This window comes from Paramagnetospirillum sp., assembly GCF_058402745.1.
Genome location: NZ_JBZVFI010000018.1, coordinates 55474 through 113144 on the forward strand (window position 1 = coordinate 55474; position 57671 = coordinate 113144).

Here is a 57671-nt window from a genome sequence, read left to right on the forward strand (position 1 = left end):
GTTGTCCACGTACATGTGGCTGAGCTCCACGTCGGGGAACTCCTCCTTCTGCAGCTTGATCATCTCCTCGCGCCACAGCACGGTGCATTCCAGCACGTTGGCCTTGTCCACCGAGCAGACCCTCTTGTTGCGCTTACGGGCCAGGTCGAAGGCGACGCGGCCGATGCGCTGAATCTCAGGCGTGGTGTAGACCAGGGTGTTGTAGCCCTTGCGGGTGCCGTCGGGCAGGGTTTCGATGCCGCGCGGCTGGCCGAAATACAGGCCGCCGGTCAGCTCGCGCAGGATCATGATGTCCAGGCCCGAAACCACTTCGTTCTTCAGCGTCGAGGCGTCGGCCAGGGCCTCCAGCACGGTGGCGGGACGCAGGTTGGCGAACAGGCCCATGTCCTTGCGGATGCCCAGCAGGCCGCGCTCGGGCTTCTTGTCGAAGGGCAGGTCGTCCCACTTCGGACCGCCCACCGCGCCCAGCAGCACGGCGTCGGCCGCCAGGGCGGCTTCCAGGGTTTCGGCCGGATAGGGAGTGCCGTGGACGTCGTAGGCGGCGCCGCCGATCAGGCCTTCGGTGATCTCGAACTCGATCTTCCGCTTGCGGGCCATCCAGTCGATGATCCGGCGAACCTGCGCCATGACTTCGACGCCGATGCCGTCACCGGGAAGGATCAAAAGCTTCTTGGCGGCCATGTTGTACTCCCGAGCCTGAGATATATCGAACGGCTGCCTGCCTAACGCTTGGGGGCGGCGCCGTCAAGTAATGGAAAGTGTCGATTCCCCCCGGCTACAGCCAGGGGGAGGACGCCTTGCGGGCTTCTTCGAACGCCGCGATCTTGCCTTCGCGCTGCAGCGTCAATCCGATGTCGTCCAGGCCGTTCAGCAGGCAATGCTTGCGGAAGGGATCGACCTCGAAGCTGATGGAGCCGCCGTCCGGGCCGGTGATCACCTGCTTGGCGAGATCGACGGTGACGATGGCGTTGGAGCCCCGCGACGCGTCGTCCAGCAGCTTGTCCACCTGCTCCTGCGGCAGCTTGATGGGCAGGATGCCGTTCTTGAAGCAGTTGTTGAAGAAGATGTCGGCGAAGCTGGGCGCGATGACGCAGCGGATGCCGAAATCGGCGATGGCCCAGGGGGCATGCTCGCGCGACGAACCGCAGCCGAAATTGGCGCCGGCCACCAGGATCCTGGCCGAGCGGTAGGCCGGCTTGTTCAGCACGAAGTCGGCGACTTCCTTGCCATCGGGGGTGTAGCGCATCTCGTCGAACAGGTTCTTGCCCAGCCCGGTGCGCTTGATGGTCTTCAGGAACTGCTTGGGGATGATCATGTCGGTGTCGACGTTGATCATGGGCAGCGGCGCCGCGACGCCGGTGAGAACGGTGAACTTTTCCATGTCCGTTTCCCTTACAGCGAGCGAACGTCGGTGAGCTTGCCGGTGATGGCGGCGGCGGCGGCCATGGCGGGGCTGACCAGATGGGTGCGCCCGCCGCGGCCCTGACGGCCCTCGAAATTGCGGTTCGAGGTCGAGGCCGAGCGCTGGCCCGGCTTCAGCTGGTCGGCGTTCATGGCCAGGCACATGGAACAGCCGGGCTCGCGCCATTCGGCGCCGGCCTCGATGAACACCTTGTCCAGGCCTTCCTGCTCGGCCTGCTCCTTGACCAGACCCGAACCGGGAACGATCAGGGCCTGCACGCCGGGGGCGACCTTGCGGCCCTTGAGGATTTCGGCGGCGGCGCGGAAGTCCTCGATGCGGCCGTTGGTGCACGAGCCGATGAACACCACGTCGATGGCGATGTCGGTGGCCTTCATGCCGGGGGTGAGGCCCATGTAGTCCAGCGAGCGCTCGACGGCCTTCTTCTTGGCCTCGTCCTTGATGTCGGCGGGGTTGGGCACCGTGCCGGTGATGGGGATGACGTCCTCGGGGGACGTGCCCCAGGTGATCTGCGGCACCAGGGTGGAGGCGTCCAGCACCACCTCGGCGTCGAAATGGGCGCCCTCGTCGGTGAACAGGGTCTTCCAGTAGGAGACGGCGGCCTCGAAGGCGGCGCCCTTGGGGGCGCGCGGCTTGCCGGCGATGTAGGCGAAGGTCTTCTCGTCGGGCGCCACCAGGCCGGCGCGGGCGCCCGCCTCGATGGTCATGTTGCAGACGGTCATGCGGCCTTCCATGGACAGGTCGCGGATGGCTTCGCCCGCGAACTCCACCACGTAGCCGGTGCCGCCGGCGGTGCCGATCTTGCCGATGATGGCCAGCACGATGTCCTTGGCGGTGACGCCCGGGCCGGGCTTGCCGTTGACCGTGATGCGCATGTTCTTGGCCGGCTTCTGCACCAGGGTCTGGGTGGCCAGCACGTGCTCCACCTCCGAGGTGCCGATGCCGAAGGCCAGCGAGCCGAAGGCGCCGTGGGTGGCGGTGTGGGAATCGCCGCAGACGATGGTGGTGCCGGGCAGGGTGAAGCCCTGCTCGGGCCCGACGATGTGGACCACGCCCTGGCGGATGTCGTCCATGGCGAAGTATTCGACGCCGAACTTACGGGCGTTGGCTTCCAGGGTTTCGACCTGAATCCGGCTCTCTTCGTTCTCGATGCCCTTGGAGCGGTCGGTGGTCGGCACGTTGTGGTCGGCGACGGCCAGCGTCAGCTCGGGGTGGCGCACCTTGCGGCCCGACATCTCCAGGCCCTCGAAGGCCTGCGGGCTGGTGACCTCGTGGACCATGTGGCGGTCGATGTAGATCAGGCAGGTGCCGTCATCCTGGACGTCCACCAGATGGGCGTCCCAGATCTTGTCGAACAACGTGCGGGGCTTGGCCATGTCGAATCCCTAGAATGAAGCAGCACTTGTGGCGGCCTGATATCTCGGGACGCGAACGCCCCTTCGCAAGAGGCCGCGGCAACCAGTCAAGTCCCCGGTCCCCGAACGGCCTCCTCCCCCTGGGGGGAAGAGGCCGATACGAGGGCAGGAACCAAGGAGCCGGAAGGAAGAGACTATTCTTCCTTGGCGGCGGAGGCCTTGGCGGCCTTGACGGCGGCGGCGTCGGCACGCTCGGCGGCGGCCACCTTGCCGGAATGGCCGGTGGTCTGCTCGGCGATACGGGCCGACTTGCCGCGACGGTCGCGCAGGTAGTAGAGCTTGGCCCGACGCACGTCGCCGCGGCGCACCACCTCGATGGAGGCGATGTTGGGCGAGTACAGCGGGAAGATACGCTCGACGCCTTCGCCGTAGGAGATCTTGCGGACCACGAAGGACGAATTCAGGCCGTCGTTCTTGCGGGCGATGCAGACGCCCTCATAGGCCTGGACGCGCTCGCGGTTGCCTTCGATCACCTTGACGTTGACCTTCAGCGTGTCGCCCGGAGCGAAGCTGGGAACGCCGCGATCGGCGGTCAGCTTCTCGATCTGCTCCTTCTCGAGCTGCTCAATGATGTTAACCATGGCTCAACCCTCACTCAGGTTCTTGGCGGCGACGTACCGATCCCACAGATCGGGCCGGCGCTGCCGGGTTATGTCCTCGGCCTGGCGCTTCCGCCAGGCGCGTATCTTTTCGTGGTGACCGGAAAGCAGAACCTCCGGCACCGTTCGCCCGTCCCACACCTGGGGGCGGGTATAATGGGGATATTCCAGCAATCCCCATTCGAAGCTCTCTTCCGCCAGCGATTCCTCCTTCCCGATCACGCCGGGAAGCAGGCGGACGATGGCGTCCAACATCACCAGCGCCGCCGGCTCGCCGCCCGAAAGGACGAAATCGCCGGCACTGACCTCGAGCGCCCCGTGGGCTTCCAGCAGCCGCTGGTCAACCCCTTCGAAACGCCCGCACAGAACCCTCACACCCGGCCCCGCCGCCAGCTCGCGAACCAGGTCCTGGTTCAGCAGCCGGCCGCGCGGCGTCATGTACACCAGAGGCCCCGGCGCCGGACTGCCCTGAATGGCGGCGTCCAGCACGTCGGGACGCATCACCATTCCGGCTCCGCCGCCGAAGGGCGAGTCGTCCACCGACCGGTGCTTGTCCGTGGCGAAGCCGCGAATATCCACCGTGTCGAGAGCCCACTTGCCCTCCTCCAGCGCCCTTCCTGCCAAAGACAGGCCGAGAGGCCCCGGAAACATCTCGGGGAAGATGGTGAGCATCGTGGCCCGCCAGGGCGCCTTACTCTCCACCGTCCCGATCCTCTTTCTCGTCGGGGGCGTATACCGGCGGGATCACCACCAGCCGCCCCCCGGCGACGTCAACCTCTGGCACCGAAGCCTGGGTAAAGGGCACCATCATCTCGCCTTTCGGCTCCAATCTGATGTCCAGGACGTCACCGGCGCCGAAATCGGCCACCGCCTTGACGGTTCCCAGCCTCTTGCCATCCACCGTTTCCGCCACCAGCCCGATCAGATCGGAATAGAGGAACTCGTCCTCCCCCGTCTTCGGCAGGCGCTCGCGGGCCACCCACAGCTCGGTGCCCTTCAGCGCCTCGGCGGCGTTACGGTCCGTAACCCCGTCCAGCGTGGCGATGACCAGGCCCTTGACCTCGCCCGTCACCTTCAGCCGGAACCTGACGCTGCCCGCCTCGTTCTCCACCGGGGAGTAATAGCCGATATCGGCCGGCTCCTCGGTGAAGCTCTTGATGCGGACGGCGCCCCGGACCCCATGGACGCCGGCGATCACGCCGACGCGGACACGAGGTCCCATGGGGGATTACTCGCCCGCTTCGGCAGCGGCGGCGGCGGCGCGGTCGGCCTCGTCCTTGGCGCGCTGCTGGGCCTTGGCCTTGGGCTTGGGCTGCTTGGTCTGTTCGGCGCGCACCGGCTTGGCCACCAGGCCCTTGTCGGCGAAGAAACGGACCAGACGGTCGGTCGGCTGGGCGCCGACGGACAGCCAATGCTTCACGCGGTCCTCGTCGAGGATCCAGCGCTGGCCGTTGTCGTTGGGCAGCATGGGGTTGTAGGTGCCCACCTTCTCGATGAAGCGGCCGTCGCGCGGCGCGCGGGCGTCGGCGACGACGATCTTGTAGAACGGACGCTTCTTGGCGCCGCCGCGGGAGAGACGAATCTTCAGAGCCATTCTTAGGTCTTCCTCTGTTCGAAACCGAATTACCTTTGGACGCCTTGTCTAGCGCCCGAACTTCATACCCGGGGGCAAAAGGCCGCCGATGCCATGCCGCATCAGCCCCTTCTGACCCAGCTTGCCGACCTTCTTCATCATGTCGGCCATCTGCTGATACTGCTTGAGCAGCTTGTTGACGTCCTGGACCTCGACCCCGGCGCCGGCGGCGATGCGCTTCTTGCGCGACGCCTTGATCAGGTCGGGGTTCTTGCGCTCGGCCTTGGTCATGGACGAGATGATCGCTTCCTGGCGGGCGACCATCTTGTTGTCGATATTGGCGTCCTTCAGCGCGCCGGCCATCTTGCCGATGCCGGGCAGCATGCCCAGGATGCCCTTCAGGTCGCCCATCTTGCGCACCTGGGCGAATTGCTTGCGCATGTCGTCCAGGTCGAACTTGCCCTTCTCCATGCGCTTGGCAAGGCGTTCGGCTTCTTCCTGGTCCAGGGTCTCCATGGCCTTCTCGACCAGGCCGACCACGTCGCCCATGCCGAGAATGCGCCCGGCGATACGGTCCGGGTGAAAGACCTCGAGAGCGTCGAGCTTCTCGCCGCCGCCCAGGAACTTGATGGGACGGCCGGTGATGGCGCGCATGCTGAGCGCCGCGCCGCCCCTGGCATCGCCGTCGATACGGGTGAGAACGATGCCGGTGACGCCGACCTTCTCGTTGAATTCACGCGCCAGGGTGACGGCGTCCTGGCCGATCATGGCGTCGGTGACCAGCAGGGTCTCGGTGGGCTTGGCCACGTCGCGAACCTGGGCGACCTCGGCCATCAGCTCCTGGTCGATGTGCAGGCGGCCGGCGGTGTCGAGGATGACGACGTCATAGCCTTCCTTGCGGCCCACATCCAGGGCGCGCCTGGAGATGGCCACCGGCATTTCGCCCATGACGATGGGCAGCGAGCCCACTTCGGCCTGGCCGGCCAGAATCTGCAGCTGCTGCTGGGCGGCGGGGCGGTAGACGTCGAGCGAGGCGAGAAGGACCTTCTTCTTCTCTTTCTTCAGCTTGAGCGCGATCTTGGCCGAGGTGGTGGTCTTGCCCGAGCCCTGCAGGCCGACCATCAGGATGACCACCGGGGGCACGGCCGACAGGTTCAGCTCGTTGCCCTTGGCGCCCAGGGTGGCGATCAGCTCGTCATGGACGATCTTGACCACCATCTGCCCCGGGGTGACCGACTTGATCACTTCCTGGCCGACGGCGCGGGCCTTGACCCGGCCGATGAATTCCTTGACCACGGAAAGCGCCACGTCGGCCTCGAGCAGGGCGACGCGGACCTCGCGCAGGGCTTCGGTGACGTCGGCCTCGGACAGCGCGCCGCGCCCCGTCAGCTTCTCGAATACCGCACCCAGTCTTGAGCTCAGGCTCTCGAACATGATCCGTCCATAAGCAATTGCACGCCGGTGCGCGACACTCGCGGACCGACGGGCCTCCGTGGAGGCAAAGGTCTCCAGACATCTGAAGAGGGTGGGGTTTTAGTCCGTCGTGGCGGAAGAGTCAACAGGTATGGCGGCCGGGACGGCCGCGCTCCGTGAAGGTTTGGAGCGCGGGCATCCTGCCCGCATTCACGGGCGCTCGGGCTTGCCCTTGCGGTGGCCGTCCTTCTTGTCCTTCCACGGCGCCTTCCTGGGCCCCATGGGCTTGACCCCGGCGGGGGGCCTGGGACGGTCGTCGGGGCGGGCGGCGGCGGGCTCGGCGGAATGCTCGGCCAGGCGCTCGATGCGCACCTCGGCCTTCTCTATCTGGCGCAGCGCGACGGCGAAGCGGTCGGCGTGGGCGGCGTCGATCTCGAAGCGGGTCTCGCGCTCGAAGATGCGGATGGCGCCGATCTCCGCCTTGGTCACCTTGCCCTGGCGGCAGATCATGGGGATCAGCCAGCGGGGGTCGGCGTTCTTCTGGCGGCCGATATTCATGCGGAACCACACGGCACCGCCGGGCAGTCCGGGGCCCCTGCCCTCGCGCGGCGGGCGGGGCTCGCGTTCGCGGTGCTCCCGGGGCTCGCGGGACGGCGTGCCGGGGCCGGGATCGAACACTTCCTCGGCGGCGGGCAGGTGCGAGCGGTACAGGCGGACCAGGGCGCAGGCGATGTCCTCGGCCGAGCGCCCCGCCAGCAGGGCGCGGGCCATGTCCTGGTCGTCCTCGGAATTCTCCTCGGCCAGCAGGGGGCTGGCGAGCAGGCGTTCCTGGTCGAGCCGGCGGATATCCTCGGGCGAGGGCGCGCCGCTCCAGATGGCCTGGATTCCGGCACTCTGCAGCAGCATGTCGGCCTTGCGCCGCCGCGACAGCAGGACGAGGAGGACGCTGACGCCCTTCTTGCCGGCGCGCCCGGTGCGGCCCGAGCGGTGCTGCAGCGTCTGGGCGTTCTGGGGCAGCTCGGCATGGATCACCAGCCCCAGATTGGGCAGGTCGATGCCGCGCGCCGCCACGTCGGTGGCGACGCAGACCCGCGCCCTGCCGTCCCGCAGCGCCTGCAGCGCGTTGTTGCGCTCGTTCTGGCCCAGCTCGCCCGACAGCGCCACGGCGGCGAAGCCGCGCTCCAGCAGGATGGCCTGGAGATGGCGTACCGAATCGCGGGTGTTGCAGAACACCATGGCGGTGGGTGATTCGAAATAGCGCAGCAGGTTGACCACCGCGTGCTCGATCTCGTTGGGCGCCACCCGCACGGCGCGGTACTCGATGTCGGCGTGGCCCTGGGCGCCGGCCGAGACGGCGATGCGCCAGGCGTTGCGCTGGTAGCGCTTGGCCAGGGAGACGATGCCGTGGGGCAGGGTGGCCGAGAACAGCAGGGTGCGCCGCTCCTGGGGGGTGGCCTCCAGGATGAATTCCAGGTCCTCGCGGAAGCCGAGGTCGAGCATCTCGTCGGCCTCGTCCAGCACCACCGCCTTCAGGCTGCCGACGCTCAAGGCGCCGCGCTCCAGATGGTCGCGCAGGCGGCCGGGCGTGCCCACCACGATGTGGGCGCCCTGGGCGAGCATGCGCTGCTCGGCCCTGGGGTCCATGCCGCCGACGCAGGAGACGACGCGGGCGCCGGCGTGTTCGTACAGCCAGGACAGCTCGCGGTGGACCTGCAGCGCCAGCTCGCGGGTGGGGGCGACGATCAGGGCCAGCGGCTCGGCCGCCCGGTCCAGCACGAAGGCATCGCCCAACAGGGTGTCGGCGATGGCCAGGCCGTAGGCCACGGTCTTGCCCGAGCCGGTCTGGGCCGAGACCAGCAGGTCGCGCCCCAGGGCGCCGGGCTCGAGGACGGCCTCCTGCACGGCGGTGGGATCGGTGTAGTCGCGCTGGGAGAGCGCCTTGAGCAGCGGATGGCCCGTGGGGAAGAAGTCCATGGAATGCGGGGGTGCTTTCTTCAGAAGAACATGTGTCGCCAGGCGACGCGGTCGAGATATCACGTTTCCCGCGCCCATGACCAAGACTATCGATCCGCCCGGCAAGCAGCCCTGCCGTGCGTCCGTCCTGAATTGGCCGTTCAGCCCCCGTTCATCCGGAAGCGGATACGGTCAGTTTGGATCAGTTCCATTTGGGGGAGCGAACATGGCCGCCATCATAGAACCCGTGGATCAGCCTTTTCCCATCCGCAGGCTGTTCGTCACCCGGATGATTCCGGCCCTGGCGGTCTCGGCACTGATCCTGCTGGCCGGAGGCTGGCTGTCGGTGACCTCGCTGGAGCGCCGGGTCTACCTGGAAACCACCCAGCGCCGGGTGGAGAATGCCGTCCATCTGGTGGAGAAGGCAGAACCGGAGGTCTGGGGACGGCTGATCGCCGGCGAGAATCCGGCGGCGGTGTTCGCCGACCCGGCCAGCGCCCGGGCCCGCTTCCTGCTGGAGGCGGTGGCCAATGACGGCCACGTCCACAAGCTGAAGATCTTCAACGCGCGCGGCATCACGCTGTACGCCTCGGACAGCGCCGATCTCGGCGTGCGCGAGGAGAACGCCCTGATGCGCCGGGTGCTGCGCGACCTGCGCCCGGAGATCGAGACCTCGCTGCGCGGCGACCTGTCGCTGTACGAGATCTATATCCCCATCCAGACCAACGGCGGCACCATCGCCTTCGAGGTCTACGAGCCCACCAGCGTGCTCGACGACATCATCTCCGACAGTTTCACGCGCTTCGCCGTGCTGCCGGCCATCATCATGCTGGCCTTCGGAATCTGGCTGTACCGGGTGGTCGGCAAGGCCCAGGCCGACATCGACGGAAGGGTCAGCGCCCAGCAAGGGCTGCGCCGCCAGCTGGAGCGCTTCGTCTCCCAGAGCGCCGGCGCGGCGGCGCGGCTGTCGCCCGGCGGCGTGGTGCCCACCACCCGGGCCGGAATGACCCTGTTCTATTCCGACGTCCGCGACTTCTCCAGCCTGGCCGAGTTCCATCCGCCCCGGGCGACGGTGGAATTCCTCAACGAGCTGATGACCCGTCAGGTGGAAATCGTCACCAATCATGGCGGCGACGTGGACAAGATGATCGGCGACGCCCTGCTGGTCCGCTTCGAGGGCAGCGACCGCGAGGCCCGCGCCCTGGCGGCGGCCCAGGCCATCCTGTCCGATCTGGCGGCGCGGCCCATGGCGCGGTCCATCGGCATCGGCATCTACGATGGCGAGGCCATCCTGGGCGCCATCGGCCCCAAGGAGCGGCAGGACTTCACCGTCATCGGCGACAGCGTCAATCTGGCCGCCCGGCTGTGCTCCCTGGCCGAGGCGAACCAGCTGGTCATCGACGAACTGGCGTTGCGCCGCTCGGGCCTGCCCGATACCGGATTTTCCGTCGCCGAGGAGAACAAGGTCAAGGGGCGGGCCGGGCTGGTCAGCGTCCGGCGCTGGTCGCCAATTTAGATATAACAAAGGGATGTGGCGAATTCCTTCACAAAAACTTTAGATTTTTCAGGCGATAGTACCATGTTGTATTCGTGTGCCTTGATGCAGAGGGGGACGCCTTGTCCGGCCGTGCGGGGTTTCGTAACGCGGTTCTGGGTGCGAGCGCGGCGGCTTTGCTGTCCGCCTGTTCCGTCATGCCCGAGGATCTGGCCGAAATCCGCGCCGACATCAACCGCCATGCGGAATCCCTGCCCCAGGACGTGCTGAAGCGTCCCCTGACGCTCGAGGACGCCATCGCCCTGGCGGTGGCCCACAATCTCGACGCGCGGGTCAAGGTGCTGGAAGAGGTGCTGGCCGCCGGCAAGGCCGACCTGTCGCTGTTCGCCATGCTGCCCGAACTGGCGGCCAAGGGGAACTGGTCCAAGCGCAATCCCAGGAAGGTCACCACCTCCAAGGACATGTCCACCGGCACGGTGGCCAATTACAGCACCGGCGAGGACAGCATCAGCCGTACCGGCGACCTGACCGCGTCGTGGAACCTGGTGGATTTCGGTATCGCCATGGTCCGCGCCGACCAGGAGGAGGACAAGATGGTCCTGGCGGCGGAAAAGCGCCGCCGCGCCCAGCATCTGCTGATCCAGGACGTCCAGGCCGCCTATTGGAAGGCGGTGATCAACGATTTCGCCAACCGCAAGTACAAGTCGCTGGAAGCCCGTCTGGTCAAGTCGGTGGAGGACGCCGAGACCGCCGAGCGCACCAAGGTGGGCGATCCCATGCAGATGCTGGGACATCAGCGGGCCATCGTCGACACCATGCGCCAGATCGCCGAGCTGCAGCGCCAGACCTCCACCGCCAAGGCCGATCTGGCCGGCCACATGGGGGTGCCGTCGGCCAATGCCTTCGATCTGGCCGAACTGAAGGACGATTCCTTCCTGTCGGTGGAGGACCCGGAGCAGCCCGTCGAGGCCATGGAGGCCACCGCGCTGGCCAACCGGCCGGAACTGAAGACCGAGGAGGTTCAGTTCCGCATCGACCGCAACGACATCCGCACCGAATTGCTGAAGACCCTGCCGGGCATCGGCCCCTTCATGGGCGGCCACTACGATTCCAATTCCTTCATCAAGTACAACGCCTGGGTGGATGCCGGCACCCATGTGGCGTGGAACCTGGTGGACATCCTGACCGCGCCCAAGCGCATCACCAACGCCCAGAATACCGCCGAGACCACCCGGGCCCGGCGCCTGGCCATGGGCATGGCGGTGCTGACCCAGGTGCATGTGGCCGACATCCAGTATCGCCACTCGCTCAAGGAATACCGGCTGACCGAGCAGATGGCCGCCATCGACCGCCGCATCACCGGTCTGGCCGCCAAGTCCAAGCAGGCGGGCAGCGGCAGCGCCATGGAGGAGATCAAGGCCGAAGCCGCCGGCATGCTGTCCACCCTGCGGCGCTTCATCCTCTATTCCGACCTGCAGGGCGCCAAGGCCCGCCTCAAGGCGGCCCAGGGCATCGACCACGCCCCGCCGTCCGAGACCTTCACCGATTCCCCGCCGCCGGAAACCACCGCCGATGCTGCCCCCCAGACCGGTTGAGCTGGAGGGGCTGGACGACAAGGCCAAGGCGGTCTCCGCCTGTCTGCGGGCCCTGGGGCATGCGGTGGCCGCGTCGGCGCTGAAGGATTCCTACCGCATGGCCAGCGCCGACGCGGCGGAATCGCCCTGGATCACCACGCTAGGACGCTACGGCTTCGCCGCCCATGTGGAGGACGGGGTCAATCCGGCCAAACTGGGCGCCGACCTGTTCCCCTGCGTCGTGCTGGGGCCGGGCGAGCCGCGCGCCCTGGTGATGGCGCCGGCCGAGGGCAGCCCAAGCCGCATGCTGTTCATCCGGCCGCGCCTCGACCGCGAGGCCGCCGCGCTGCCCACCTCGTGGCCGGCGCTGCTGTCCTCGTGGAAGCCCATGGTGGCCCGCGCCGGATTGGCCGGCATGCTGGCCAACGTGCTGGCGCTGGCCGCGCCCATCTTCTCGGCCCAGGTCTACGACCGGGTGCTGCCCCACGGCCTGCTGGATTCGCTGGGCGCCATGGTGCTGATGTTCCTGGGCGCCGCCCTGTTCGAGCAGGTGTTCCGCCGCCTGCGCGCCCTGTTCGTCGAGGACGCGCTGCACGAGGGCAACATCCGCCTCGCCATGGACATGCACCGCCGCATCCTGGAGACCCGGTTCGAGGGCGCGGCGGCGCCCTCGGGCCATCTGATGCGGCTGTTGCAGGATTTCGATTCCATCCGCGACGGGCTGGGGGCGGCGGCGGTGTCGCTGCTGGCCGACCTGCCGTTCATGCTGCTGTTCCTGCTGGGCCTGTTCCTGTGCGATCCGCTGATCGCGCTGGCCGTGCTGGCGCTCAACGTCCTGGTGGCCGGCGGCACCCTGTTCGCCATCCACCGCCAGAAGCTGCTCTACAAGGAATTGTCGGGCGCCGCCACCCAGCGGGCCCAGGCGGCCCAGGAATCCTTCTCCGATCCCGAGACGGTGCGGCGCGTCGGCGCCGCCACCTATCTCCAGGCCAGATTCCGCCACGGCACCGCGCTCTACGCCGCCACCGCCCGGGCCATCCGCACGCTGTCGGCGGCGCGCGGCAACCTGTCCATGCTGTCCCAGAACCTGGCGCTGCTGCTGGCCGTGGGGCTGGGGGCCTGGCGCGCCATGGACGGCGGCATGAGCGCCGGCGTGATCCTGGCCGCCACCATGCTGGCCACCCGCTTCACCGGCGCCGCCATGCAGATGGTCTCGGTGGTGCCCCAGGTCCAGGCGGCGGTCGCTTCGCTGGAGGCCTTGCGCACCGTCACCGGGCGGCCCACCGAGCGGCCCACCGGCTCGGCCCTCATCCACCGGCCGGTGGCGCGCGGCGCGCTCGCGGTCGAGGCGGTGACCGCCCGCTATCCCAATGCCTTCAACCCGGCGCTGGATTCCATCTCCCTGGAACTGGGGGCGGGCGAGCGGATGGCGGTGATCGGGCCGTCGGGATCGGGCAAGACCACCCTGGAAAAGGTGCTGTCGGGCATCATCCGCCCCATTTCGGGCCGGGTGCTGCTGGACGGCGTCGACATCGCCCTGGTGGACCCCGCCGATCTGCGCCGCCATCTGGCGGTCTGTCCGCAGACCCCGCCGCTCTATTCCGGCACGTTGCGCAACAACCTGTGCTTCGACGGGCTGGTCTCGGACGAGCAGATGGTCGCCATGATGAACCTGCTGGGCGCCGGCGGCGTCATGCCCATGGGCATGGGCCTCGACTTCCAGGTGGTCGAGGGCGGCCGCAACCTGTCGGGCGGCCAGCGCCAGATCATCGCCCTGGCCCGCACCCTTTTGCGCGGCGCGGCGGTGACCATTTTGGACGAGCCCACCGCCTTCCTCGACGAAGCCTCGGAAAAGCGCGCCATCGCCGGCATCCATCAGGCGGTGGGCAGGAATTCGCTGGTGGTCATCTCCCACCGCCCGGCGGTGGTGGCCTTGGCCGCCAAGGTGGCGCGCCTCGACAAGGGCAGGCTGGTCGACGTGACGCGCCGCGCCGCGCCCACTCCGGCGGGAGGGGCTTGAGATGACCGGCGGCCCGCTCGACACCTTCCGCTCGCCGGTCCACGGCATCGCGCCCAGGCTGACGCCGCCGTCGGCCTCGTGGCTGCTGGTGTGGTCGGCTCTGGCCTTCATGGTGCTGGTCGGGCTGTCCGCCGTTCTGGAGATCGACGAGGTGGTGACCGCCCAGGCCCGAATCGAGCCCTCCAGCCAGGTGCGCCACGTCCAGCATTTCGAGGGCGGCACCATTTCCGAGGTGCTGGTCCACGAAGGCACCCTGGTGGCCGAGGGCGACGTGCTGGTCCGCCTGGTCAACAGCCAGGGCGCCGGCGACCTGGCCGACAAGCGCGCCCGCTGGTCGGCCTATCAGGCCCGCGCCGCCAGGCTGCGGGCCGATCTGGACGGGACCCCCGAGATCCGCTGGCCCAAGGACGTGGAGATCGATGCCGAGACCAGGAAGCGCGAGATGGCCATCCACGCCGAGCGCCTGTCCCACCGCGCCCAGCAGGCCACGGTGATCTCGCGCGAGATCGAGCGCCGCCGCCGCGAGGTGGTGGAGATCGAGACCAAGGTCGCCGGACTGTCCCGCGCCCAGGCCAAGGGCGTCGAGGAGATGCGCATCAAGAAGAAGGCCTATGATTCCGGCGTGGTCGGCAACCAGGAGATCGTCAAGCTGGAGCGCGAGCAGCTGATGCTCGACACCGAGGTCTCCACGGCGCGCGATTCCATCTCGCGCCTCAAGGCCCAGATGGGCGAGGCCGAGGCCAGGCTGTCGGAATTCGAGAAGGGCTGGCGGGCCGGCGTGCTGGACGAGATCGGCAAGGTGGAGGCCGAATTATCGGCGCTGAAGGCCACCATGGAGGTGGCGTCCGACCGGGAATCCCGTTCCGAGGTCCGCTCTCCGGTCAAGGGCATCGTCAAGATGAGCGCCATCGGCAGCGTGGGACAGGTGGCGAAACCCGGCGACACCCTGATGGACATCGTGCCCCTCGACGACGCCCTGGTGGTCGAGGCCAAGGTGCCGCCCCAGGACATCGGCCATCTGCGCCCCGGCCTTGCCGCCTCGGTGCGGCTGTCGGCCTACGATCCCTTCCGCTTCGGCTCGCTGCCGGGCAAGGTCGTGATGGTGGGCGCCGATTCCTTCGAGGAAACCCGGGGCGCCGTCACCTCCACCTACTACAAGGTCCAGATCCGCTCGGACAAGGTGGAACTGATGGACGGCAAGGGCGTGGCCTGGCCGGTGCGTTCGGGCATGGCGGGAACCGCCTCCATCATCATAGGGGCCAAGCCCATCTTACGTATGGTTCTCGACCCGCTGCTGCGCAACGACATGATTTTTTCATTGAATTCGTTCAAACTGAACTTGCCGGCATGGTCCGAATCCCCAAGAACGGGGAGCGGGACACCGTGATGACCGGTGCTGAGGATTGGTGCCATGCACATTGATCCGTCCCAGGTTCCGGCGGCGAAGAACCTCGCCACGCCGGTCGCCGATTCCAAGGAAGCCGCCGCCAATCCGGTGATCGGCAAGGTGGAGAAGCTTTCGGGCGAAGCCTGGATCGTCCGCAACGGCCAGGAGGCGCCCGCCCAGACCGGCGCGCCGCTGATGCAGGGCGATTCGGTCAAGACGTCGCAGGGCTCGCAGATTTCCCTGGTGTTCGCCGACCGCTCCACCTTCGTCCTGAAGGACAAGGGCCTGGTCGGGCTGGACGAATTCTCCTACAACCCCGCCACCAAGACCGGCAAGGAAACCTTCCTGGTGGCCCAGGGCGGATTCAGCTTCGTGTCGGGCGACATCGCCAAGACCCAGCCCGACGCCGCCCGCCTCGCCACCCCGGTCATGAGCCTGGGCATCCGCGGCACCACCGTGGCCGGCGCCGTGGCTGAAGGCGGCGCCACCACCGTGGCCCTGCTGCCCGACCCCGGCTCCAACTTCGTCGGCGAGGTGGCGGTCAGCGCGCTGGGCGGAGGGCCGAGCATTACCCTCAATTCCGCCGGCTCGGGCATCGTCGGCGCGACATCGAGTGGCGGTTGGTCGGTGTCGGCCAATGCCGGCGCGGCCGTTATCAATATCGCTCCCGCCGCCGCTCCGCCGCCGGCCGTGGCGCCCACCCTGCCTACCGCTCCGACAGGAACGGGGGGTAATCCCGGTACGGGCAATGTGGTGGTAACGGTGGAGGCTCCACCGCTTCCGCCGCCGCCGCCACCGCCGCCACCGCCGCCGCCCCCCCCGCCGCCGCCACCGCCGCCGCCGCCACCGCCGCCACCACCACCACCGCCGCCACCACCGCCGCCACCACCGCCGCCATCCAATCCGCCCAAGGTGGATGGCGTCACCAACGCCACGTCCAGCGACCAGGCCGGCCTGTCCACCGGCACCATCACGGCCAGCGACCCCGACCCGGCGGATAAGGGCAAGCTGACCTTCCGCCTGACCGGAGGAACCGCCCTCGACGCCACCCATGACACCCTGGTGACCAGCCACGGCACCATCACCCTGGACACCAGGGCCGGCACCTATACCTTCACGCCCGACGCCGGGGCGAAATCCATGGCGGCGGGCGCCACCGCCACCGACACCGCCAGCGTGCAGGTCGCCGACACCCAGGGCAAAACCGCCACCGCCACCATCGGCGTGGATATCACCGGCACCAACGACGCCCCCACCGTCTCGGGCACCGTCACCATGGCGGGCTCGCCCATCGTCGGCGCGGCCGCGACCATCTCCATCGCCTCGCTGGTCAGCAACGCCACGGATGTCGACGGCGACCCGCTGACCATCTCGGCGGTCACCGCCAGCAACGGCACCGCGGTCATCAGCGGCACCGACATCGTCTACACCCCGGCCAGCACCGGCGTGCTGACGCTCACCTACACGGTGGATGACGGACAGGGCGGCACGGTGACCGATCACGCCACCATTTCGGTGGCCAGCGGCACCCTGGTCACCACCTCGGGCGCCGACACCCTGAACGGCGGCGCTGGGTCCAGCGCCTACGAGACGGCGGTGGCCAACTTCACCGCTGGCGACATCATCAACGACAGCGGCGGCACCGCCGACACCCTGACCGTCACCGATGCCGGAACCCTCGACCTGGCGGCGGGAACGGTGGCCGGAATCGAGGTGCTGAACCTGGCGGCGGGCGGCAACACCGTCATTCTGGGCGGCGGCGCCGATCCGCAGCAATTCACCACCATCACTGGTGGCGCGGGGACCGACGCCATCCAGCAGGCCAGCGGCGGCGGGACCTTCGACCTGACCGGCATCGTGCTGACCTCCATCGAATCCGTCGCCACCGGCACCGGCACCTCGTCGGTCACCTTCGACGAGACCTCGGCGGCCGGCGTGACCGTGCTGGTGGACGGCGCCACGGGCGACGGCGATTCCGTCACCTTCTACCAGACCGTGGCCGGCACCCTGGACATCAGCGGCAAGACCATCACCAATTTCGAGGGCATCAATCTCGACGGCTCGCTTTCCTCGGGCGACGTGGTCCTGACCGCCGGCGCCCAGGCGGCGGTCATCACCGGCGGCAGCGGCAACGACACCCTGACCGGCGGCTCGGGGGCGGATTCCTTCATCGGCGGGCTGGGCAACGACGTCATCCACGCCTCCCATTCCGACCCCCTGATCAATGGCGGCGGCGGCACGGATACCCTGGTCGCCGGGGGAACCTCGTTCGAGGACAATATCGACGACAACCACCTCCAGGGCATCGAGACCGTCAACTTCACCAACGCCACGGTGGCCGGGCAATGGTTCAAGCTCGACAACCAGAGTGAAGACTTCACCATCAACGTCACCTCCTCGGGCAACGTGACGGTGCTGGGCGGCTCGGGCGGCGACGTGATCAACGGCGGCAATGGCGGCGAGTATCTGTGGGGCTACCTGGGCAACGACACCATCGCCGGCAATGCCGGCAACGACACCATCATCGGCGACGCGGGAACCGACGTGGCGGTGTTCAACAACAACGCCCAGGATTATGCGTTCTCCCTCAGCGGAACCACCGTCACGGTGGCGGCGCAGGCGGGAACGGACGGGACCGACAAGGTCGATGGAGTGGAAACCCTGCGCTTCGCCGATGGCGACGTGGCGGTGACCACCAATTCCGGCGTTTCCGTCACGGCACTGAACTTCGCCGCCGCCACCGGCGGGGTGAGCGTCGATGCCTCGGCCCTGAGCACCGTGGTGACCCTGACCGGCGGCGGCGGCAACGACACCTTCATCGGCGGTTCGGGAGCGGATTCCTTCGTGGGCGGCCTGGGCAACGACGTGATTTACGGCGCCAGCAACGACGCCGTGATGGACGGCGGCGGCGGCACCGGCGACATCCTGTCCATCGGCGCGGTGAATTTCGAGGACGGCCTGGGCAATAACGGCCAGATCACCAATATAGAGACCATCAACCTCACCAACGCCTCGTCGGCGGGCCAGTGGTTCAAGTTCGACGACCAGAACGACGGCTTCACCATCAACATCACCTCGTCGGCCACCGTCACCGTCCAGGGAAGCCAGGGCAACGACGTCATCAACGGCGGCAATGCCGGCGAGTATCTGTTCAGCGACCAGGGCAACGACACCGTCTATGGCGGCCAGGGCAACGACGTCATCGACGCCGGCGCCGGAACCAACGTGGTGGGGTTCTCGGGGGCGGCCTCCAACTACGCCATCAGCCTGTCGTCCACCACCCTGACCGTGGCGGCGCAAAGCGGCACCGACGGCACCGACACGGTGACCAACGCCCAGACCCTGCGCTTCTCCGACCGTGACCTGAGTTACGCCAGCGGCACCCTGACCGCCACCTCCTCGGCCGACACCCTGATCACGGGCAGCGGGCTGACCAAGGTGGATCTGGGCGACGGCAACGACAGGCTGACCACCGACTTTTCGTCGCTGAGCGCCGGACTGTCGGTGCTGGGCGGCCTCGGCACCGACCAGCTGGTGGTCAGCGACGCCATGGGCAGCACCATTTCCATGGCCGCCATCACCGACGTCGAGATGGTGACCCTGTCATCGACCACCGTCGCCACCCAGTTGCTGGACATCTCGTCGGACGCCACCAGCGCCGGCATCAAGGTGGTGGACGCCTCGGCCGCCAACGGCACCGTCAAGGTTTTCGGCAATTACCGCACGGCCGACCTCACCCTGACCGGCGGCGGCGGCAACGACAGCCTTTATGGCGGCAACGGCAACGACACCCTGGCGGGCGGCAGCGGCTCCAACCTCCTCGATGGCGGCAGCGGAACGGATGTGGTCAGCTATGCCGCCATGGGCGCCGGCATCACCGCCATCATCAGCGGCGCCACCGCCACCGTGACCCATTCCGGCGGCACCGACACGGTCACCAATATGGAGACGCTGATCGGCTCCTCCCATGCCGACATTCTCACCGGCGGCACCGGAGCCGAGATCATCGACGGCGGCGGAGGGGCCGACACCTTCACCGGCGGCGACGGGGCCGACACCTTCACCGGCGGCAGCGGGGCGGATACCTTCGTCCTCACCGACGCCACCCAGTCCCTGGACACCGGCCGCGACGTCATCACCGATTTCGACACGGGCATCGACCACATCGACATCTCGCTGACCGGCAGTCACGTGGACGTCTCCGGCTTCGAGGTGGTCGCCACCTATAACGGCGGCCAGGCCTCACTGACCGGCGGGTCGGCGCGCACGGGCGGCGTCATCGGCGACGGCTTCTTCTCCATCGGCGACGGAGCCCTCTACATCTACAAGGGCAACTCCGATTCCAATATCGTCTCCGACGGCGGCTACGTGGTGGGCAGCGCCAACACCATCAACGCGGCGGATCTGAACTTCAAGATCACCGGCACGGCGGGCAACGACACCCTGGTCGGCGGGGCGGGAAACGATTCCCTGACCGGCGGCGACGGCACCAACACCCTGACCGGCGGAGCCGGATCGGACGTCTTCGCCCTGGATTCGGCGGCCACCGCCACCGCGGTGATCACCGATTTCGACACCGCCTCGGACAGCCTCTCCCTGTCCAACGGCAGCTTCGCCCTGGGCAGCACCGGCACCCTGGCGGCCGGCGATTATGCCGAGGGAACCACCACCATCACGGGGACGGCACAGAATCTGGGAACCGGCGACGGCATCGTCGCCATCCAGAACGGCGCCGACGTCGAGGTTTGGCACACCACCGACATGTCCGCCGCCGACAACACCAATTCCCATCTGGTCGCCACGCTGAACAACGTCAACACCAGCGCGCTCGACAGCACCAACTTCCATCTGGCGATTTGACGCCGTCTGGGCGTCCATCCGATTGACGTTGAATCGCATCTTGTTCTCCGTGACCCCCGGACTTGATCCGGGGGGCCGGATTGCCGGGTCAAGCCCGGCAATGACTGGAACGGGGGCGGTGCGGATTTACGGCCTGACCGATCATTCCTCGGCATCCTCGCCGCCGCTGGCCCATTCGCGCACCCGGGCCAGATGCAGATAGTCGGAGTATTTGGGGGCATGCTCGGGATGAGGGCGGGCGGCATAGGGGGTGGCCGGATCGTCGAACACCGCGATCAGGGCGTGCAGGCCTTCCAGCGCCTCGTCGGCCAGGGTGGCGGCGTCGTCCCCCGCCGGTCGTTCGTCGCCACCGGCGGTTCCGCCCTTGAGATGCCAGTACAGAAGGTCCGAGACCGGGGCGGCGGGAATGCCGCCGAAGCCGCCGTGGCAGGCGATCACCGCCTCCAGCGGCAATTGCGGCGCGAAGCCCGCCGCCACCTCGCGGGCCCGGGGCGGGGTGCCGGTCTTGTAATCGATCAGGCTCAGGGTTCCGTCCGCCATCTCGTCGATACGGTCGGCCTTGGCGGTCAGGGTGAAGGGACCGGCGGGGGCGGCGATCTCCAGGGCTCCCCCCGCCTCGGCATGGACACGGGCCACGGCGTGGCGGCGGCCCCGCTCCTTGGCCGCCACCCAGCGGGCCACGGACTGGAACCTGGGCCACCAGAACGCCCACAAAGCGGGCGACAGCGCTTCGGCCTCGAACACCGCGCGGCCGACGCGCAGCAACTCTGCCTCCGGATCGGGGGGAAGGTCGCGGGGCCAGGCCTTGAGGAAGGCCTCCAGCGCCGCGTGGACCATGCTGCCGTATTCCGCCGCCCCCGGGTCGGCGTCGATGGGGTCCAGCGCCTTCAGGCGCAGCACGTGCCGGGCGTAGATGGCGTAGGGGTCGCGCATCCAGGTCTCGATCTCGGTGACCGAAAGGCGGCGGGGCCGCGCCGAAACCGGCGGGGCGGGGGCGGGAATCTCCGGTCGCTTCCAGAAATCCGGGCGGTCGAGCTGGGCGTGCCAGTCCAGCCACTGGCCGGCATCCTGGTCGAAGGCGAGGCCCGAGCCGGTCATCACCGCGTCGAGCCGCATCAGCCAGCGCGACGGCACCGTGGGGGTGCCGTCCACCCGGGCGGAACGGCTCAGCACCACCCGGGGCGCCGCCGACCCTTGAGCGAAATCGTGGGCGGCCAGACCGATGCGGCGCTCGGGGGGAGCAAGGCCGAAGGCGGCGCGCATGGGCCGGCTCATCCACGGATCGGCCTCGGGCGGGGCGGGCCAGGTGCCCTCGTTGAGCCCGCCCAGGATCAGCAGGTCGGCATGCTGCAGGCGGGCCTCCAGCGGCCCCCAGATGAACAGGCGGGGATGATGGTCCCAGGAGGAGCGCACCGCCACCCCGGCCATCACCTCGTCGAACAAAGCGGGGTAGCAGCGCCCGGCCAGGCTTCCCAGGGCGGGAGCGGCGGCGGCCAGATCGGCGGCGAAACGGGCGGCGGCCTCGCCGGCCTCGCCCCGCCACAGCCGGGCGGGGCCGGGCAGAAGCTCGTCGCCGGCCAGCCATTCGGCGAATTCCATGTGGGCGCGCAGCAGATCGGCCAGGGGGACGTCCCCGGCCGCCAGTCCGTCGGCCAGCGGCGCCGCCATGGTCTCCAGATCGGCCAGCCACGACGACAGGCGCGGCTCCGTCACCATCCGCCGCAGGCCCGCCACGCCGGGGGCCGGGCGGGGACCGCGCAGCGCCAGACGCTCCAGCCGGCGGACCAGGGCGCGGAAGGCTCCGCCGTCCATGCCGCCCGCCGCCAGGGGATGCTTGAGGCAGGCCAGCAGCGCCTGGGGAGCGAACTCCTCGGCCACCATGGCGGCGATGAGGCGCAGGAAGCCGCCCGGCTCGGTGAGGCCCAGCGGCCGACCGGCGGAATCGTCGATGCGGATGCCCCAGCGCTCCAGCTCGCCCGCCACCCGCCGGGCCAGACCGCGATCGGGAGTGACCAGGACGCAGGTATGGCCCTCGCGGTCCAATTCCCGGCGCATCATCAGGGCGATGGCCCCCGCCTCCTCACGGGGCGTGGGGGCGTCCAGGCGCCAGACCCCGTCCAGGACCCGGGGATCGAGGACCGGCAGGTCGCGCCACGCCTCGCAGGTGGCGGCGGGACGCATGGCCTCGGCCAGCAGGCGCACCCGGTCCTGGCGCAGGTCCACGTCGGGGGTCAGCGGCCGCACGGCGTGACGGTCCACTTCCAGCCGGGCCAGCAGGGCCTTCAGGCCGTATTGGGGATGGGCGGGGTCCAGTTGCGCCCAGGACTCCTCGTCCATCTCCCGGTCGAGACCGGCCAGCACCACCCGTCCGGCGGGCAGGGCGGCCACCGCCGCCAGCAGATCGGCGGTGGCGGGGCGCGAGCCGGTGGAGCCGGCGGCGATCACCTTGTGGATGGGAGGCTTGGCCCGCCAGGACTCGATCTGGGCCGCCATCACCCGGTTCAGCCGGTCCTCGGGGTCGAGCACGCCCCGTTCGGCCAGGATGCGGGGCCACGCCTCGGTGAGAATCCCGAGGAAATCCAGGGTCAGCTGCCAGTGCCCGGCGTAATCCTCGGGCACCAGCCTGGCGAGGCCGGCGAAGTCCAGGCGTTCCACCTGCACGGAATCCAGCAGCTTGGCCAGTTCCGAGGCCAGCCGCACCGCCTGGTCGGGGCTGGGGACGTGCCCCCCCTGGGCCTTGGCCGCCGTCAGGATCAGCCGGGCGAGGATCAGCAGCCGCTCGGTGGGGCTGATGGCCGGAGCGAGGTCGAGGGGATCGGCCCCGGACAGGTCCAGTTCCTCCTCGTCCATGTCGCCTAGGGGCCGCAGCCGGGGCAGCAGCAGCGGCCGCCCCCCCGACAGCCGCAGGAAGGCGTCGCTGAGCGCGCGGCAGGCGCGCCTGGTGGGCAGCAGGATCTCCATGTCGGCCAGGGCCAGCGGATCACCACCCGCCTCGGCCAGCAGATGGGCCGCCAGGGTATCGACGAAGGCCGCGCCGGGCGGAATGGTGAAGACCGGACTGGTCATGCGGGAGCCCCTTGGACAGGACCGCCATTGTCCCCCATTCGGCGCCGACATGCAAAAGGCGGAGGAGGCGGCCGGCTAATCCTCGAAGGGCAGCCCCACGTAGTTCTCGGCCAGGGTGGTGCGCCCCGCCAGGGAATGGACCACGTAATCCAGTTCGGCCTCCAGCGCCCGCCGTTCGAAGGGCGGCGTGTCGGGAAACGCGTGCAGCAGGTTGGTCATCCACCACGAGAAGCGCTCGGCCTTCCAGACCCGGCGCAGGCAGCGCTCGGAATAGCGGTCGATGCCTTCGGTCGAGCCGCCGTAATACTCGATCAGGGCGCGGCCGAGATAGCGCACGTCCGAGGCCGCGAGGTTGAGGCCCTTGGCCCCGGTGGGCGGCACGATGTGGGCGGCGTCGCCGGCCAGGAACATGCGGCCGAAGCGCATGGGCTCGGCCACGAAGCTTCGAAGCGGGGCGATGCTCTTTTCCAGCGACGGGCCGGTGACCAGGCTTTCCGCCGCCTCGTCATCCAGCCGCGAGCGCAGTTCGTCCCAGAAGCGCTGGTCGGACCAGTCCTCCACCTTCTCGGACAGCGGCACCTGGACGTAATAGCGCGAACGGGTCCTGGACCGCATGGAGCACAGCGCGAAGCCCTTGTCGCTCCTGGCGTAGATCAGCTCGTCGCACACCGGCGGCGTGTCGGACAGGAGGCCCAGCCAGCCGAAGGGATAGACCCGCTCGAAATTGCGGATGGAGCCCTTGGGCACGCTGGCCCGGCACACGCCGTGGAAGCCGTCGCAGCCGGCGATGAAGTCGCAAAGGATCTCGTGGCGCACCCCGTCCTTGAGATAGGAGACGCGGGGATGGTCGGTGTCGAAATCCGACACCGCCACCTCCTTGGCCTCGTAGACGGTCTTGAGGCCGGCGGCCGCCCGCGCGTCCATCAGGTCGCGGGTCAGCTCGGTCTGGCCGTAGATCATCACCTCCTTGCCGCCGGTGAGGCCGTGCAGGTCGATGCGGTGACGCCTGGCCCCGATCAGCAGCTCGATGCCGTGATGGGGCAGTCCCTGCGCGTGCATGCGCGCCCCGACCCCGGCCTCGTCGAGGAGATCGACGCAGACCTGCTCCAGCACCCCGGCCCGGATGCGGCCCAGGACGTAGTCTCCGGTATGGGCCTCGAGAATGACGGCGTCGATGCCGGCCTTGGCCAGCAGCTGGCCGAGGATGAGGCCGGACGGACCGGCCCCGATGATGGCGACTTGAACACGCATGGCTTTTCTCCCGCCTACGCCGTTTCCATGGCGATCAGGCCGGCGGCGGTGTTGGAGATGGGGATGTGGTAGTTGGTGTGGACGGCCCTGACCCTGTCGCCCAGGGCGCCCCTGGCGGTCAGCCAGTTGATCAGCTCGACGCCCTGGGTCCCGGTCAGCTCCACCAGATCGGTGATGGAATACTGGGTGACCCAGTCGGGATCGGTGACCAGCTTGTCCAGGAATTCCAGGTCGAACGTCTTGTTGATGAAGCCGGCCCGCTTGCCGTCCAGCTGGTGCGACAGGCCGCCGGTGCCGATCACCACCACCCGGGCGTCGCTCTCCCACGCCTCGATGGCCTTGCCGATGGCGCGGCCGAAGGCGAGGCAGCGCTTCGGGGTCGGCAGCGGGAACTGCACGGTGTTCTGGCAAATGGGCACGGTGCGCAGGGCCGCGTTGCGCTCGGGCCACAGCAGCTCCAGCGGCAGGGTGAAGGCGTGGTCCACCAGCATTTCCTGGCAGGTGGTAAGGTCGAAGCCCTCCTCGACCAGGGAATCGATCAGGTGCCACGACAGGTCCTGATCGCCCTTGAACGGGGCCACGGTGGGAATGCCCCAGCCTTCGTCGGCGTTGCTGTATTCGGGCGCCGCGCCGATGGCGAAGGTGGGCATCTTGTCCAGGAAGAAGTTCAGGCCGTGGTCGTTGTAGACCACCACCGCCACGTCGGGCCGGACCTTGTCCAGCCAGGCATGGACGGGGGGGAATCCGTCGAAGAACGGCTTCCAGTATTCGTCCTGCTGCAGGTTGTTGGCGATGGCGCGCCCGATATAGGGCACGTGGGTGACGGAGACGCCGCCGACGATTCGGGCCATGTCAGTCCCTCCCCGCCGCGACGAGCTTCGCCTTGAACTCGTCCTTGGTCATGCCGGTCTGCTGCGCGCCGACGTCCTGCATGTCCAGCTTGTAGATACCGCCCAGCTTGGCGATGAAATAGGCGTTGCCGCCGGCCGCCAGCATGTCCAGCACGCTGAGGTCGAGCACCGCCTTGGTCTGCTCGGCGTTGAGGCCGAAGCGGGCACAATAGCCCTCGCGGTCGGCCAGGAAGGCCTGGCGGTTGGCTTCCGAGTTGAACGAGTAGCACATCTTGTTGAGCGCATAGCCCTTGCGCGCCATGTCGCCGTCGAAAATGGTGGTGCCGGGGATGACCCGCTTCGGTTTGGGTGCCACGTGTTTCCTCCTGCTCAGAATTCTTCCGTGTCGATTTCCGTCTGGATGGCCGCGTTGTAGCGGGTCCCCGACACGGTGGTTTGATTGATGAGGGTGTCCAGCCGGGAGACGGTCTGGGGCGAAAGCGCAAGCCCATCGGCCCCCAGGTTCTCGTCCAGATGGGCGAGGGATTTGGTGCCGAACAGGGCGATGATGTTCGCACCCTTGGCCAGGACCCAGGCCAGGGCCAGCTGGGCCGGGGTGCAGCCGGTCTCGGCCGCCAGCGCCTTGAAGCCGTCGAGCAGCGTCAGGTTGCGGGCATAGGGCTCGGGGTCGAAGCGGGGCATCTGGCGGCGGATGTCCTTGGCCTCCAGCTGGGTCGCCGGATCGGTGAGCCGCCCGGTGAGGAAGCCCCGGGCCAGCGGGCTGAACGCCACGAAGGCGATTCCCAGCTGGCGGCAGGCGTCGAGCACGGCGATCTCGGGGTTGCGGGTCCACAGCGAGTATTCACTCTGCACCGCCGCGATGGGGTGGACCGCATGGGCGCGCCGCAGCGTGGCGGCCGAGACCTCGGACAGGCCGATGGCCCTGATCTTGCCGTCCCTGACCAGATCGGCCAGGGCGCCGACGCTGTCCTCGACGGGAACCTGCCTGTCCCAGCGGTGCAGGTAGTAGAGGTCGATGCAATCGGTGCCCAGGCGCGTCAGGCTGTCCTCGCAGGTCCGCTTCAGGGTCTCCGGGCGGCCGTCGATCACCTTCTTGCCGTCCACCCCGGTCATGCCGCATTTGCTGGCCAGCGTGATGTGGTGGCGATGGGGCGCCAGAACCGGCCCCACCAGGGATTCGTTGGCCCCGAAGCCGTAGAGGGCGGCGGTGTCGAAGAAATCCACGCCCGCGTCCAGCGCCCGGTCCAGCACCGCCACCGCCTCGTCCCGGCCGGGGGGCGTGCCGTAGGCGTGGCTGAGATTCATGCATCCCAGGGCCAGGGCGGTGACGCTGAACTCTCCCACGCGGCGCTTTTCCATCACGGGGCCTGCTTCAGCTGCTGTTCGAGGGCGTGGAGCGTGCGGTAGCAGGGCAGCACCCTGGCCACCGAGGCGTTGGGCTCGCGGCCCTCGCGGATGGCGGCCAGGAATTCGCGGTCCTGCAGCTCGATACCGTTCATGGAGACGTCGACCCTGGAGACGTCGATGGGCTGCTCCTTGCCGTCCACCAGATCGTCGTAGCGGGCGATGTAGGTGCCGCTGTCGCCGATGTAGCGGAAGAAGGTGCCCAGCGGACCTTCGTTGTTGAAAGACAGCGACAGGGTGCAGATGGCCCCGGTGCTGCTCTTCAGCTGGATGGACATGTCCATGGCGATGCCGAGCGTCGGGTGGATGGGGCCCTGGATGGCATTGGCGGCGACGATCTCGCCTTGCGTCTGGTAGGCGAACAGATCGACGGTGTGGGCGGCGTGGTGCCACAGCAGATGGTCGGTCCAGCAGCGCGGCTGGCCCAGGGCGTTGATGTTGGTGCGGCGGAAGAAATAGGTCTGAACATCCATCTGCTGGATGTTGAACCCGCCGTCCTTGATCTTGTTGTGGACCCACTGGTGGCTGGGATTGAAGCGGCGGGTATGGCCGCACATGGCCACCAGCCCGGTCTGCTTCTGCAGTTCCACCACCGCCTCGGCGTCGGCCAGAGTGTCGGCCAGGGGGATCTCCACCATCACATGCTTGCCGGCCTTGAGGCAGGACATGGCCTGGGAGGCGTGCAGCGGCGTGGGCGTGGTCAGGATCACCGCGTCCACCTGCGGAAGGGCCAGGGCATCGGCCAGATCATGGCCGACATGGGGAATGCCGTAGCTGGCGGCCACCTCCTCGGGCTTGTCCTCGGCCCGGCTGACCAGGGACACCACCCGGGCGCCATCGATCACCTTCAGGGCGTCCAGATGCTTGACGCCGAAGGCGCCGGCGCCGATCAGGGCGATGTTGACGGGCTTGCTCATGGCGTCAGGTCCTTTCTTCCGGCCAGTAAAGGCGCATGGGATTGTCCACCAGCAGCCTGCGCTGCAGCTCGGCGGTGGGGGCGATGTGGGGGATGAAGTCCACCAGCAGCCCGTCATCGGGCATGTGGTCCTTCAGGTTGGGGTGAGGCCAGTCGGTGCCCCACAGCACCCGGTCGGGGAACTCCTCCACCACCTTGCGGGCGAAGGGCACCACGTCGCGGTAGGCGGCGCGCTCGCCGTCGAGCGCCGGCGGGCCGGAGACCGACAGGCGCTCGGGGCAGCTGACCTTGCTCCAGACATTGGCGTGCTCGCGCATGAACTTCAGGAACAGGCCGAATTGGGGGCCGTCCACCGGCTTGGTCACGTCGGGGCGGCCCATGTGGTCCACCACCACGATGGTGGGGAGCGCCGTGAAGAAATCCATGAGCTCGGGCAGGTCCACCGCCTCGAAATAGATCACCACGTGCCAGCCCAGCGGCGCGATGCGGGACGCGATCTCCATCAGCTCGTCCTTGGGGGTGAAGTCCACCAGCCGACGCACGAAGTTGAAGCGCACGCCGCGCACGCCGGCCGCGTCCATCTCGGCCAGTTCGGCATCGGTGACCGAGCGCCTGACGGTGGCGACGCCCCGCGCCCTGCCGCCCGATGACTTCAGCGCGTCCACCATGGCGCGGTTGTCGGCGCCGTGGCAGGTGGCCTGGACGATGACGTTGCGCGCGAAGCCCAGATGGTCGCGCAGGGCGAACAGCTGGTCCTTGGAGGCGTCGCAGGGGGTGTACTTGCGTTCGGGCGCGAAGGGAAACAGGTGGCCGGGGCCGAAGACGTGGCAATGGGCATCCACCGCGCCGGGCGGCGGAGTGAAGGCGGGCGCCGACGGGCCGGCATACCAGTCGAGCCAGCCGGGAGTCTTCTCGAAAGTCATGGCTTGTCCTTCATCTTCGCGAGGATGCGGTCGGCCTCGATCCGCCAGTCGCCCGACCGGGCGAAGCCGGCGGCACTCTTCGGCCCGAACACGCCTTCGTCGGCCAGATCGGCGACCCAGGCCTGACGCTCGGCGGTGCCGGCGGCGGAGAAGGGGTCAAGGCCGGCCTCGCGCACCGTGCGGGCCACTTCCCGCACTTCCTCGGCGCGGCGACGTCCGTGCTGGATCACCCGCTGGAAGAGATAGGCGCCCAGCTTCTCCCACTCCATGGCGGGAAAGGTCTCCTCCAGCGAAGCGATCACCGCGTCCTCGACGCCATAGGCCCGAGCGGTGGTGAAGCTTTCGATCACCATGGCCTCCAGGCCCTTGATCATCACCGAGCGGCACATCTTGGTGGCCGACGCCACGCCCAATTGGTCCGACGCCACCTTGGCGGCGAAGCCCAGTCCGTTCAACACCGGCTCCAGCCCGCCCGCCTCGGGCCCGCCGAGCAGCAGCGGCACCTTGATGCGGTAGGGCGGCACCGAGGTCATCACCGCGCCTTCCACGAAGCGCCCGCCTGCGGCGGCGATCAGCCCCGCCGCCTCGATCTTGGCCTTGGGCGAGGCCGAATTGAAGTCCAGGAACCACGTCCCGGCCTTGATCCCCGGCGCGCAGGCCTGGGCCACCGCCACCGCCTGCGACGCGGTCACCGCCGAGATCACCAGACCGGAAGCCGCCGCCAGGGCGGCATGGCCGCTGGCCAGCTCCACCCCGAAGCGGGCTGCGTGTTCCACCAGCTCACCCCCGGCCGGTCCACCCAGCTTGATGTCATAGGCCAGCACCCGCACCCCTTGGGCGCGCAGGTCCTCGGCCAGGATGCGCCCCACCTCGCCATAGCCGATCAGGCCGAGGGAAGAGTGAAGAGGGTTGTCGGGCCGGGTCATGACTGGTCTTTCTCCGTCATCCCCGCGAAGGCGGGGATCCAGGGGGTGCACCACCGACACGGCCGCGACTCCTGGCCCCCCGCCTTCGCGGGGGTGACGAAGACGGCGTTCGGTGGGCACATCGGGCTAGTCCACATATTTGAGCCCCGCCTTTTCCAGGGCCTCGCGCATCTTATACATGTCGAGGCCCAGTTCGCCGGCGGCGAGGCGGGCGCGCTTGGCGGCCTCGTTGTCTTCCCGCGCCTGGGCCGCGTCGGCGGCGGCTTGCGCGATGGAAGCCGGGACCACCACCACGCCGTCGTCGTCGGCCACCACCACGTCGCCGGGATTGACGCTGGCGCCGGCACAGACCACCGGGATGTTGACCGAGCCCAGCGTCGCCTTGATGGTGCCCTTGGCGCTGATGGCCTTGGAGAAGACGGGGAAGTTCATGGCCGTCAGGTCCTTCACGTCCCTGACGCCCGCGTCGATCACCAGGCCCACCGCGCCCCTGGCCCGAAATGAGGTGGCCAGCAGATCGCCGAAGAAGCCGTCGGTGCAGTCGGCGGTGATGGCGGCGACCACCACGTCGCCGGGCTGAATCTGCTCGGCCACCACATGCATCATCCAGTTGTCGCCGGGATGCAGCAGCACGGTCACCGCCGTGCCGCACAGATGGGCGCCGGTGTAGATGGGGCGCATGTAGGGCTTCATCAGCCCCACCCGGCCCATGGCCTCGTGGATGGTGGCGACGCCGAACTTGGACAGCTTCTCCACCGCCGCCTTGTCGGCGCGGGTGATGTTGCGCTTCACGATGCCCAGATTGTTCATGCTCATTTTTGCCTCTTGTTCTCGCCTGTCATCCTGACGACCGTAGGGAGGAGGGATCTTTCAGCCTGAGGCGGCCACCGCAATCGCGTGAAAGATCCTTCGGCTTCGCCTCAGGATGACAGGGCCGGCGGGATCATAAGCCCTTCGCCTTCAGCGCCGCGTCCAGGCGGGGATAGACCCGCCGGGCGTTGCCCTCGTAGACCTTGTGGCGATCCTCCGCCGACAGGTTCAGCGTCGCCTCGATGTAGCGCTTGGTGTCGTCGTAGTAATGCCCGGTCTCGGGGTCGATGCCCCTGACCGCGCCGATCATCTCGGAGGCGAACAGGATGTTGTCCACCGGAATGACCTTGGTCAGCAGGTCGATGCCCGGCTGGTGGTAGACGCAGGTATCGAAGAAGATGTTGTTGAGCAGGTGGTCCCGCAGCAGGGGCTTCTTCAGTTCCTGGGCCAGGCCCCGGAAGCGGCCCCAGTGATAGGGCACCGCGCCGCCGCCGTGGGGGATGACGAACTTCAGGTCGGGGAAGTCCTTGAACAGATCCGAGGTCAGGCACTGCATGAACGCCGTGGTGTCGGCGTTGAGATAATGGGCGCCCGTCGTGTGGAAGCAGGCGTTGCACGAGGTGGAGACATGAATCATGGCCGGCAGGCCGTATTCCACCATGGCCTCGTAGATGGGGTACCAGTGCCGGTCGGACAGGGGCGGCGAGGTCCAGTGGCCGCCCGACGGATCGGGATTGAGGTTGATGGCGACGAAGCCGTACTCCTTGACGCACTTCTCGATCTCGGGGACGCAGGTCCTGGGGTCCACGCCCGGGCTTTGCGGCAGCATGGCCGCGCCGATGAAATTGTCGGGAAACAGCGACGCCACGCGGGCGCACAGCTCGTTGCAGATGGCGGCCCAGGTCGATGAGGTCTGGAAGTCGCCGATGTGATGGGCCATGAAGCTGGCGCGGGGCGAGAAGATGGTCAGGTCGGAGCCGCGCTCCTTCATCTTGGCCAGCTGGTTGGTCTCGATGCTCTCGCGCAGCTCGTCGTCGCTGATGTTCAGCTCGGAAACCTTGGGCGCCTGGGACGCGTCCTTGAGGCCGGCGATCTGGCGGTTGCGCCACTCCTCCAGCGCCTTGGGGGCGGTGGTGTAATGGCCGTGAATGTCGATGATCATGCGGGTTTTCCTTCCCAGACGGAGGCGGGGATCATCACCTCGCCCTTCATGAGCAGCCGCGCGGTGCGCAGCAAGGCGGCGCGGACGACCTTCTGCGGGTCTTGCGGGTCGAGCTCCAGCTCGACGCTGAACTCGCCGGTGGGATGCTCGACGGCGACGGTCTTCACCGATCCGGGCGGCACCCGGGCGATGCCGTCGGCGACGCTGCCCTTCAGCACGCAGGCGGTGGCCACGGTGACGGCGGCCAGCACGCCGATGGCGTCATGACAGACATGGGGAATGAAGCAGCGGGTTCCCACCGCGCCGCCCGACATAGGCGGGGCGATCAGGCACATCTTGGGGTAATTCTTCGAGGTCACGTCGCCCAGGCCCATCAGGTGCCCGGCCTTGAGCCGCAGCGCCTCGATGCGGGCCTTCAACCCGGAATCGCCGTTCATGGCGTCGACGCTTTCCGATCCCGTGCGGTCCATGTCGGCGGCCCTGAACAGCACCATGGGCATGCCGTTGTCGATGCAGGTGACCTCCAGCCCATCGATCACGTCCCTGGCGCTTCCGGTGGGCAGCAGGCCGGAACACACCGAGCCGGCGGTGTCGAGGAAGTTGATGGCGATGGGCGCCGAGGTGCCCGGCACCCCGTCGATGCGCGCCGCGCCCTCGTACTCCACCCGGCCGCCGGGGGTCTGGACGGTGATGTCGCAGGCCATGCCGGTGTTCAGCGTCAGCACCCTGAGCGTGGTGGTGTCGCCCCGGGGCCCGACCAGCCCACGTTCCAGCGCGAAGGGCACCACGGCGGCCAGCATGTTGCCGCAATTGGGCGTGGTGTCCACGGTGTCGGCATTGGGCTGCAACTGGGCGAACAGGAAGTCCAGGTCGATGCCCGGCGTCGTGCCGGGACGCACGATGCCCACCTTGCTGGTCAGGGGATGGCCGCCGCCCAATCCGTCGATCTGCCGCGCATGGGGCGAACCCATCACCGCCAGCAGCACCCTGTCCCTGAGCGCGATGTCGGCCGGCAGGTCGCTCTCGGCGAAGAACGGCCCGCGCGAGGTGCCGCCGCGCATGAACAGGCAAGGAATGGCAGTCTGCATGGTGTCGGGCCTCCCAGCGTTCGACCTTGCCATGGTGACAAAATCGCGCCCGCCCACCAAGCCCCCCGGAGGCACTTTCAGCTATAGCAAATTGCTATAACTGGAACGGTTATATGCCACGCCTGTCATCCTGAGCAACGCGAAGGATCTCCGCCTGATCCGATGAAGCCAATTCTGAAAAGCCGTGCCAGGATGAGATCCCTCCTCCCGTTGGTCGTCGGGATGACGGCCGGTTTCAGCCTATTTCGGTTTTGACCAAATCCCGCAACAGCGCCATGGCGCGCCGTCCCAGCGGGGTGATGGGCTTGTGGGCCGAGACGGCCATGAACAGGGTGCTGGCCACCGACGGGTCCACCAGCCGGCGCAGGCTGAAATCACCGGCGCGCCGCCAGGAGGCCAGCGCCGTCTCGGTCAGCACCGCATGGCCGTGGCCGGCGGCGACCAGATCGAGGATGGAGGGAATGGACGACACCTCCATCACCACTTTCAGCCGCACGCCGGCGAAGGCGGCCTGGGTCTCCAGCAACTTGCGCATGGCGTGGGAGCGTTCGGGCAGGATCAGGGGATAGGCGCCCAGCTCGGCCCAGCGCAGCGTCGGCGCCCCTTCGCCGGCCGGTCCCACCAGCCCCAGGGGCTCGTCCAGCAGCCGCGCCACCTCGATGGCCGGGTTGGGCTCGGGATTGTGGACCAGACCCAGGTCCACCCGGCCGGTGGCGATCCACTCGGTGACATGGGTGGACAGCCCCTCGACCACGGCGAGGCGGGCCTTGGGCAGGGTGGCGCGGAAACGTTCCACCAGGGGCAGGATCAGACGGCGTCCGATGCTGGGCGGCAGACCCACGACGATGCGCCCCGCCGGCTCGCCGCGCGCCGATTCCATGTCCTCGGTGGCGCGCTCCACCGATTGCAGGATACCCACCGCATGCTCGAACAGCCGCGACCCGGATTCGGTCAGCGCCACGCCGCGCCCGGTGCGGATCAGCAGGTTGGTGGAGAGATCGGTTTCCAGCTGGCGCACCTGCCGCGACAAAGCGGGCTGGGCGATGTCCAGCACCATGGCCGCCTTGCTGAAGCTGCCCAGTTCGGCGACGCGGACGAAGTATTCCAGCTGCTTGAGGTTCAAGAAGGCCTCCGGACCAATGCGTCCGGCCATGATCTCATGCGCCGCCCCCGCGGGCAAATCCGGGGGCGGCGAGAGGATAAGGTCGAAAGCCGGCGGACGTGGAGTCATGAGACACGGATGTCACGGATGCGGTGCTTCGCACCGCTCACGGATAAACACGAAAAGGCTCTCGTTCCCGGCTAACCTCCCTGCCCTGCCCCAGGTTGGGGACATGGGATATCCACAATCCGTGATCATCCCTGTTCCAGGAGCAGATGAAACCCGCATCGGCTCTGCCATTCGGGCCTCTCATGGAAATTTGGCAGGGTGCGGAATAACTCGCCTGCCACTCTATTTACCCGTCACCCCCGCGAAGGCGGGGGTCCATGTTGACACAATTTGGCAGCATCAACACAAGATGCAGTTGGCTGATGCATGGATTCCCGCTTTCGCGGGAATGACGACGTCTTGAGACGAGTTTTTCCGCACCCTGTTCTAAACTGGACAGCTTTGGACCTGTTCCGGGCATCCACGTGGATGGCCGGGTCAAGCCCGGCCATGACGTGAATGAGGATGAGCGAACGCCCCCGTCAGGCGACCTTCTTTTCCCGCAGGAAGGCGGCGACCTTGCCGTCCTCGTGACGGATATGGTCCTTCAGCCAGGAGGCCACGAACTGGAACATCCGCCCGGTGGCGCCGTCCTTGCCGGCCTCCACCTCGCGCTTCAGGGCCTCGAACTTCTCGAAGAACTCGCGGTGACGGCGGCGATGGTCGTCGATGCCGGGATAGCCGTGGCGGCTCATCACCTCTTCCTCTTCCTTGAAATGGGGCTCGAACGCCCTGGCCACCTGGCCCAGGATGCCCTGGATGGCGGCGGCGCCGTTGCCGCTCATCATCTCGCCGTAGAAGCGGTTGATTTCCTTATACATTTCCTGATGATGCCGATCGATGGACGCCACGCCGGTGTTCAGGGCGTTGTCCCATTCCAGGATCTTCAGATCCGCCTTGTCGGCGCGCACCTGATGCAGGAAGCGGCTGACCTCGGAGCGCAGGTATTCCGCCTGCTTGGACAGGTCGGTGGCGGATTCGCTGATCTGCTCGGCGGCGTGGCCGGTCTCGCGCGCCGCCTGTTCCACCGAGTTGATGTTGCTCGACACCTCGGCGGTGCCGGCGGCGGCCTGCTCCACGTTGCGGGCGATCTCACCGGTGGCGGCGGTCTGCTCCTGCACGGCGGAGGCGACCGAGGCGCTGATCTCGCCCATTTCCGAGATGACCTTGGAGATGGTGTCGATGGCCTTCACCGCGTTGCCGGTACCTTCCTGCACCGCCTTGATCTGGCTGGCGATCTCGTCGGTGGCCTTGGCGGTCTGGTTGGCGAGGTTCTTGACCTCGTTGGCCACGACGGCAAAACCTTTTCCGGCGTCGCCGGCCCGCGCCGCCTCGATGGTGGCGTTGAGCGCCAGCAGGTTGGTCTGGGCGGCGATGTCGTTGATCAGCACCACCACCTCGCCGATGCGGCCGACATTCTCGGACAGGGCGCGAACCTGGTTGGTGGTGGACTCTGCCTCCTGCTCGGCGCGGCCGGCCACGGCCTGGGAGCGTTCCACCTGCTTGGCGATTTCCGAGATGGAGGCGGCCAGTTCCTCGGTGGCGGCGGCCACCGTCTCGACGTTGGCCGAGGCCTGGGTCGCCGCCGAGGCGACGGTGGTGGCCTGGGCGCTGGTCTCGTGGGCGGTGCCGGCCATCTGGCTGGAGGCGCCCTGCAGCTCGGTGGCCGCCGAGGTCACCGTCTGCACCACCTTGCCGACGCTATCCTCGAAGGTGTCGGCCATGTGGTGCAGCGCCGCCTTGCGGTCGGCCTCGGCCTTGAGCTTGTTCGCCTCCTGCTCGGCCTGCAGCTTTTCCATCCGCAGGGTGTTTTCCTTGAAGATTTCCATGGCCTGGGCCATGGCGCCGATCTCGTCGGTGCGTTCGCGCGCCGGAATGTCGATGGTCTTGTTGCCCTTGGACAGCTCGGTCATGGCTCCGGTCATGGCGGCCAGCGGCACCACGATGGAGCGCGAGATCAGCCAGGAGAACAGAACGGCCAGACCCAGGGCGATGGCGCCGCCGGCCCAGGTGGTGGTGCCGGCCCGGGCCATGCCGGCCTCGGTGTCGGCCTTTTGCCGATCCATGGCCTCGTCCTGGGACTTGACCGTCTGCTCGGCCAGTTCGGCGAACTGGGCGGCGAGAGCGGCCATGTCCTTGAACACCAGGGTGTCGAGAGTGCGGGTGGCGGCGACAACCTGGGTGAAGGCGTCGCGATAGACCTTGGCGTTGGCCTCGGCCTCGGCGGCCAGACGCTTGCGCTCGGGATTGCGCAGCCGCTTGGTCAGGGACTCGGCCTCCTTGACGAACTCGGCGACCTCCTTCTCGGCGTCCCGGGTCAGCTCATCGCTGGGCTCGGACAGGAACTTGACGGCGCTGAGGCGGGCCAGCATCAGGGATTCCTGCGCCACCCCCGCCAGGGCGGCGGCCTCGTAATCGCCATCGTCCATGGCGGTCTTCATGATCTGGGTCAGGTCCTTGCGGGCGCCGGCGCCCAGCACGTTCATGCGCTTTTCCACCAGTTCCAGCTTGGTCTTGCGCAGGTCCGACACCTTGTCGAAGCCGGCCATGTAGGCGGTGAAGACCTCCTGCATCCTGGTCAGGTTGGCCTTGCGTCCCGGATCGGTGGTGGCGGCGATGGAATCAGGCAAGGTCTTGGCGATCTCGGACCTGATCCGGTTGATCTGTTCCAGCGCCTTGGGATCGGCGCTGTCGGCAAAGACGATCACGTTGCGGCGGATGTTGGCGAAGTTGCCGTTGAGGCTCAGCACTCTCTGGGCGTTGTCGGAAACCGCCGCGTATCTGTCCATCCGGTCCTTGGAGGAGCCCAGGGTCGAGATGGACAGCCCCGCCAGGGCGAGAAGCAACAGAACGATCAGGCCGAAACCCGCATAGATTCGCCCCGAAACGTTGAGATTTGCCATGATCGTTCTCCCCAAAGGAACAGTCGTATTGACAAATTGCATATGCGTAAAATGCAAATCCATCCTTTTAGTATAGGTAATACGCGAACTGACGATAATTCGCAAACCTACTTATGCCCGTGCAATGCGAATTAACCGTCCCTAACATATGCGCCATATGCCACTTTGAGCCGTCCCCCTCCCGCGCCACGCGCCGATCTCAGGGCCTGCGACTTCTCGGGCGCCATGCTGGAAAACGCCGATCTGCGCGGCGCCCGCCTGAAGAGGGTGACCGAGACCCTGGCCACCCTGTTCGGCGCCGAGGAGGGACGGTAGGGGCGGAAAGCGGGCGGGACGCCCGCGCTCCAAGGAAACGGCATCTCCCGGAGCGCGGCCGCCGGTTCGGCGCCGAGGGGGCGGTAGGGGTGGAAAGCGGGCGGGATGCCCGCGCTCCAAGGAAACGGCATCTCCCGGAGCGCGGCCGCCGGTTCGGCGCCGAGGGGGGACGGTAGGGCGGAAAGCGGGCGGGACGCCCGCGCTCCAAGGAAACGGCATCTCCCGGAGCGCGGCCGCCGGTTCGGCGCCGAGGGGGGCGGTAGGGGCGGAAAGCGGGCGGACGTCCGCGCTCCAAGGATACGGCATCTCCCGGAGCGCGGGCGTCCCGCCCGCAGGGATCACTCCGCCGCCGGCTTGGCGGCTTGCGCGGTCGCCGGTTCGGTGTGGTAGATCTCGGCGCCCTCGGCCACGAATTTCTCGCTCATTTCGGCCATGCCTGCTTCGGCGGCGGCGAAGTCGCGCACCTCCTGGCTGATCTTCATGGAGCAGAATTTCGGGCCGCACATGGAGCAGAAATGGGCCAGCTTCGCCCCCTCCGCCGGCAGGTGCTGGTCGTGGAAGTCCTGGGCCTTCTCCGGGTCGAGCGACAGGTGGAACTGGTCCTTCCAGCGGAACTCGAAGCGGGCGCGGGACAAGGCATTGTCGCGCACCTGGGCGCCGGGATGGCCCTTGGCCAGGTCGGCGGCATGGGCGGCCAGCTTGTAGGTGACCACGCCTTCGCGCACGTCCTGCTTGTCGGGCAGGCCCAGATGCTCCTTCGGCGTCACGTAGCACAGCATGGCGGTGCCGAACCAGCCGATCATGGCCGCGCCGATGGCCGAGGTGATGTGGTCGTAGCCCGGCGCAATGTCGGTGACCAGCGGCCCCAGCGTGTAGAACGGCGCCTCGCCGCACAGCTCGATCTGCTTCTCCACGTTCTTCTTGATCTTGTGCATGGGCACGTGGCCGGGGCCTTCGATGATCACCTGGCAATCGTGGGCCCAGGCCTTGTGGGTCAGCTCGCCCAGAGTCTCCAGCTCGCCGAACTGGGCGGCGTCGTTGGCGTCGGCGATGGAGCCGGGCCGCAACCCGTCGCCCAGCGAGAAGCCCACGTCATAGGCCTTCAGCAGCTCGCAGATGTCCTCGAAATGGGTGTAGAGGAAGTTCTCCTTGTGATGCGCCAGGCACCACTTGGCCATGATCGAGCCGCCGCGCGACACGATGCCGGTGGTGCGCCTGGCGGTCAGCGGGATGTAGCGCAGCAGCACGCCGGCATGGATGGTGAAGTAGTCCACCCCCTGCTCGGCCTGTTCGATCAGGGTGTCGCGGAAAATCTCCCAGGTCAGCTCCTCGGCCTTGCCGCCCACCTTCTCCAGCGCCTGATAGATCGGCACGGTGCCGATGGGAACGGGGCTGTTGCGGATGATCCATTCGCGGGTGGCGTGGATGTGGCGGCCCGTCGACAGGTCCATGACGGTGTCGGCGCCCCAGCGGGTGGCCCACACCATCTTCTCCACCTCCTCCTCCACCGAGGAGGCCACGGCGGAATTGCCGATATTGGCGTTGATCTTGGTGAGGAAGTTGCGCCCGATGATCATGGGCTCGGCTTCCGGGTGGTTGACGTTGGCCGGCAGCACGGCGCGGCCGCGCGCGATCTCGGCGCGCACGAATTCCGGAGTGACCTCGTCGGGGATGTCGGCGCCGAAATCCTCGCCGTCACGGACGATGGCGGCCTTGAGTTCGGCCCGCTTCATGTTCTCGCGGATGGCGACGTATTCCATCTCGGGGGTGATGATGCCGGCGCGGGCATAGGCCAGCTGGGTGGGCGCCTTGCCCGCCTTGGCGCGCAGCGGGCGCAGGCCCAGCGCGGCGCGGTCGAACACCGGCACGCCGATCACCTCGCCGGGCTTCAGGCCGTCATCCTCGGGCTTGTGGGCGCGGCCCTCGTAATGCTCCACGTCGCCGCGTTCCAGGATCCACCGCTCCCGGATGCGCGGCACGCCCTTGGTGATGTCCACCGACAGCGCCGGATCGGTGTAGGGGCCGGAGCAGTCGTAGACCCGCACCGGCGGCTCGCCGCAGCCAGGGGTCAGGTCGATCTCGCGCATGGCCACCCGGAGGTCGGGGCGCGAACCCTCGACGTAAATCTTGCGCGAACCCGGCAGCGGGCCGGTGGTGATCTTCAGGGCGGACTCGGACATGGGCAGACTTCCTTCGCGCGTTGCGGCGGGCAGGGTCCGGACGAAAGGCGGGCGGAAGCTCATGGAAGTTCCGATCCCTTCGCCGGAATGACCCGGATCAGGTTCCAAGGGTCGCCGGCACGTCTGGCCGGCCTCTCAGCCCCGCTTGGGGCTCCCCTTCGGAAAGATGCAAAGATTGGGCTTGTCCCGGCCCGGAAGTCAAGCTTTGCAAGACCTTACTTTGCCGCCGGGATTGTCATGCCGGCCGTCATTTGAACCGACTCGTCATCCTGACGACCGCAGGGAGGAAGGATCTTTCAACCTGAAGCGGTTGCCGCCATCGGGTGAAAGATCCCTCGCCTCCGGCTCGGGATGACAGCTCTTTCGACGGACGGTGTCAATCCAGCGTCTGGCGGTACTGCTTCATGGCCAGCGCAGCGCTGATCAGCACGAAGGCGATGATCGGCCACATCTCGGGCCAGATCTCGGCCACGCCGTTGCCCTTCAAGAGGATGCCGCGCACCACCCGCAGGAAATGGGTCAGCGGAAAGATCTCGCCGACCCACTGGGCCCAGACCGGCATGCCGCGGAACGGGAACATGAAGCCCGACAGCAGGATGGAGGGCAGGAAGAAGAAGAAGCTCATCTGCATGGCCTGCAGCTGGTTCCGGGCCACGGTGGAGAAGGTGAAACCCACCGTCAGGTTGGATGCGATGAACAGCAGCAGGGCCATGGACAGGAGCGTCAGGCTGCCCACCAGCGGCACCCCGAACAGCCAGCGGCCCGAGGCGACGATGACCACCACCTGGACGTAGCCCACCCCGATATAGGGCAGGATCTTGCCCACCATCACCTCCATGGGCCGCACCGGCATGGCCAGCAGGTTCTCCATGGTGCCGCGCTCGCGTTCCCGCGTCACCGCCAGGGCGGTCATCATGACCATGGTCATGGTGAGGATCACCCCCATCAGGCCGGGCACGATGTTGTACTGGGTGATGCCTTCCGGGTTGTAGCGGCGGTGGATGCGCAGGTCGACGGGATCGGGCCGGCCCTTCAGATGGGCCAGCGGCCCGGACAGTTCGGAATCGAAGACGGTGCGCACCAGGGCCCCCGCCGCCGCCACCGCGTTGGAGGCGGACGCCGGGTCGGTGGCGTCGGCTTCCAGCAGCACCGCGGGGCGCTCGCCGCGCACCAGGGCGGCCTCGAACCCGGCGGGAATGGTCACCACGAACTGGGCGTCGCCGGTGGCCAGCCAGCGCTCGGCCTCGGCCTCCGAGCGCACTTCGCCCACCACGCGGAAATAGGAGGAATTGCCCAACCCCGCCACCAGGGCGCGGGCGAAGGGGCCGCTTTCCTGGACGTTGACCAGGGTGGGCAGCGCCTTGGGATCGGAATTGATGGCATAGCCGAACAGCACCAGCTGCAACAGCGGCACGGCGACCATCATGGCGAAGGTCAGGCGGTCGCGGCGCATCTGGATGACCTCCTTGACCATCACCGCCATCAGGCGCGACCAGGAGAAGCTGGTTGACGTCATTTGCCCCTCGCTGTCATTCCGAGGCGCAGCCGAGGAATCTCCACCTGCTCCGATGGTGCCGGCTCGGAAAAGCCCTGCCAGGACGAGATCCCTCGCCGAGGCTCGGGATGACAATGCCATCTCATCGGAAATTGTCCTCCGCCTGCCCCATCAGGTGGATGAACACGTCCTCCAGGCTGGGCTCGGTGCGGCTCCACACCAGATTGGGCTGGTGGCGCCAGGGCGCGATGGCCGCTTCCAACTCCGCTGAATTGGTGCCGCTCACATGCAGCGCGTTACCGAACGGCGCCGCCATGGCGATGCCGGGCCGCCCCTCCATGGAAGGCGCCAGCCGGTCGGCGCCGTCACCTTCCACCAGCCAGGTGACCAGCCCCGATCCCCGGATCACCTCGGCCACCGTGCCGCGCACCATCAGGCGTCCATAGGCCAGGTAGCTGATCTCGTGGCAGCGCTCGGCCTCGTCCATGTAATGGGTGCTGACCAGCACGGTCATGCCATCGGCCGCCAGCCGGTGGATGTGGTCCCAGAAATCGCGCCGCGCCTTGGGATCGACGCCGGCGGTGGGCTCGTCGAGCAGCAGCAGCTCGGGCTCGTGCAGCACGCAGGCGGCGAGCGCCAGACGCTGCTTCCAGCCCCCCGACAGGGTGCCGGCCAGCTGGCGGCACCGCTCGGCCAGACCCAGGCCCTCCAGCGCCTCGTCAACCCGCTGTTTACGGCGGTCAAGGCCGTAGACGCGGGCGACGAAATCCAGGTTCTCGGCGATGGTCAGGTCCTCGTAGAACGAGAACTTCTGGGTCATGTAGCCGACCCGGCGCTTGATTTCGGCCGCCTGGGTGCGGATGTCGAGGCCGAGACAGGTGCCGCTTCCCGCATCGGGGGTCAGCAGGCCGCACAGCATGCGGATAGTGGTGGTCTTGCCCGAACCGTTGGGTCCCAGGAAGCCGAAGATGCGCCCCCTCGGCACCCGGATGGAGAAGTCGCGGACCACGGCGCGGCCGGAAAAGCGCTTTTCCAGCCCCTGGACGTCGATGGCCGCCGCGCCGTTCACTTGGCCGGCACCACGACGTCCACCGGCTGGCCGGGATTGACGGCCAGCCCCGCCGCCCTGGCCTCGATGCGGAAGACCAGCTTGTCGCGGCTTTCCACCGAATAGATGACCGGCGGCGTGTATTCCGCCTGGGTGGCGATGAAGCTCACCCGCGCCTCGCCCGGCGGACAGCGGTCACAGCCATAGCCGACCATGTCACCCACCTTCAGCGCCCCCAGCCGGGGCTCAGGGAGAAAGAACACCAGCTTGACGTTGCCGGGCGGCAGCAGCGACACCACCGGCCCTCCCGCGGGCACGAACTCGCCCGGGCGGTAATAGACCTTCTCCACCACCGCGTCGGCGGGAGCATGGGGGGCGAGGTCGGCGAGACGCTTTTCCGCCTTGGCCAGTTCCAGGCGCTTCTGGCCCACCAGGGCCTCCTGCGCCGCGATCTCGTCGGGCCGGGCGCCCAGCAGCGCGGCGCGGTACTCGGCCTCCAGGCGGCGGACCTGGGCGCGGTCGCGCTCCAGCGCGGCCTTTGCCTCGTCCAGCCTGGCGCGGGAGGCGAAATCGGCCCGCGCCAGGGTGTCCTGGCGCTTCAGGGTCACCTCGGAGAGGCGCAGCGCCGCCTGGGCCTGGGCCTTCTGCTCGGCGATGGATTTCAACTCGTCGGGCCGCTTGCCCTTGCCCAGATCGGCCAGTTGCGCCTCGGCCCGCTCCAGCTCGGCCCTGGCCTGATCGCGGGCGGCCTGCTCGATGACGGTGTCGAGCGCGAACAGCGGCGTGCCCGCCGCCACCTTGTCGCCGTCCTTCACCATGATCTGGGCCAGGAGACCGGCGCCGGTGGGGCCGACGCGCACGTACTCGCCCTCGGCATAGCCCTGCAGGCGCAGGGGCTCGGCCAATGCGAGGGTGGGAAGCAGGCAGAGAAGGCAGGCGACGAGGGGTTTGGACACGGACGGCACTACTTTTCTTCGTCATGCCCGGGCTTGACCCGGGCATCCATGGATTGCCGGGTCAGGCCCGGCAATGACGAGAAAAATACACTGGGAGAAGGGGCTTGAACACCGTCCTCAGGCCACCGCCTTTTCCGCGATGGCGGCCAGGGTGCGGTCCAGCCCCTTGCCTTCCGGATCGGCCAGGGCGGCGGTCCGCGCGTTGGCGATGGCGTCCAGCGCGAAGGCCAGCGGCCAGCGCCCGGCGGCGGCCGGCGCGATGACCGAGTCGCGGATGCGCTGGAAATTGGCGGTGCCGCGCCGCCACGTCTCGCCATAGCCCTTGATCAGGCGGGCGCATTCGGCCACTTCGAGCCCCAGGGCCGGCGACAGGCGGGCGGCGGCGGACACCGAAGCCAGCCAGTCCTCGATTTCCGCCTGCTCTTGACCGAAGCGGTGGGAGAAGCGCCGCCAGGGCTTCAAGCCCGCCAGCAGGCGCAGGGAGAGATAGCCCAGGATGCCGTTGGCGTTGACCTGACGCCCCCAGGCGGCCTTGTCGGCCCAGCCGCCCCGGTGGGCGGCGGCCAGGATGGGCCGCGCCAGGAAGCCGGGCAGCAGGGCGCAGACCTCCTCCAGTCCGGGCTTGAGGAAGTCCTTGACCACCACCGGCTGGTCCGGCCGCGCGGCGATTTCGGCGCGGATGCGCTCCAGACGCTCGGGCGCCGTCTTCAGGCGGGCCACGTGGATGACGTCCTCGAAACTCATGCGCACCGCAAGATATTTGGCGACACGGGCCAGCAGGGCCTCGTCGCCGGTGACGGCGGAAAGGGCTTCCAGACGCTCGGCGTAAAGACGGGCGTAGCGGGCATCCTGATAGGCGACCAGACGCTTCACGCCCTCTGCAGCCACGGCGCGGGCCGATGGCGGCAGGACGTCGAGCCAGGCGACCACCGCCTCGGCCCCGGAGACATCGGCATGGGGGCGCTTGTGGGAGGCGGGCGCGGCGGCGGGAACCTCGCCGCGGGCCGCCGCCAGCCCCAGGCGGAAGCCCTTCAGGTTGCTTTCCACCGCCTTGCCCGAGGCGACGATCTGTTCCTCGAAAATCGCGGGCGTGATGGGCAGCCGTCCGCTGCCCGCCACCGCGCCCAGCAGCACGGCGTTGATGACGCAGCCCGCCGATCTGGCGGCCTGCTCCATGTCGAACAGCAGGCGATCACTGGTTCCGGCGGTGATGGCGGTCCGCAGACGCTCCTCGTCGTAGCGGCCATCGCCCATCTCCATCTTCTCGGCCACCGCGTGGACGCGATGGGTCGAGGCGATCAGATGGGTGCGCTCGGGATCGGACCAGCCCCGCGTCACGCTGCGCGCCGCCTCCATCAGCTCGGTGGCGACGATCAGGTCCACCTCTCCCGCCGACGGCGACAGGGCCAGGATCGGCTCGGCATCGCCCAGCTCGGCCAGGGGCGTGGGGAAGATCTCGACATAATAAGTGGTGGCGCCGGTGCGCTGGGCGACGCCCGGCACCGAAGTGCTCTGCACCGCGAGGCCCGAGGCGTTGGCCGCCTCGACGATCCAGTCGGTGAGCACCCCGCCGCCCTCGCCACCCATGGCGGCGACGACCAGGCACAGGGGACGGGTCGCGACGCTCATGCCGCCCTCCTCACAAAAGAGAACAAATTGACAACATTGTCGTTGGCGGCTAGGCTTGGCCCATCAACGCCACCACTCCGTCCAGCAACAGGCCGCCCCCGTCGGGCGGCCTTCTCTATTGGGCGTTCATGAGTCAAGCACCTTCTTGTCTCCATCTGCCTTATTGGAGAGCATTGTCCCGCCAGGTCTCTGGCTTCTCTCCGAAGTCGGCGCGTTGGCCGCTTCATGGTTAGGTCCGAAGAGTGGTGGCTCAAGCTTTTTCGCGAAGTCGCTATTTGGCGCTTCAAACCGCCCTCGATCTCACCGACCCTCGGTCCCCGGAGGGACTTCGCTCCGCCTCGCGGCAGATCCTAAATTACGACGGACGCAATAGCTCAGACAGTGGCTTCGGCCTTCCAGCAGAACTCTGTGCGATCGATCCACATGCGGTGAAGAATCACCGCCAGTTTGCGTGCGACGGCAACCATCGCCCTGGCCATGCCTCGGCGTTTGGCAATCCGCAGGCCCCATGCCTTGAGCGCTGATGGCTTCGAATTCGGGCGCAGCAGCACCAAGGCCGCCTCGAAGAGCGTCGATCGCAATGTTTCATCGCCGTTCTTGCTGATCCGGCCCCGGCGGTCGATCTCGCCGGATTGGTGCGTTCGAGGAACCAAGCCGAAATGTGCACCAACGGCTCGTGAACGCTGGAAGCGGGCCGGCTCATCAATGGCTGCCCGGTAGGTCATCGCGACCACCGGCCCAACCCCAGGTGCGCTCATTAACAACCGGCAATCCTCATCGGCGCGGACCAGTTCCAACATTTTCCGATGAAGAGCCGCGAATTGCTCACGGGTGACGCGCCGGACGATGAGCATGGGTTCGATCACCGCCGCCAGCGTAGGGTCGCCGTCAATCAGCTCGCGGATCCGCGCGTCGTAACGGGCACGACTAATGACGCCGACTTTCATGCCGAAATTACGCAGCAGCCCCCGGATGCTGTTCTCGACGTCCAGAATCCGCGCCTGGAGAAAGCGCCGACCGTTGAGCAACGTCCTGATCTGCTGGCTCGCCAGGGTCTTCACATGCACGGGCCGATAAAGGCCGACACGCATCATCTGTGCGATGCCGCGGGCGTCGTTGCGGTCGGTCTTGTTGATCTGCGCCTTGAGCACCGCCTGCGCATGCCGCGTCTCGATGCAGATGACCGGCAGGCCAGCCTTTGCCAAGCCCGCGTACAGCCATTGGCAAAGCGGGCCTGCCTCGACGCCGACACGGATGTACCGCCTGCCGGGCACATCAAGGAACTGGATCAGCGCCTCGGGTTCGCTTTCGACCTTGCCTTCCTGAACGATTCTTCCGGTCTCGGTCATCACGCACACACTCGTCGTCCGCACCGACACATCCAAACCGACGAAATAGTCCATCACTTCTCTCCCCTGCTGGTCGGCGCCGCATCAGATCGCCGTCACGTCGAGAATTCTTACCACCCTACCGGGTGATGAGGGCGAGAGCCCAATGACCCAACCTTTTCCATTGGAGAGCAGCCATGCCAAACACTTACGACCCCAACCAGCCCCGCGACGACCACGGCCGCTGGTCCGAGACCGCGTCCAAGCACGGATATGTGGTCAAGGACATCGACGCCAGGATGGCGAAGGTCATCGCCGGCAAGAAGCAGGTAGGCGAGAGCAAGGAATGCGTCGCCCTGGTCAAACACCTTGTCCCCGAAGTGGGACCAGCCTGGAACTGGCGCGAAGGCCCCATGATCCGCGCCCCCGGAGAACCGCCGCTGGAACGCGGCACGCCCATCGCTACCTTCGTCAACGGGCGTTACCCCAACAACTCGCGTGGCAACCATGCCGCCATCTTTCTGGAATACGGCTCTCAAGAAGGGCGCCCAGGTATCTGGGTGCTGGACCAGTGGAGGAAGGAGCCCCCCAATAAACGCTTCAAACCTTTCGGTGGCCACGCCGAAGGCTACTCGGTTATCAAACGCCCACAGCGATGATAGCCTGAGAGGGGAGGTGCCTCCATGCTGCGCCACGTCATGCTTCTTCCGCTTCTCCTCATTGCCGCCCCATCGTTCGGTGCCGTTGTCGAATGCCCCCTGAACGATTCGGAGAACCCGGGCTCCCAACTGGTCGGCGCACACCCCCGCTACCGTGGCGCCGATCAAGGAGAATTCGCCGAGGAAATCCGACGCGGCGATATCAGCCACGCGACGGACTGGCCGGAAAAAGGGGAGGAGAGAAACGGAGAACTGGTCTGCTCCTATGGGAATGCCCAAGCTCCGGGCCGAGAAATAATCCTGAAAATTCCCGGTCACGCGATCCGCTGCGACTGGCTGACCCAGGACGTCCTGAAGCCCCAGCCCGTGGAGCCCGGCACCGGCGGCCCCGTCGAGACCCGCTTCCTGCGCGTCTGGTGCACGTCGCGGCCCTAGACTCATGCGCTTGCCCTCCCCTGCATCCAGCCGATGACCCGGCGGCGTACTCCGTCCAGCCAGAGGTCGAAGCGGCTGGGGTTCTGGATCACCTCGGCCCGCCAGAAGGAGGGGCAGAGCGCGGCGGCATGGGCCACCTCGCCGCACAACCCGCAGCCGACGCAGGACTGGATCACCGAGGCCACCGGATCGTCCCTTAACGGGTCCGGGTTGGGCTTGATGGTCAGCGAGGGACAGCCCGAGAGCCGGATACAGGCGTGGTCGCCGGAGCAGATGTCGTCGTCGATGCCGTAGCGCACGCGCACCACCCGCTCGCCCGCCTTCAGCCTGGCGGCGTCCTCGGCCTTCACCCTTCGCTGGCGGGCCAGCTGGCATTCGCCATCGGCGATGATGACCCGCAGGCCCTTGCCGGCGCCCTTGATGGCCTCCTTCAGGGTCTCGCGCATGGTGGCGACCGAGTAGGAACGCACCTTCCGCAGCCACTTCACCCCCATGACCTTCAGGGTCGCCTCGATGTCCATGGGGGTTTCGTTGCGGTGCCCCTCGGCCAGGGTGGACGGCATGAATTGCTGGCCCGTCGCCGAGGTGTAGCCGTTCTGCAGGATGACCAGCACGCCGTCGCCCTTGTTGAACAGGTTGCCGGCCACGCCCGAGATGATGCCGTTGTGCCAGAAGCCGCCGTCGCCCATCACCGCCACCGGCCGCTTGCCGGTCACCGCGCCCACCGCCGCCGAGGAGGCGAGGCTCATGCCGAAGCCCAGGATGGAATTGCCCATGGAAAAGGGCGGCAGGGTACCGAAGGAATGGCAGCCGATATCCGCCGACACATGGGTCTGGCCCACCTCCTTCTGGGCCAGCTTCAAGGCGCTGAACACCGGACGCTCGGGACAGCCGGTGCAAAAGCCGGGCGGCCGGCCGGGCAGATCCTTGTCCAGCAGGGCCGAGGCCGCCTTGCGCCCTGCGTCAATCTTATTGACGATGGCCTGGGCGGGCTCGGAACCGAGGAATTTCGCCAGCCCGGCGGCCAGCACGTCGGCGGTGTACTCGCCCGCCTGGGGCAGGCAGTCCTTGCCGTGCAGCCTCGTTTGAATGTCGGCCTGACGCATCATCAGCGACAGGGTCTGTTCCAGGTATTCCGGGGTGCCTTCCTCGACCATCAGCACCGATTGCTTGCCGGCACAGAATTCCGAAACTTCTTCCGGCACCAGCGGCCAGGTGACGTTGAGGCAATAGATGGGGATCTCGGACTTCCCCAGGGCGTCGGCGAGGCCCAGCCGGGCCAGGGCGCGCATCAGGGAATTGTAGAGGCCGCCCTGGACGATGATGCCGACGTCCGAACGGCTGCCGGGGAAGAGCTCGTTGAGCCGATGGTCGCGGATGAAGGCGCGGGCGGCGGGCAGGCGATGCGCCACCTTGGCCGCCTCGTGGGCGAAGGTGCTGGGCGGATGGGACAGCCTTCCGTAATCGAAGGCGGCGGGGGCCTGCAGCGCGGCGCCCGGCCTGTTGGCCTTGGTCCTGAAGCTGCCGGTGACGTGGCAGGCCTTGATGCGCAGTTCCACCATCACCGGGGTGTTGGACGCCTCGGACAGCTCGAAGCCCTTCTCCACCATGTGGACGATGGTGGGCAGGTGGGGGCGCGGGTCCAACAGCCACAGGGACGACTTCATGGCGAAGGCGTGGCTGCGCTCCTGAATGACGCTGGCCCCGTCGCCGTAATCCTCGCCGATGATGATCAGCGCGCCGCCGATGACGCCGGGCGACGCCAGGTTGGACAGCGCGTCGGACGCCACGTTGGTGCCCACCACCGATTTCCAGGTGACGGCGCCCCGCACGGGATAGGCCAGCGAGGCGGCCAGCAGGGCGGCGGCCCCGGCCTCGTTGGTGGCGGCCTCCACATGCACGCCCAGTTCGGCCAGAAGGTCCTCGGATTCGATCAGGACGTCCATCAGGTGCGACACCGGCGCGCCCTGATAGCCGCCCACATAGGTGACGCCCGATTGCAGCAGCGCCTTGGTGACGGCAAGAATGCCCTCGCCCCGGAAGGTCTCGCCCTCGCCTAAACGCAACAGACCGATTTCATGCTGGAACGACCGTTCGGCCATGCCGCCCTCCTTGCCGCCTTGTCATTCCGACGACCACCGGAAGGAGGAATCTCCGCCCGGCACGATTTTTCCGATTCCGCACCATCACGCCAGACGGAGATCCCTCGCGACGCTCGGGATGACAGTCGTCATATGGGAATCGACACCCAGGTATTCACCGTCCCTCGAAGCGCGGCGGGCGCTTTTCCATGAAGGCCCGCACCCCTTCGGCGTAGTCGTGGGTGCGCCCGGCCTCGGCCTGAAGATCGCGCTCCAGGTCCAGCTGGGCGTCGAGCGTATTGGCGCCCGAGCGGGCCAGGGCCTTCTTCATCAAGGCCAGCCCCTTTGTGGGCTGGGCGGCCAGCTGGGCGGCCATGGCCAGCACGACGGGCAAGAGCTGGTCGTCCTCGACGCATTGCCAGATCATGCCCCAAAGGGCGGCCTGCTCGGCGCTCACCTTGTCGCCCAGCATCATCAGGGCGGTGGCCCGCGCTTGGCCCACCAGACGCGGCAGGGTCCAGGTGCCCCCCGAATCGGGGATCAGCCCCACCTTGCAGAAGCTTTGGGCGAAGGCGGCGGATTTTCCCGCCACCACGATGTCGCAGGCCAGCGCCAGATTGGCACCCGCGCCGGCGGCGATGCCGTTGACCGCCGCGATCACCGGCAGGGGCAGGGCCTTGATGGAACGGATCAGCGGGTTGTAGCGGGCGTCGAGGGATTCCCCCAGATCGGGGGGCGGATCGCCGGGCTTGGACACCCGGTCGGACAGGTCCTGACCGGCGCAGAAGCCCTTGCCCGCCCCGGTGATCACCAGACAGCGGGTGCCGTCCTCGGCCGCATGGGCGACGGCCGAGCGCAATGCCCCGTGCATGGCCACGTTGAAGGCGTTGAGGCGCTCGGGACGGTTCAAGGTGATGGTGGTGACGTCGCCCGAGCGGGCCACCAGGATGGTCTCGGTCATTATGCGGCAACCTCCGCCAGACGGGCGCGATAGGCTTCGAGCCGGGCCCGCATGGGGCCGGGCATGGGAACCGCCTTCACCTTTTCCTGATCGGCGACGACGCAGACGAAGCTGGTCTCGAAGGAGACCTCGCCGTCGCCGCGCTTGCCCACCGTGCGGAAGTGGATGGAGGAGCCGCCCACCTTGTCCACCAGCACCGAGATGTCCACCCGGTCGCCGGGGCGAAGGGGGGCCTTGATCTCCATGCCGATCTTGACGAAGGGCGTGCCGAAGCCGTGCTCCTTGTTGATGGTGTACCAGTCATAGCCGATGACGTCGGCCATGAAGACCTCCAGCGCCTCCATGGCGTATTCCAGAAAGCGCGGCGTATAGACGATGCGCGCCGCATCCGAGTCGCCGAAATGGACCCGGCGGCGGTGGATGAAGACACCGCCCTCGATGGCCTCGATCTCCTCGAACTCAGTAGGTTTCGACATGGTAGCGCCCTTCTTCCCGCATCCTGGGCCGCAGCGCCGCCCAGTCGAGGCCATGCAGGCGGCAGATGTCGGCGAAGGCCTCGTCGCAGCCCTGCTCCATGCCCTTCAGGCCGCAGATGAACACATGGGTCTTGTCCGATTCCAGCAGGGCGGCCAGTTCGTCCGCCCGCTCGCGCAGCTTGTCCTGGACGTATTGCTTGGGCCGGTCGGGAACCCGCGAGAAGGCCAGGTTCACGTCGATCAGGCTCTTGGGCAGCTTCATCAGCGGCCCGAAATAGGGCAGCTCCTCCGGCGTGCGGGCGCCGAAGAACAGCATCAGCTTGCCCGGCGCGTCGGCGGCATTGCGGCGGCGACGCTCGGTGAAGCCCCTGAACGGCGCGGCGCCGGTGCCGGTACAGATCATGATGATGTTGGATTCCGGATCGTCGGGCATCAGGAAGGCCTGGCCGAAGGGGCCCGCCACGCTCACTTCGTCGCCCTTCTTCAGGTCGCAGACATAGTTGGAGCCGATGCCGCCCGGCACCCTTTTCACCGTCAGGGCCAGATTGTTGAAGCCGGTGCGCTCGCCCTCGCGGGGGGAGGCGATGGAATAGAGCCGGATGTTGTAGGCGCGGCCCTTGGGATCCACGCCCGGGGGCACGATGCCGATGCTCTGGCCTTCCAGGAAGGGAAAGGCGTTGTGCTGAAAGTCGAGCACCACGTGATGGATGTCGGACTCGGCGCCGTCGCCGGTGATGCGCATGTTGCCGGCGACGCGGGCCGTCACCGGCTTCTCGCGGGAATAGAGGTTGGTGTATGGCTTGGCGGCGGTGGCGGGCGGCGGCACCATCGGCCCCGTCGTCGCCGTGGCGGCGGCCAGCAGGTCGCTCACCTCCTCGGGCGGCAGGGGAGCGGCCTCGGCCTCGCCGGGGCCGGTCTCGCCCAGCGGCAATTCCTCCCAGCCGAACTGGTCGTCGACGCTCCACGGCCGGGACACCAGCAGCCAGTTGTCGATGGCCCCGGTGGGACAGGGCGAGACGCAGGCGCGGCAGAAATTGCACTTGTCGGCCATCACCACGTAGTTGTTGCGGTCGTGGGTGATGGCGTCCTGGGGGCAGGTTTCCTCGCAGGTGTTGCAGCGGATGCAGACCACCGGGTCGATGAGATGCTGGCGTTTCAGTTCCATGGCCCGGCTCCTTTTCCCTTTCGTCACCCCCGGGCTTGGCCCGGGGGTCCATGGATGGCCGGGTCAAGCCCGGCCATGACGGAGTAGTCGTTACGCAAACCGCACGTAGTCGAAATCCACCGGCTGGTTGTTGATGCCGCGGGCCGGTGGCGCGATCCAGTTGGCGAACTTGCCGGGCTGGGTCACCGCGCCGGTCATCAGCGAGGCCACATAGGCCAGGTCGGATTCCGACGGCAGCCACTCGTCGCGGCGACGGGCGAATTCTTCCGGCGAGATGACCTTGCCCGAGGGATCGACCGCGATGTCGGAGAAGTGGCCGATGGCGCGGTTGAAGGCCAGATGGGGCAGCGTCAGCTTAAAATCGATGCCGTACTTGGCGATGATCTTGTTCCAGCGCTCGACGCCCTTGGCCACGTCCTCGGCCCAGTCCAGGCGCAGACGCTCGTTCAGCGCGTTCAAGGCCGGGACCTCGATGGCCTGGAAGCCGCCATTCACGGGGTGCAGCACCGAGTAGGTGGTGTTCTCCAGCTGGTGGTCGTCGCCGATCTTGGTCTCCTCGAAACGGCCCTTGAGGCCCATGTTGTACGAGGTCGCCGCGTTGGTGGAAACTTCGGCGCCGTAGAGGTCCGAGGTCACCGAGTAGTGGAAGTTGAGGTAGCGCTGGATGGTGGGCAGGTCGATGACGCCGAACTTCCTGACGTCGTCGGTGCGGTTCTCCTTCATCACCTGGCAGGCGCGCTCGATGATGCGGCCGACGCCGGATTCACCCACGAACATGTGGTGGGCTTCCTCGGTCAGCATGAAGCGGCACGACCGGGACAGGGGATCGAAGCCGGATTCGGCCAGCGCGCACAGCTGGTACTTGCCGTCGCGGTCGGTGATGAAGGTGAACATGAAGAAGGCCAGCCAGTCGGCGGTCTTCTCGTTGAAGGCCCCCAGGATGCGCGGCTTGTCGGCGTCGCCCGAGCGGCGCTGCAGCATCTCCTCGGCCTCTTCGCGGCCGTCCTTGCCGAAATGGGCGTGCAGCAGGTAGACCATGGCCCACAGGTGGCGGCCTTCCTCGACGTTGACCTGGAACAGGTTCCTGAGGTCGTAGAGCGAGGGGCAGCACTTGCCCAAGAGGCGCTGCTGCTCCACCGAGGCCGGCTCGGTGTCGCCCTGGACGGTGATCAGGCGGCGCAGCATGGCGCGGTACTCGCCGGGCACCTCCTGCCAGGCGTCCTCGCCCTTGTGGGCGCCGAAATTGACCTTGCGGTCCTTCTCCGGCGGGGCGAGGAAGATGCCCCAGCGGTAATCCTCCATCTTGACGTGGCCGAACTGGGCCCAGCCGTCGGGCTCGGCCGAGATGGCGGTGCGCAGGTAGATTTCCGATGTTGCCGTGCCCTCCGGGCCCATCTCCTTCCACCAGTCGATGTAGTGGGGCTGCCAGGATTCCAGGGCGCGCTGCAGCTTCCGGTCCTCGGACAGGTTGACGTTGTTGGGGATCTTTTCGGCGTAATTGATCGAGGACATGACGGTTACACCCTTTCCTGATTGTAGGCTGCACGCTTGCCGGTGCCGTAGAGCTTCAGCGCTCCGCCGTCGCCGACGGCGTTGGGACGCTGGAAGATCCAGTTCTGCCAGGCGGTCAAGCGGCCGAAGATCTTGGTTTCCATGGTCTCGGGGCCGGCGAAGCGCAGATTGGCTTCCATGCCGGTGAGCGAGTCGGGGGAGAAGGCGGCCCGCTCCTCGATCATCAGGCGGATCTCGTCCTCCCAATCGATGTCGTCGGGGGTGCCGGTGACCAGTCCAAGCGTGGCGCAGGCGGCGGCGTCCAGGTCCTGGCCGATAGTGTCGCGGGCCTTAGCGACGCTGTCGGGCTCGCCCAGGAAACGGGTGGCGATGCGGCTCAACCCGTTGCCCATGGGCAGGCCGTCGAAGTTGAGCTCCGACAGGCGGATGGTCGCCGCCGGAGCCGGATTGCCCTCGAAGGTGCCGTCCAGCATGAACGAGCGGTCGCAGGCGAACAGGATCTCGGCCAGGAAGCCGGCGAAGCAGGAACCGGGCTCCACCAGGGCGAACAGGGTGCGGCTGGTGACGTCCAGACGCTTCATGGTGCGCTTCCAGTAAAGCAGGATTTCCCGCACCAGCCAGTCGGAGCCGCCGAATTTCTGCAAGCCGGCGTCGTAGCCCATCACCAGTTCGGCGTCGCCCTCGGCGCGGAACACCCAGGTGGCGACGGAAACCTCGTTGGCCCGCAGGTGCAGGATGGCGTCATCCAGCTCGCGCGCCAGGGCCAGGGGATAGAAATCGACGCCCTGGGCCTTGATGGCGGCCAGACCCTCCGGGCAGGCGGCCTTCGGCCCCTTCAGCGTGATGTTGGCCGCCCGGGTCGAGCGGTCGAAGCTGATGTCGATGTGGGGATAGCTGACGCGGTCGGCATCGATGACGCGGGCGACGGGGGACAGCACCACGCCCGTCTCGCCCGTGGGGCGATCGGATTTGGCGGCCAGCTCGGCGGCCTTCCTGGCCACCGCCGCCTTGAAGGCCGACGAGGGGACCACCTCGTCCACCAGCCGCCATTCCACGGCGCGCTTACCCTTCACGCCCTCCTCGATGGAGCAGAAGATGTCGGCCAGGTCGCGGCGCACCTTGCGCTTGTCCACCACGCGGGTGAGGCCGCCGGTGCCGGGCAGCACGGCCAGCAGCGGCACCTCGGGCAGGGACACCGCCGTGTTGCCGTCGTCCACCATCATGATGTAGTCGGTGGCGAGCGCCAGCTCGTAACCGCCGCCGGCCGCCGTGCCGCTGACCGCGCACAGATAGGTCTGGCGCGAATTCTCGGTGGCGTCCTCGATGGAGTTGCGGGTCTCGTTGGTGAACTTGCAGAAGTTCACCTTGTGGCCGTGGCTGCTGACTCCCAGCATCTTGATGTTGGCCCCGGCGCAGAAGATCTTGGGATTATTCGAGGCCATCACCACGGCGCGCACCTCGGGGTGCTCGAAGCGCAGGCGCTGCACGGCGTCGTAGAGCTCGATGTCGACGCCCAGGTCGTAGGAATTCATCTTCAGCTCGTAGCCGGGCGCCAGGGTGGACGACGGGTCCACATCCATGGTCAGCGTCGCGACCGGGCCGTCGAACGACAGCTTCCAGTGCCGGTAGCTCTCGGGGGAGGTTTGAAAGTCGATCATGGGCGTGCCGCCTCGGTTGGAATGACTGAATGCACTATAGTGCAGGTTTGGAATCGTTCGCAAGAGCAATTTGGTATTAAAGTACCGTTTTGCCGATTGCCTTGCATTATCCTGCATGTGGGGAGGAATGCTCCGCTTGTCATCCCGAGCGGAGCGAGGGATCTTTCAGCCAGAGGCGGCCGCCGATATCGCGTGAAAGACCCTTCGCCACCGGCTCAGGGTGACTGAGCGGTCAGAGGGAGACGATTGCCGCCCCCGCCATCATGGCGTCCAGCATGGTCCGGCTGCCCTGGAGGGCCGAGCGCTGCATGTAGAAGCGCAGGCCCCTCAAGCCCCCCAACTCCTCGCCGCCGCCGGCGCGGCCCGGTCCGCCATGGATGCAATGGGGCATCACCACGCCGTGGCCGGAATGGCTGGACGCTACCGAACCATCCACCACCAGCACCCGGCCGTGATGGCTGGCGATGGCGGGCACGAATTGGGCCAGGAAAGCGCCATCGCCGGAAAACACCGAGGCCGCCAGGGAACCGCCGCCCCGCTGAGCCAGCGCCACCGCCTGGTCCACGCTGTCATAGGGCATCAGGGTGGCCACGGGACCGAACACCTCGATGTCATGCACCGCATGGGCGGACAGGGGGTCGTTGCACAGCAGCAACGTCGGCGGCACGAAGCAACCACCATCGTCGTTGCCGCCACCCGCCACCACTCGGGTTTCGGTCTTCAATTGCGCCAATCCCGCCCAGGCGGCCTGGGCCTGGGAGCGGCTGACCAGCGGCCCCATGCGCACGCCCTCCGTCCGGGGATCGCCCACCACCGCCTTGGCCAGGGCGGCTTTCAGCGCCTCGACCACCGCGTCGGTACGGTCACGCGGCACCAGCACCCGGCGGATGGCGGTGCATTTCTGCCCGGCCTTGACGGTCATCTCCCGCGACACTTCCTTGATGAAGGCGGCGAACTCGGGCGTATCGGGCGCGGCATCCGGCCCCAGGGCGCAGAGATTGAGCGAATCCGCCTCCACCGCGAAGCGGATGTTGGCGGCGATGACGTTGGGATTCGAACGCAGTTGAGCCGCCGTGTCGGCCGAGCCGGTGAAGGCCACCACGTCGCCGGGCTTCAGATGATCCATCAGATCGCGCCCGCCGCCGCACAGGAGCGAAATCGCACCAATGGGCAGCACGCCCGCCGCCACCACGTCCTTGACCATCTCATGGGCCAGGAGACAGGTGGCGGTGGCGGGCTTGGCCAGGAACGGCACGCCAGCCAGCAGGCTGACCGCCGCCTTCTCCCACAAGCCCCAGGAGGGGAAGTTGAAGGCGTTGATATGTACGGCGACCCGGGCCGAGGTGGTCCAGATGTGACGGCCACGGAAGGCCTCGTCCTTGGTCAGCTGGTCGTCGGAGGCCTCGGCCAGGATGCGGGAATCGCCCAGCTTGCGCCCGATGGAGGCGTAGTATTTGAGAGTGCCGATGCCGCCATCCACATCGAGGGCCGCATCGACGGCGGTGTTGCCGGAATTGGAGAGCGCAATGGCGTTGTAGCGCTCGCGGTTCTCGGCCAGAACGCCCGCCACCGCGTTGATCAGCCCGGCGCGCTGGGCGAACGTCAGCGCCCGAAGCGCCGGCCCTCCCGTGTCCCTGGCGAAGGCCAGCGCCTCTTCCATGTCCAGACCGTCGCCGGAGGCTGTGGCGAGCACCTCGCCGCTGATCGGGTCCTTCAGCTGCGCGCCCGAACCGGCGCCGTCCTGCCAACGCCCGGCGAGATAACTCTGCAAACGGATCATGGGATCATCCTATGGATTTGACGAAGCGCGTGATGGCGGCAAGCGTCGCCACGGGCTGGTCCTTGTGGGGGGAATGACGGCAGCCGTCGAGCAGTACCACCTCGGCGCCCGCCCCGGCCTTGGCCGCGATGGATTCGTACTGGACGTGGCTGCCGTACTCGTCGTCACGGCCCTGGATCACCATCACCGGCACCTTGATGCCGGGCAGGAACTCTTCCAGGTTCCATTGCATGAAATCGGGATCGAGCCAGGCACCGTTCCAGCCCCGGAAGGCGCAATCCACGTTGTCGTGGTGCAGCTTCATCAGCCGCTGGCGCAAATCGCCGCTCTCGTACGCCACCTTGGCCTTTTGGATCGAGGCGACGCAGATCTCCTCGTTCATCACGTGGGGGGCGAGACAGACCACGCCCCTGACCTCGGGGGCGGGCGTGCCGCCGGCATGGATCAGCGCGATGGAGGCGCCGTCGGAATGGCCGATCAGCACCACCGGTCCCAGCTTCAGGTGATCGAGCAGGCGGGGCAGGACGTCCAGACCCTCGTGATGCATGTAGGTGAGCGGGCGCGGCAGATCGACGGGGCTGGAACGGCCGTAGCCCCGGCGGGAATAGATGAACACGCCACATCCCGTCGCCTCGGCCACATGATCGGGGAAATCGCGCCAGATGCCCACCGAGCCCAGGCCTTCGTGCAGGAAGACCAGGGTGGGCCGGCCCGGGGTCCGGGGATGGACCCAGCGGTATTCCAGCCGCTGGTCGGACAGCTCGATCAGGCCGTGCGGATGCTCGCGCCACATGCCCCGGGCCTCATTTCGGCCGCGAGAAATCGATCTGCCCGTCGGGCAGCAGATAGAGCACCAGGGCGGCGCCCTCGGTCAGGGTCGGGCGGTGGACGGAATCGGGGGGATAGACCAGCCAGCCGCGCGGCGCGCCATCGAACTTGGCGTCCTTGTCGATGGACATGATCATGTCGATCTCGCCCAGGGGGTGGCGATGGCGCGGCCCAACCACGTCCTTCATGTGGACCACGTCGATGGAAAAGCCCGACAGCTGATCGTCGGCCTCGGCGACGCGGCCGTAGCGGATGCCGCCATGCTCGTTCTCGCACATCCAGCCTTCGTCCACCGCCTTGTGGCAGGCCGCCTCGATGGACTTGAACACCTCGCCGTCGGCGGGGAAGCGGGCGCTGAGCACGTCGCGCAAGGAAGCATCCACCGGCAGCCCGGCGATGGAAGAGGTTACCTGCGCCACCAGCGCCTTGAATGCGGACTTGGACACGGCCGATCGCTCCCATGAAGATGAACGACCGGAACTATATCACCGCACTTGCGGACTTAGAAGCATTATAATGCATAACAGGTTTCCACCTGTCATCCCGAGGTGAAACCCACGGGTGTCCGGTTCAATTCGGCCAGCACTGGTCTCTTGCCTTGCCCAGGCTTGGTTTGAGATGGCTCCACCGGAATGGGGATACGGAAAAGCCTCTTCAACCACCAAGACACCAAGGACACCAAGAGGACAGAGCGGATCGCCCCGCCCAACCTCACCGTCATGGCCGGGCATCGTCCCGGCCATCCACGCGGATCCGCTGGAATGCCTTATGAAACAATAGTCCCTGCGGATGGGCGTGGATGCCCGGAACAAGTCCGGGCACGACGCACCTGGAATGTCCTCTTGGTGTCCTTGGTGTCTTGGTGGTGAAAAAACCCGTCCGCCAGAACCCAGGCAATTGAACCGGACAGCAGTGGGTGAAGCCGAGGGATCTCCGCCTGAAAAGC

General features: G+C 67.5%; 45 protein-coding genes and 1 riboswitch (1 of these 46 running past the window's edge). Of the genes, 8 read left to right on the forward strand and 37 right to left on the reverse strand.

All coding sequences use genetic code 11. The features are described 5' to 3' along the window. From leuB to ACV4UZ_RS16270, 9 genes are all read right to left on the reverse strand, one after another. A protein-coding gene (gene leuB / locus ACV4UZ_RS16230; protein ID WP_491601826.1) for a 3-isopropylmalate dehydrogenase crosses the window boundary here: on the reverse strand, positions 1-681 show its 5' portion. 429 nt of this gene lie to the left of the window's left edge; only the first 681 of its 1110 coding nucleotides appear in the window; it begins with the start codon at positions 679-681; the stop codon falls past the left edge of the window. A gap of 94 nt (positions 682-775) precedes the next feature. Then, a complete protein-coding gene (leuD, locus tag ACV4UZ_RS16235; protein WP_491601827.1) occupies positions 776-1381 on the reverse strand; it encodes a 3-isopropylmalate dehydratase small subunit in 606 nt (201 codons plus the stop codon). 11 nt (positions 1382-1392) lie between these two features. After that, on the reverse strand, positions 1393-2796 hold the full coding sequence (leuC, locus tag ACV4UZ_RS16240) for a 3-isopropylmalate dehydratase large subunit (RefSeq protein WP_491601828.1): 1404 nt from the start codon (positions 2794-2796) through the stop codon (positions 1393-1395). Between the two features lie 173 nt (positions 2797-2969). Continuing rightward, the gene (rplS, locus tag ACV4UZ_RS16245) at positions 2970-3416 is read right to left on the reverse strand and encodes a 50S ribosomal protein L19 (protein ID WP_491601829.1); all 447 of its coding nucleotides are present in this window, start codon (positions 3414-3416) and stop codon (positions 2970-2972) included. Positions 3417-3419: 3 nt separating this feature from the next. Further along, positions 3420-4106: a tRNA (guanosine(37)-N1)-methyltransferase TrmD gene (gene trmD, locus ACV4UZ_RS16250; protein WP_491601830.1), complete on the reverse strand. Its 687-nt coding sequence runs from the start codon at positions 4104-4106 to the stop codon at positions 3420-3422. A 19-nt stretch (positions 4107-4125) separates the two neighbouring features. Beyond that, positions 4126-4656 carry a ribosome maturation factor RimM gene (gene rimM, locus ACV4UZ_RS16255; RefSeq protein WP_491601831.1) on the reverse strand — a complete coding sequence of 177 codons (531 nt, stop codon included), beginning with the start codon at positions 4654-4656 and terminating at the stop codon, positions 4126-4128. A 6-nt stretch (positions 4657-4662) separates the two neighbouring features. Next, positions 4663-5028, reverse strand: a complete 366-nt coding sequence (rpsP, locus tag ACV4UZ_RS16260) for a 30S ribosomal protein S16 (RefSeq protein ID WP_491601832.1) — start codon at positions 5026-5028, stop codon at positions 4663-4665. 48 nt (positions 5029-5076) lie between these two features. Then, on the reverse strand, positions 5077-6441 hold the full coding sequence (ffh, locus tag ACV4UZ_RS16265; protein WP_491601833.1) for a signal recognition particle protein: 1365 nt from the start codon (positions 6439-6441) through the stop codon (positions 5077-5079). A gap of 189 nt (positions 6442-6630) precedes the next feature. Further along, positions 6631-8394 (reverse strand): DEAD/DEAH box helicase, encoded by a 1764-nt coding sequence (locus ACV4UZ_RS16270; protein WP_491601834.1) that lies wholly within the window; start codon positions 8392-8394, stop codon positions 6631-6633. 205 nt (positions 8395-8599) lie between these two features. Here ACV4UZ_RS16270 and ACV4UZ_RS16275 point away from each other — a divergent pair, with 205 nt between their 5' ends. The 5 genes from ACV4UZ_RS16275 (at position 8600) to ACV4UZ_RS16295 (ending at position 19709) form a co-directional block, all read left to right on the forward strand. Continuing rightward, positions 8600-9889, forward strand: coding sequence for an adenylate/guanylate cyclase domain-containing protein (locus ACV4UZ_RS16275; RefSeq protein WP_491601835.1), 1290 nt, complete (start codon positions 8600-8602; stop codon positions 9887-9889). Positions 9890-9990: 101 nt separating this feature from the next. Further along, on the forward strand, positions 9991-11463 hold the full coding sequence (locus ACV4UZ_RS16280) for a TolC family protein (RefSeq protein WP_491601836.1): 1473 nt from the start codon (positions 9991-9993) through the stop codon (positions 11461-11463). After that, positions 11441-13462, forward strand: a complete 2022-nt coding sequence (locus ACV4UZ_RS16285; RefSeq protein ID WP_491601837.1) for a peptidase domain-containing ABC transporter — start codon at positions 11441-11443, stop codon at positions 13460-13462. The genes ACV4UZ_RS16280 and ACV4UZ_RS16285 overlap by 23 nt, the downstream gene beginning before the upstream one ends. Position 13463: 1 nt before the next feature. Then, positions 13464-14849: an HlyD family type I secretion periplasmic adaptor subunit gene (locus ACV4UZ_RS16290; RefSeq protein WP_491601838.1), complete on the forward strand. Its 1386-nt coding sequence runs from the start codon at positions 13464-13466 to the stop codon at positions 14847-14849. A gap of 24 nt (positions 14850-14873) precedes the next feature. Beyond that, the gene (locus ACV4UZ_RS16295) at positions 14874-19709 is read left to right on the forward strand and encodes an Ig-like domain-containing protein (RefSeq protein ID WP_491601839.1); all 4836 of its coding nucleotides are present in this window, start codon (positions 14874-14876) and stop codon (positions 19707-19709) included. Between the two features lie 141 nt (positions 19710-19850). On the opposite strand, the gene addB is transcribed toward ACV4UZ_RS16295, so the two are convergent. The 13 genes from addB to ACV4UZ_RS16360 all read right to left on the reverse strand — a co-directional run bounded on the left by addB (position 19851) and on the right by ACV4UZ_RS16360 (position 36219). Continuing rightward, entirely contained in the window at positions 19851-22775 is a 2925-nt protein-coding gene (gene addB, locus ACV4UZ_RS16300) for a double-strand break repair protein AddB (protein ID WP_491601840.1), read from the reverse strand. 75 nt (positions 22776-22850) lie between these two features. After that, positions 22851-24026 (reverse strand): 4-hydroxybenzoate 3-monooxygenase, encoded by a 1176-nt coding sequence (pobA, locus tag ACV4UZ_RS16305; RefSeq protein ID WP_491601841.1) that lies wholly within the window; start codon positions 24024-24026, stop codon positions 22851-22853. 14 nt (positions 24027-24040) lie between these two features. Continuing rightward, positions 24041-24877, reverse strand: a complete 837-nt coding sequence (locus tag ACV4UZ_RS16310; RefSeq protein WP_491601842.1) for a class III extradiol dioxygenase family protein — start codon at positions 24875-24877, stop codon at positions 24041-24043. A gap of 1 nt (position 24878) precedes the next feature. Further along, on the reverse strand, positions 24879-25232 hold the full coding sequence (locus ACV4UZ_RS16315) for a protocatechuate 4,5-dioxygenase subunit alpha (protein ID WP_491601843.1): 354 nt from the start codon (positions 25230-25232) through the stop codon (positions 24879-24881). A 14-nt stretch (positions 25233-25246) separates the two neighbouring features. Further along, positions 25247-26236 (reverse strand): aldo/keto reductase, encoded by a 990-nt coding sequence (locus ACV4UZ_RS16320; protein ID WP_491601844.1) that lies wholly within the window; start codon positions 26234-26236, stop codon positions 25247-25249. After that, positions 26236-27198: a Gfo/Idh/MocA family oxidoreductase gene (locus tag ACV4UZ_RS16325; protein WP_491601845.1), complete on the reverse strand. Its 963-nt coding sequence runs from the start codon at positions 27196-27198 to the stop codon at positions 26236-26238. Before ACV4UZ_RS16325 ends, ACV4UZ_RS16320 begins: the two co-directional genes overlap by 1 nt. A gap of 4 nt (positions 27199-27202) precedes the next feature. Beyond that, complete coding sequence (locus ACV4UZ_RS16330) at positions 27203-28120, reverse strand: amidohydrolase family protein (protein WP_491601846.1); 918 nt, start codon at positions 28118-28120, stop codon at positions 27203-27205. Then, complete coding sequence (locus ACV4UZ_RS16335) at positions 28117-29046, reverse strand: DUF1932 domain-containing protein (protein ID WP_491601847.1); 930 nt, start codon at positions 29044-29046, stop codon at positions 28117-28119. Before ACV4UZ_RS16335 ends, ACV4UZ_RS16330 begins: the two co-directional genes overlap by 4 nt. Before the next feature lie 126 nt (positions 29047-29172). Beyond that, positions 29173-29862: a 4-carboxy-4-hydroxy-2-oxoadipate aldolase/oxaloacetate decarboxylase gene (gene ligK, locus ACV4UZ_RS16340; RefSeq protein WP_491601848.1), complete on the reverse strand. Its 690-nt coding sequence runs from the start codon at positions 29860-29862 to the stop codon at positions 29173-29175. A gap of 127 nt (positions 29863-29989) precedes the next feature. Beyond that, positions 29990-31018, reverse strand: coding sequence for an amidohydrolase family protein (locus ACV4UZ_RS16345; RefSeq protein ID WP_491601849.1), 1029 nt, complete (start codon positions 31016-31018; stop codon positions 29990-29992). Then, positions 31015-32106 carry a 4-oxalomesaconate tautomerase gene (locus ACV4UZ_RS16350; RefSeq protein ID WP_491601850.1) on the reverse strand — a complete coding sequence of 364 codons (1092 nt, stop codon included), beginning with the start codon at positions 32104-32106 and terminating at the stop codon, positions 31015-31017. Before ACV4UZ_RS16350 ends, ACV4UZ_RS16345 begins: the two co-directional genes overlap by 4 nt. 235 nt (positions 32107-32341) lie before the next feature. Continuing rightward, positions 32342-33229, reverse strand: coding sequence for a LysR family transcriptional regulator (locus ACV4UZ_RS16355; protein WP_491601851.1), 888 nt, complete (start codon positions 33227-33229; stop codon positions 32342-32344). 569 nt (positions 33230-33798) lie between these two features. After that, entirely contained in the window at positions 33799-36219 is a 2421-nt protein-coding gene (locus tag ACV4UZ_RS16360; RefSeq protein WP_491601852.1) for a bacteriohemerythrin, read from the reverse strand. A 165-nt stretch (positions 36220-36384) separates the two neighbouring features. Between ACV4UZ_RS16360 and ACV4UZ_RS16365 the strand changes: the two genes are divergently transcribed. After that, positions 36385-36534, forward strand: a complete 150-nt coding sequence (locus ACV4UZ_RS16365) for a pentapeptide repeat-containing protein (protein WP_491601853.1) — start codon at positions 36385-36387, stop codon at positions 36532-36534. 338 nt (positions 36535-36872) lie between these two features. Here ACV4UZ_RS16365 and thiC read toward each other — a convergent pair whose 3' ends face one another. The 6 genes from thiC to ACV4UZ_RS16395 form a co-directional block, all read right to left on the reverse strand. After that, a complete protein-coding gene (gene thiC, locus ACV4UZ_RS16370; protein WP_491601854.1) occupies positions 36873-38714 on the reverse strand; it encodes a phosphomethylpyrimidine synthase ThiC in 1842 nt (613 codons plus the stop codon). A gap of 57 nt (positions 38715-38771) precedes the next feature. After that, positions 38772-38882: riboswitch (TPP riboswitch) on the reverse strand. Positions 38883-39090: 208 nt separating this feature from the next. Further along, positions 39091-40230 carry an ABC transporter permease gene (locus ACV4UZ_RS16375; RefSeq protein WP_491601855.1) on the reverse strand — a complete coding sequence of 380 codons (1140 nt, stop codon included), beginning with the start codon at positions 40228-40230 and terminating at the stop codon, positions 39091-39093. A 121-nt stretch (positions 40231-40351) separates the two neighbouring features. Next, positions 40352-41278: an ABC transporter ATP-binding protein gene (locus ACV4UZ_RS16380; protein ID WP_491601856.1), complete on the reverse strand. Its 927-nt coding sequence runs from the start codon at positions 41276-41278 to the stop codon at positions 40352-40354. Next, positions 41275-42213, reverse strand: a complete 939-nt coding sequence (locus tag ACV4UZ_RS16385) for an HlyD family secretion protein (protein WP_491601857.1) — start codon at positions 42211-42213, stop codon at positions 41275-41277. Before ACV4UZ_RS16385 ends, ACV4UZ_RS16380 begins: the two co-directional genes overlap by 4 nt. 117 nt (positions 42214-42330) lie before the next feature. After that, positions 42331-43842 (reverse strand): indolepyruvate oxidoreductase subunit beta family protein, encoded by a 1512-nt coding sequence (locus ACV4UZ_RS16390; RefSeq protein ID WP_491601858.1) that lies wholly within the window; start codon positions 43840-43842, stop codon positions 42331-42333. 374 nt (positions 43843-44216) lie between these two features. Continuing rightward, positions 44217-45245: an IS110 family RNA-guided transposase gene (locus tag ACV4UZ_RS16395; protein WP_491599289.1), complete on the reverse strand. Its 1029-nt coding sequence runs from the start codon at positions 45243-45245 to the stop codon at positions 44217-44219. A gap of 122 nt (positions 45246-45367) precedes the next feature. Here ACV4UZ_RS16395 and ACV4UZ_RS16400 point away from each other — a divergent pair, with 122 nt between their 5' ends. Both ACV4UZ_RS16400 and ACV4UZ_RS16405 read left to right on the forward strand, forming a co-directional pair. Next, complete coding sequence (locus tag ACV4UZ_RS16400) at positions 45368-45829, forward strand: BPSL0067 family protein (RefSeq protein WP_491601859.1); 462 nt, start codon at positions 45368-45370, stop codon at positions 45827-45829. Between the two features lie 24 nt (positions 45830-45853). Next, positions 45854-46264 carry a hypothetical protein gene (locus tag ACV4UZ_RS16405; RefSeq protein WP_491601860.1) on the forward strand — a complete coding sequence of 137 codons (411 nt, stop codon included), beginning with the start codon at positions 45854-45856 and terminating at the stop codon, positions 46262-46264. Positions 46265-46266: 2 nt separating this feature from the next. On the opposite strand, the gene ACV4UZ_RS16410 is transcribed toward ACV4UZ_RS16405, so the two are convergent. The 9 genes from ACV4UZ_RS16410 to ACV4UZ_RS16450 form a co-directional block, all read right to left on the reverse strand. Next, positions 46267-48366, reverse strand: coding sequence for a thiamine pyrophosphate-dependent enzyme (locus ACV4UZ_RS16410; protein WP_491601861.1), 2100 nt, complete (start codon positions 48364-48366; stop codon positions 46267-46269). Positions 48367-48520: 154 nt separating this feature from the next. Beyond that, entirely contained in the window at positions 48521-49306 is a 786-nt protein-coding gene (gene paaG / locus ACV4UZ_RS16415; protein WP_491601862.1) for a 2-(1,2-epoxy-1,2-dihydrophenyl)acetyl-CoA isomerase PaaG, read from the reverse strand. Further along, complete coding sequence (locus tag ACV4UZ_RS16420; protein ID WP_491601863.1) at positions 49306-49782, reverse strand: acyl-CoA thioesterase; 477 nt, start codon at positions 49780-49782, stop codon at positions 49306-49308. The genes paaG and ACV4UZ_RS16420 overlap by 1 nt, the downstream gene beginning before the upstream one ends. Continuing rightward, on the reverse strand, positions 49766-50947 hold the full coding sequence (boxA, locus tag ACV4UZ_RS16425; protein WP_491601864.1) for a benzoyl-CoA 2,3-epoxidase subunit BoxA: 1182 nt from the start codon (positions 50945-50947) through the stop codon (positions 49766-49768). The genes ACV4UZ_RS16420 and boxA overlap by 17 nt, the downstream gene beginning before the upstream one ends. Before the next feature lie 90 nt (positions 50948-51037). Further along, positions 51038-52459, reverse strand: coding sequence for a benzoyl-CoA 2,3-epoxidase subunit BoxB (gene boxB, locus ACV4UZ_RS16430; protein WP_491601865.1), 1422 nt, complete (start codon positions 52457-52459; stop codon positions 51038-51040). Positions 52460-52464: 5 nt separating this feature from the next. Continuing rightward, positions 52465-54117 carry a 2,3-epoxybenzoyl-CoA dihydrolase gene (boxC, locus tag ACV4UZ_RS16435; RefSeq protein WP_491601866.1) on the reverse strand — a complete coding sequence of 551 codons (1653 nt, stop codon included), beginning with the start codon at positions 54115-54117 and terminating at the stop codon, positions 52465-52467. A gap of 232 nt (positions 54118-54349) precedes the next feature. Next, on the reverse strand, positions 54350-55897 hold the full coding sequence (locus ACV4UZ_RS16440; RefSeq protein ID WP_491601867.1) for a 3,4-dehydroadipyl-CoA semialdehyde dehydrogenase: 1548 nt from the start codon (positions 55895-55897) through the stop codon (positions 54350-54352). Between the two features lie 4 nt (positions 55898-55901). Further along, on the reverse strand, positions 55902-56690 hold the full coding sequence (locus ACV4UZ_RS16445) for an alpha/beta fold hydrolase (RefSeq protein WP_491601868.1): 789 nt from the start codon (positions 56688-56690) through the stop codon (positions 55902-55904). 10 nt (positions 56691-56700) lie between these two features. Next, positions 56701-57171, reverse strand: a complete 471-nt coding sequence (locus tag ACV4UZ_RS16450) for a 4-hydroxylaminobenzoate lyase (protein WP_491601869.1) — start codon at positions 57169-57171, stop codon at positions 56701-56703. Between the last annotated feature and the right edge of the window lie 500 nt (positions 57172-57671).

Excerpts from the sequence above, each read along its gene's own strand:
- leuD (WP_491601827.1), bottom strand. The coding sequence starts at position 1,381 with ATGGAAAAGTTCACCGTTCTCACCGGCGTCGCGGCGCCGCTGCCCATG.
- leuC (WP_491601828.1), bottom strand. The coding sequence starts at position 2,796 with ATGGCCAAGCCCCGCACGTTGTTCGACAAGATCTGGGACGCCCATCTG.
- rplS (WP_491601829.1), bottom strand. The coding sequence starts at position 3,416 with ATGGTTAACATCATTGAGCAGCTCGAGAAGGAGCAGATCGAGAAGCTG.
- trmD (WP_491601830.1), bottom strand. The coding sequence starts at position 4,106 with ATGCTCACCATCTTCCCCGAGATGTTTCCGGGGCCTCTCGGCCTGTCT.
- rimM (WP_491601831.1), bottom strand. The coding sequence starts at position 4,656 with ATGGGACCTCGTGTCCGCGTCGGCGTGATCGCCGGCGTCCATGGGGTC.
- rpsP (WP_491601832.1), bottom strand. The coding sequence starts at position 5,028 with ATGGCTCTGAAGATTCGTCTCTCCCGCGGCGGCGCCAAGAAGCGTCCG.
- ffh (WP_491601833.1), bottom strand. The coding sequence starts at position 6,441 with ATGTTCGAGAGCCTGAGCTCAAGACTGGGTGCGGTATTCGAGAAGCTG.
- ACV4UZ_RS16270 (WP_491601834.1), bottom strand. The coding sequence starts at position 8,394 with ATGGACTTCTTCCCCACGGGCCATCCGCTGCTCAAGGCGCTCTCCCAG.
- ACV4UZ_RS16275 (WP_491601835.1), top strand. The coding sequence starts at position 8,600 with ATGGCCGCCATCATAGAACCCGTGGATCAGCCTTTTCCCATCCGCAGG.
- ACV4UZ_RS16285 (WP_491601837.1), top strand. The coding sequence starts at position 11,441 with ATGCTGCCCCCCAGACCGGTTGAGCTGGAGGGGCTGGACGACAAGGCC.
- ACV4UZ_RS16290 (WP_491601838.1), top strand. The coding sequence starts at position 13,464 with ATGACCGGCGGCCCGCTCGACACCTTCCGCTCGCCGGTCCACGGCATC.
- ACV4UZ_RS16295 (WP_491601839.1), top strand. The coding sequence starts at position 14,874 with ATGCACATTGATCCGTCCCAGGTTCCGGCGGCGAAGAACCTCGCCACG.
- addB (WP_491601840.1), bottom strand. The coding sequence starts at position 22,775 with ATGACCAGTCCGGTCTTCACCATTCCGCCCGGCGCGGCCTTCGTCGAT.
- pobA (WP_491601841.1), bottom strand. The coding sequence starts at position 24,026 with ATGCGTGTTCAAGTCGCCATCATCGGGGCCGGTCCGTCCGGCCTCATC.
- ACV4UZ_RS16310 (WP_491601842.1), bottom strand. The coding sequence starts at position 24,877 with ATGGCCCGAATCGTCGGCGGCGTCTCCGTCACCCACGTGCCCTATATC.
- ACV4UZ_RS16320 (WP_491601844.1), bottom strand. The coding sequence starts at position 26,236 with ATGGAAAAGCGCCGCGTGGGAGAGTTCAGCGTCACCGCCCTGGCCCTG.
- ACV4UZ_RS16325 (WP_491601845.1), bottom strand. The coding sequence starts at position 27,198 with ATGAGCAAGCCCGTCAACATCGCCCTGATCGGCGCCGGCGCCTTCGGC.
- ACV4UZ_RS16330 (WP_491601846.1), bottom strand. The coding sequence starts at position 28,120 with ATGACTTTCGAGAAGACTCCCGGCTGGCTCGACTGGTATGCCGGCCCG.
- ACV4UZ_RS16335 (WP_491601847.1), bottom strand. The coding sequence starts at position 29,046 with ATGACCCGGCCCGACAACCCTCTTCACTCTTCCCTCGGCCTGATCGGC.
- ligK (WP_491601848.1), bottom strand. The coding sequence starts at position 29,862 with ATGAGCATGAACAATCTGGGCATCGTGAAGCGCAACATCACCCGCGCC.
- ACV4UZ_RS16345 (WP_491601849.1), bottom strand. The coding sequence starts at position 31,018 with ATGATCATCGACATTCACGGCCATTACACCACCGCCCCCAAGGCGCTG.
- ACV4UZ_RS16350 (WP_491601850.1), bottom strand. The coding sequence starts at position 32,106 with ATGCAGACTGCCATTCCTTGCCTGTTCATGCGCGGCGGCACCTCGCGC.
- ACV4UZ_RS16360 (WP_491601852.1), bottom strand. The coding sequence starts at position 36,219 with ATGGCAAATCTCAACGTTTCGGGGCGAATCTATGCGGGTTTCGGCCTG.
- thiC (WP_491601854.1), bottom strand. The coding sequence starts at position 38,714 with ATGTCCGAGTCCGCCCTGAAGATCACCACCGGCCCGCTGCCGGGTTCG.
- ACV4UZ_RS16375 (WP_491601855.1), bottom strand. The coding sequence starts at position 40,230 with ATGACGTCAACCAGCTTCTCCTGGTCGCGCCTGATGGCGGTGATGGTC.
- ACV4UZ_RS16390 (WP_491601858.1), bottom strand. The coding sequence starts at position 43,842 with ATGAGCGTCGCGACCCGTCCCCTGTGCCTGGTCGTCGCCGCCATGGGT.
- ACV4UZ_RS16395 (WP_491599289.1), bottom strand. The coding sequence starts at position 45,245 with ATGGACTATTTCGTCGGTTTGGATGTGTCGGTGCGGACGACGAGTGTG.
- ACV4UZ_RS16400 (WP_491601859.1), top strand. The coding sequence starts at position 45,368 with ATGCCAAACACTTACGACCCCAACCAGCCCCGCGACGACCACGGCCGC.
- ACV4UZ_RS16405 (WP_491601860.1), top strand. The coding sequence starts at position 45,854 with ATGCTGCGCCACGTCATGCTTCTTCCGCTTCTCCTCATTGCCGCCCCA.
- ACV4UZ_RS16410 (WP_491601861.1), bottom strand. The coding sequence starts at position 48,366 with ATGGCCGAACGGTCGTTCCAGCATGAAATCGGTCTGTTGCGTTTAGGC.
- paaG (WP_491601862.1), bottom strand. The coding sequence starts at position 49,306 with ATGACCGAGACCATCCTGGTGGCCCGCTCGGGCGACGTCACCACCATC.
- ACV4UZ_RS16420 (WP_491601863.1), bottom strand. The coding sequence starts at position 49,782 with ATGTCGAAACCTACTGAGTTCGAGGAGATCGAGGCCATCGAGGGCGGT.
- boxA (WP_491601864.1), bottom strand. The coding sequence starts at position 50,947 with ATGGAACTGAAACGCCAGCATCTCATCGACCCGGTGGTCTGCATCCGC.
- boxB (WP_491601865.1), bottom strand. The coding sequence starts at position 52,459 with ATGTCCTCGATCAATTACGCCGAAAAGATCCCCAACAACGTCAACCTG.
- boxC (WP_491601866.1), bottom strand. The coding sequence starts at position 54,117 with ATGATCGACTTTCAAACCTCCCCCGAGAGCTACCGGCACTGGAAGCTG.
- ACV4UZ_RS16440 (WP_491601867.1), bottom strand. The coding sequence starts at position 55,897 with ATGATCCGTTTGCAGAGTTATCTCGCCGGGCGTTGGCAGGACGGCGCC.
- ACV4UZ_RS16445 (WP_491601868.1), bottom strand. The coding sequence starts at position 56,690 with ATGTGGCGCGAGCATCCGCACGGCCTGATCGAGCTGTCCGACCAGCGG.